Source organism: Stenotrophomonas sp. 3(2025) (genome assembly GCF_052665395.1).
Map to the genome: position 1 here is coordinate 1 of NZ_JBQOIF010000025.1, position 57,671 is coordinate 57,671.

The 57,671-nt window shown below is 67.1% G+C and carries 48 protein-coding genes (1 of these 48 running past the window's edge); 29 read left to right on the forward strand and 19 right to left on the reverse strand.

The features are described from left to right. The first annotated feature begins 364 nt into the window (after positions 1 to 364). Together ACUXVE_RS16665 and ACUXVE_RS16670 are read left to right on the forward strand one after the other, a co-directional pair. Positions 365 to 775, forward strand: a complete 411-nt coding sequence (locus ACUXVE_RS16665; RefSeq protein ID WP_157804359.1) for a hypothetical protein — start codon at positions 365 to 367, stop codon at positions 773 to 775. Between the two features lie 56 nt (positions 776 to 831). Further along, positions 832 to 1,287, forward strand: a complete 456-nt coding sequence (locus ACUXVE_RS16670; RefSeq protein ID WP_445514828.1) for a hypothetical protein — start codon at positions 832 to 834, stop codon at positions 1,285 to 1,287. A gap of 149 nt (positions 1,288 to 1,436) precedes the next feature. Here the strand turns inward: ACUXVE_RS16670 and ACUXVE_RS16675 are convergent, their stop codons facing one another. Together ACUXVE_RS16675 and ACUXVE_RS16680 are read right to left on the reverse strand one after the other, a co-directional pair. Further along, the gene (locus ACUXVE_RS16675) at positions 1,437 to 2,864 is read right to left on the reverse strand and encodes an amino acid permease (protein WP_025874783.1); all 1,428 of its coding nucleotides are present in this window, start codon (positions 2,862 to 2,864) and stop codon (positions 1,437 to 1,439) included. 97 nt (positions 2,865 to 2,961) lie between these two features. Continuing rightward, positions 2,962 to 4,437: an amino acid permease gene (locus tag ACUXVE_RS16680; protein ID WP_025874781.1), complete on the reverse strand. Its 1,476-nt coding sequence runs from the start codon at positions 4,435 to 4,437 to the stop codon at positions 2,962 to 2,964. A gap of 132 nt (positions 4,438 to 4,569) precedes the next feature. On the opposite strand from ACUXVE_RS16680, the gene ACUXVE_RS16685 reads away from it, so the two are divergent. Then, positions 4,570 to 5,184, forward strand: coding sequence for an NUDIX hydrolase (locus ACUXVE_RS16685; protein WP_222389766.1), 615 nt, complete (start codon positions 4,570 to 4,572; stop codon positions 5,182 to 5,184). Between the two features lie 75 nt (positions 5,185 to 5,259). Here ACUXVE_RS16685 and serA read toward each other — a convergent pair whose 3' ends face one another. After that, a complete protein-coding gene (gene serA / locus ACUXVE_RS16690; protein WP_032975510.1) occupies positions 5,260 to 6,501 on the reverse strand; it encodes a phosphoglycerate dehydrogenase in 1,242 nt (413 codons plus the stop codon). Positions 6,502 to 6,670: 169 nt separating this feature from the next. Here serA and ACUXVE_RS16695 point away from each other — a divergent pair, with 169 nt between their 5' ends. The 3 genes from ACUXVE_RS16695 to ACUXVE_RS16705 all read left to right on the forward strand — a co-directional run bounded on the left by ACUXVE_RS16695 (position 6,671) and on the right by ACUXVE_RS16705 (position 10,294). Beyond that, entirely contained in the window at positions 6,671 to 8,059 is a 1,389-nt protein-coding gene (locus ACUXVE_RS16695; RefSeq protein WP_445514829.1) for an FAD-binding oxidoreductase, read from the forward strand. A 62-nt stretch (positions 8,060 to 8,121) separates the two neighbouring features. Next, positions 8,122 to 8,421, forward strand: a complete 300-nt coding sequence (locus tag ACUXVE_RS16700; protein WP_032975508.1) for a DUF2388 domain-containing protein — start codon at positions 8,122 to 8,124, stop codon at positions 8,419 to 8,421. 40 nt (positions 8,422 to 8,461) lie between these two features. Further along, entirely contained in the window at positions 8,462 to 10,294 is a 1,833-nt protein-coding gene (locus tag ACUXVE_RS16705; protein ID WP_445514830.1) for a DUF7844 domain-containing protein, read from the forward strand. Here ACUXVE_RS16705 and ACUXVE_RS16710 read toward each other — a convergent pair. After that, positions 10,272 to 11,339, reverse strand: coding sequence for an ATP-binding protein (locus ACUXVE_RS16710; RefSeq protein ID WP_025874770.1), 1,068 nt, complete (start codon positions 11,337 to 11,339; stop codon positions 10,272 to 10,274). The genes ACUXVE_RS16705 and ACUXVE_RS16710 overlap by 23 nt on opposite strands. Next, complete coding sequence (locus ACUXVE_RS16715; RefSeq protein WP_093819639.1) at positions 11,339 to 12,055, reverse strand: response regulator; 717 nt, start codon at positions 12,053 to 12,055, stop codon at positions 11,339 to 11,341. The genes ACUXVE_RS16710 and ACUXVE_RS16715 overlap by 1 nt, the downstream gene beginning before the upstream one ends. A gap of 130 nt (positions 12,056 to 12,185) precedes the next feature. Here ACUXVE_RS16715 and ACUXVE_RS16720 point away from each other — a divergent pair, with 130 nt between their 5' ends. The 4 genes from ACUXVE_RS16720 to ACUXVE_RS16735 all read left to right on the forward strand — a co-directional run bounded on the left by ACUXVE_RS16720 (position 12,186) and on the right by ACUXVE_RS16735 (position 17,690). Further along, a complete protein-coding gene (locus tag ACUXVE_RS16720) occupies positions 12,186 to 13,334 on the forward strand; it encodes an efflux RND transporter periplasmic adaptor subunit (RefSeq protein ID WP_445514831.1) in 1,149 nt (382 codons plus the stop codon). A gap of 21 nt (positions 13,335 to 13,355) precedes the next feature. Then, on the forward strand, positions 13,356 to 16,520 hold the full coding sequence (locus ACUXVE_RS16725; RefSeq protein ID WP_445514832.1) for a multidrug efflux RND transporter permease subunit: 3,165 nt from the start codon (positions 13,356 to 13,358) through the stop codon (positions 16,518 to 16,520). Beyond that, entirely contained in the window at positions 16,501 to 16,893 is a 393-nt protein-coding gene (locus ACUXVE_RS16730; RefSeq protein ID WP_093819633.1) for a nuclear transport factor 2 family protein, read from the forward strand. Before ACUXVE_RS16725 ends, ACUXVE_RS16730 begins: the two co-directional genes overlap by 20 nt. Positions 16,894 to 16,976: 83 nt before the next feature. Beyond that, positions 16,977 to 17,690, forward strand: a complete 714-nt coding sequence (locus ACUXVE_RS16735) for a COG3650 family protein (RefSeq protein WP_445514833.1) — start codon at positions 16,977 to 16,979, stop codon at positions 17,688 to 17,690. A 72-nt stretch (positions 17,691 to 17,762) separates the two neighbouring features. Here the strand turns inward: ACUXVE_RS16735 and ACUXVE_RS16740 are convergent, their stop codons facing one another. The 7 genes from ACUXVE_RS16740 to ACUXVE_RS16770 form a co-directional block, all read right to left on the reverse strand. Then, positions 17,763 to 18,296, reverse strand: a complete 534-nt coding sequence (locus ACUXVE_RS16740; RefSeq protein ID WP_222390958.1) for a hypothetical protein — start codon at positions 18,294 to 18,296, stop codon at positions 17,763 to 17,765. Beyond that, positions 18,286 to 18,852 carry an elongation factor P-like protein YeiP gene (gene yeiP, locus ACUXVE_RS16745; protein WP_006363947.1) on the reverse strand — a complete coding sequence of 189 codons (567 nt, stop codon included), beginning with the start codon at positions 18,850 to 18,852 and terminating at the stop codon, positions 18,286 to 18,288. The genes ACUXVE_RS16740 and yeiP overlap by 11 nt, the downstream gene beginning before the upstream one ends. 49 nt (positions 18,853 to 18,901) lie before the next feature. Then, positions 18,902 to 19,672, reverse strand: a complete 771-nt coding sequence (locus tag ACUXVE_RS16750) for an SDR family NAD(P)-dependent oxidoreductase (RefSeq protein ID WP_445514834.1) — start codon at positions 19,670 to 19,672, stop codon at positions 18,902 to 18,904. 79 nt (positions 19,673 to 19,751) lie between these two features. Beyond that, positions 19,752 to 22,325 carry an EAL domain-containing protein gene (locus ACUXVE_RS16755; protein ID WP_445514835.1) on the reverse strand — a complete coding sequence of 858 codons (2,574 nt, stop codon included), beginning with the start codon at positions 22,323 to 22,325 and terminating at the stop codon, positions 19,752 to 19,754. Beyond that, the gene (locus ACUXVE_RS16760) at positions 22,322 to 23,215 is read right to left on the reverse strand and encodes a hydroxymethylglutaryl-CoA lyase (RefSeq protein WP_080148851.1); all 894 of its coding nucleotides are present in this window, start codon (positions 23,213 to 23,215) and stop codon (positions 22,322 to 22,324) included. The genes ACUXVE_RS16755 and ACUXVE_RS16760 overlap by 4 nt, the downstream gene beginning before the upstream one ends. A gap of 171 nt (positions 23,216 to 23,386) precedes the next feature. Then, positions 23,387 to 23,773, reverse strand: coding sequence for a VOC family protein (locus ACUXVE_RS16765; RefSeq protein ID WP_222389755.1), 387 nt, complete (start codon positions 23,771 to 23,773; stop codon positions 23,387 to 23,389). A 1-nt stretch (position 23,774) separates the two neighbouring features. Next, positions 23,775 to 24,563, reverse strand: coding sequence for an enoyl-CoA hydratase-related protein (locus tag ACUXVE_RS16770; RefSeq protein WP_222389753.1), 789 nt, complete (start codon positions 24,561 to 24,563; stop codon positions 23,775 to 23,777). A 120-nt stretch (positions 24,564 to 24,683) separates the two neighbouring features. On the opposite strand from ACUXVE_RS16770, the gene ACUXVE_RS16775 reads away from it, so the two are divergent. Genes ACUXVE_RS16775 through ACUXVE_RS16785 form a run of 3 tightly spaced genes read left to right on the forward strand, consistent with a single transcriptional unit; the run spans position 24,684 to position 27,051 of the window. Then, positions 24,684 to 24,938 carry a FeoA family protein gene (locus ACUXVE_RS16775; RefSeq protein ID WP_025874743.1) on the forward strand — a complete coding sequence of 85 codons (255 nt, stop codon included), beginning with the start codon at positions 24,684 to 24,686 and terminating at the stop codon, positions 24,936 to 24,938. Continuing rightward, positions 24,935 to 26,797, forward strand: a complete 1,863-nt coding sequence (gene feoB, locus ACUXVE_RS16780) for a ferrous iron transport protein B (RefSeq protein ID WP_222389749.1) — start codon at positions 24,935 to 24,937, stop codon at positions 26,795 to 26,797. The genes ACUXVE_RS16775 and feoB overlap by 4 nt, the downstream gene beginning before the upstream one ends. Continuing rightward, positions 26,797 to 27,051, forward strand: a complete 255-nt coding sequence (locus tag ACUXVE_RS16785) for a DUF6587 family protein (protein WP_025874739.1) — start codon at positions 26,797 to 26,799, stop codon at positions 27,049 to 27,051. Before feoB ends, ACUXVE_RS16785 begins: the two co-directional genes overlap by 1 nt. 184 nt (positions 27,052 to 27,235) lie before the next feature. Here the strand turns inward: ACUXVE_RS16785 and ACUXVE_RS16790 are convergent, their stop codons facing one another. Then, a complete protein-coding gene (locus ACUXVE_RS16790; RefSeq protein ID WP_445514836.1) occupies positions 27,236 to 27,817 on the reverse strand; it encodes an NAD(P)H-dependent oxidoreductase in 582 nt (193 codons plus the stop codon). Positions 27,818 to 27,872: 55 nt separating this feature from the next. Next, positions 27,873 to 28,265 carry a MerR family transcriptional regulator gene (locus ACUXVE_RS16795; protein WP_445514837.1) on the reverse strand — a complete coding sequence of 131 codons (393 nt, stop codon included), beginning with the start codon at positions 28,263 to 28,265 and terminating at the stop codon, positions 27,873 to 27,875. A gap of 159 nt (positions 28,266 to 28,424) precedes the next feature. Here ACUXVE_RS16795 and dapB point away from each other — a divergent pair, with 159 nt between their 5' ends. The 6 genes from dapB (at position 28,425) to ACUXVE_RS16825 (ending at position 35,815) form a co-directional block, all read left to right on the forward strand. After that, positions 28,425 to 29,153 (forward strand): 4-hydroxy-tetrahydrodipicolinate reductase, encoded by a 729-nt coding sequence (gene dapB / locus ACUXVE_RS16800; protein WP_080277594.1) that lies wholly within the window; start codon positions 28,425 to 28,427, stop codon positions 29,151 to 29,153. A 289-nt stretch (positions 29,154 to 29,442) separates the two neighbouring features. Continuing rightward, positions 29,443 to 30,573, forward strand: a complete 1,131-nt coding sequence (carA, locus tag ACUXVE_RS16805) for a glutamine-hydrolyzing carbamoyl-phosphate synthase small subunit (protein ID WP_093819617.1) — start codon at positions 29,443 to 29,445, stop codon at positions 30,571 to 30,573. Then, positions 30,570 to 31,121, forward strand: a complete 552-nt coding sequence (locus ACUXVE_RS16810) for a hypothetical protein (protein ID WP_445514838.1) — start codon at positions 30,570 to 30,572, stop codon at positions 31,119 to 31,121. Before carA ends, ACUXVE_RS16810 begins: the two co-directional genes overlap by 4 nt. Positions 31,122 to 31,175: 54 nt before the next feature. Next, positions 31,176 to 34,418 carry a carbamoyl-phosphate synthase large subunit gene (gene carB, locus ACUXVE_RS16815; protein ID WP_222389743.1) on the forward strand — a complete coding sequence of 1,081 codons (3,243 nt, stop codon included), beginning with the start codon at positions 31,176 to 31,178 and terminating at the stop codon, positions 34,416 to 34,418. Beyond that, positions 34,415 to 34,891, forward strand: a complete 477-nt coding sequence (gene greA, locus ACUXVE_RS16820; protein WP_049464691.1) for a transcription elongation factor GreA — start codon at positions 34,415 to 34,417, stop codon at positions 34,889 to 34,891. Before carB ends, greA begins: the two co-directional genes overlap by 4 nt. 3 nt (positions 34,892 to 34,894) lie before the next feature. Next, positions 34,895 to 35,815, forward strand: coding sequence for a phosphoglycerate mutase (locus ACUXVE_RS16825; protein ID WP_445514839.1), 921 nt, complete (start codon positions 34,895 to 34,897; stop codon positions 35,813 to 35,815). A gap of 34 nt (positions 35,816 to 35,849) precedes the next feature. Here ACUXVE_RS16825 and ACUXVE_RS16830 read toward each other — a convergent pair whose 3' ends face one another. Then, positions 35,850 to 36,899: a DUF1176 domain-containing protein gene (locus ACUXVE_RS16830; RefSeq protein WP_222389739.1), complete on the reverse strand. Its 1,050-nt coding sequence runs from the start codon at positions 36,897 to 36,899 to the stop codon at positions 35,850 to 35,852. 17 nt (positions 36,900 to 36,916) lie between these two features. Continuing rightward, the gene (locus ACUXVE_RS16835) at positions 36,917 to 37,960 is read right to left on the reverse strand and encodes a DUF1176 domain-containing protein (protein WP_222389737.1); all 1,044 of its coding nucleotides are present in this window, start codon (positions 37,958 to 37,960) and stop codon (positions 36,917 to 36,919) included. 121 nt (positions 37,961 to 38,081) lie between these two features. Here ACUXVE_RS16835 and recJ point away from each other — a divergent pair, with 121 nt between their 5' ends. Continuing rightward, positions 38,082 to 39,839 carry a single-stranded-DNA-specific exonuclease RecJ gene (gene recJ, locus ACUXVE_RS16840; protein ID WP_445514840.1) on the forward strand — a complete coding sequence of 586 codons (1,758 nt, stop codon included), beginning with the start codon at positions 38,082 to 38,084 and terminating at the stop codon, positions 39,837 to 39,839. A 40-nt stretch (positions 39,840 to 39,879) separates the two neighbouring features. Here recJ and ACUXVE_RS16845 read toward each other — a convergent pair whose 3' ends face one another. Continuing rightward, positions 39,880 to 40,953 (reverse strand): DUF1176 domain-containing protein, encoded by a 1,074-nt coding sequence (locus ACUXVE_RS16845; protein ID WP_445514841.1) that lies wholly within the window; start codon positions 40,951 to 40,953, stop codon positions 39,880 to 39,882. A gap of 133 nt (positions 40,954 to 41,086) precedes the next feature. On the opposite strand from ACUXVE_RS16845, the gene ACUXVE_RS16850 reads away from it, so the two are divergent. Then, positions 41,087 to 43,996, forward strand: coding sequence for a VIT domain-containing protein (locus ACUXVE_RS16850; RefSeq protein WP_445514842.1), 2,910 nt, complete (start codon positions 41,087 to 41,089; stop codon positions 43,994 to 43,996). Here the strand turns inward: ACUXVE_RS16850 and ACUXVE_RS16855 are convergent. Further along, positions 43,935 to 45,224 (reverse strand): acyltransferase family protein, encoded by a 1,290-nt coding sequence (locus ACUXVE_RS16855; protein WP_445514843.1) that lies wholly within the window; start codon positions 45,222 to 45,224, stop codon positions 43,935 to 43,937. The genes ACUXVE_RS16850 and ACUXVE_RS16855 overlap by 62 nt on opposite strands. A 197-nt stretch (positions 45,225 to 45,421) precedes the next feature. Between ACUXVE_RS16855 and ACUXVE_RS16860 the strand changes: the two genes are divergently transcribed. From ACUXVE_RS16860 to ACUXVE_RS16895, 8 genes are all read left to right on the forward strand, one after another. Beyond that, a complete protein-coding gene (locus ACUXVE_RS16860; protein WP_445514849.1) occupies positions 45,422 to 46,264 on the forward strand; it encodes a LytTR family DNA-binding domain-containing protein in 843 nt (280 codons plus the stop codon). Between the two features lie 90 nt (positions 46,265 to 46,354). Continuing rightward, positions 46,355 to 47,480 (forward strand): peptide chain release factor 2 gene (gene prfB / locus ACUXVE_RS16865; protein WP_099783880.1). Its coding sequence is split into 2 segments (ribosomal slippage): positions 46,355 to 46,429 and positions 46,431 to 47,480, totalling 1,125 coding nucleotides; the frame shifts between segments, so codons are not numbered across the junction. Between the two features lie 99 nt (positions 47,481 to 47,579). After that, positions 47,580 to 48,362, forward strand: coding sequence for a helix-turn-helix transcriptional regulator (locus ACUXVE_RS16870; RefSeq protein ID WP_445514844.1), 783 nt, complete (start codon positions 47,580 to 47,582; stop codon positions 48,360 to 48,362). 629 nt (positions 48,363 to 48,991) lie between these two features. Then, on the forward strand, positions 48,992 to 50,383 hold the full coding sequence (locus ACUXVE_RS16875; protein WP_093819597.1) for an NAD-dependent succinate-semialdehyde dehydrogenase: 1,392 nt from the start codon (positions 48,992 to 48,994) through the stop codon (positions 50,381 to 50,383). A 75-nt stretch (positions 50,384 to 50,458) separates the two neighbouring features. Continuing rightward, positions 50,459 to 52,099, forward strand: a complete 1,641-nt coding sequence (locus ACUXVE_RS16880) for an acetolactate synthase large subunit (protein WP_445514845.1) — start codon at positions 50,459 to 50,461, stop codon at positions 52,097 to 52,099. A gap of 146 nt (positions 52,100 to 52,245) precedes the next feature. Then, entirely contained in the window at positions 52,246 to 53,757 is a 1,512-nt protein-coding gene (lysS, locus tag ACUXVE_RS16885) for a lysine--tRNA ligase (protein WP_025878944.1), read from the forward strand. Between the two features lie 203 nt (positions 53,758 to 53,960). Continuing rightward, a complete protein-coding gene (locus ACUXVE_RS16890; protein WP_025878945.1) occupies positions 53,961 to 55,106 on the forward strand; it encodes a response regulator in 1,146 nt (381 codons plus the stop codon). Next, positions 55,103 to 57,274, forward strand: coding sequence for a response regulator (locus tag ACUXVE_RS16895; RefSeq protein WP_093819591.1), 2,172 nt, complete (start codon positions 55,103 to 55,105; stop codon positions 57,272 to 57,274). Before ACUXVE_RS16890 ends, ACUXVE_RS16895 begins: the two co-directional genes overlap by 4 nt. 105 nt (positions 57,275 to 57,379) lie before the next feature. On the opposite strand, the gene ACUXVE_RS16900 is transcribed toward ACUXVE_RS16895, so the two are convergent. Beyond that, on the reverse strand, positions 57,380 to 57,671 hold the 3' portion of the coding sequence (locus tag ACUXVE_RS16900) for a crotonase/enoyl-CoA hydratase family protein (protein ID WP_222389726.1). 581 nt of this gene lie beyond the right edge of the window; only the last 292 of its 873 coding nucleotides appear in the window; the start codon falls outside the window, past its right edge; it ends in the stop codon at positions 57,380 to 57,382.

Here is a 57,671-nt window from a genome sequence, read left to right on the forward strand (position 1 = left end):
AATTTGAAACAAACCTCATATCTATTCATGTAACCCTCGGGGTCGGATCAGGTGTCCAACTCCTGGGGGTCACTTCAACCCTTGGGGGCTTGGCCGCGGCATCCATGCCGCGGACACCCCTGCGCAGCCCACCCGACCGGCCACGGACAGTTTCCGCGCGGCCAGCCACGGATTGAAGAAAGAAAGGCAGAAGCGGGTCGCTTCGCTGCGCTTGCTCATGAAGCGACGCGGGCGTTTGGATCGAGGCAGATCTGCCGGCAGATGAACAGGCGATTGGCCATCATTGGTGAAAGCGGTTCCGGTCGTGGACAAGTCTGATGCATCGCCGCCACGATCGAATCGGCACTGATGAAAGGGGGCTGCCATGGAAAGGAAGGCGATGTGGTGCAGGCGAGTTGCAGGTGCGGCGGTGGTCCTGGTGGTGGTGTCCACCAGTGGCTGTGTGACCGAGTGGGTGCCACGTACGAATGCAGCGGATTACAGCTACTCGACCGACTACTGCTCTACGGAGTCGAGAGGGCAGTGGCCGGTGAAGAACGAAGTTGCAACGCGAACCGTCTACGTAGAGAAGCTGGAGAAGTGCAGGGAAGATGACAAGAGCAAGTGCGACGTGGATGGAAAATATAATCGCGTACAACAGCCGGAAATCGAGAGCTATGTGATGGATGTCAACGAGAGCAGCCGCCGCAGCGCCTACACCAGTTGCATGTGGTACTGGGGCTGGTCGGAGCAGGAGCGCTGGCTGTGGCAGCGGAAACCAGACACGTCGCATTGACGCCGCTTCATCGCAGGGAAGGGCGCACGCGGATGCCGATGGTGATGCGAATGTAAATGGCTGTGTTGCTGGCTTTGTTGACCGGTAGATGCGCAACCGAATGGGCACGCTTCAGCGACCATGCCGATTCGCTGGATGAGTCGTGTTGGCGCAGCAGGGCCGAAGCGAATGAGAAGTGGCCGGAGAGTATGGAGATTGCCGACCGCACCGACGAGATCGAGGTGCAGACCGTCTGCAAGGAAAGCAAGACGTGCGACGTGGATGGCAAATGCAAGAAGCTGTGGAAGACCGAGCACTACACCGTAGACATCAACGCCAACAGAACCATGAGCACTCCATGGGCTGCACGAGCGGCACTGGTTGGATACAGAAGACCATCTGGTTCAGCCGCAGGTGACCCCTATCCCATAGCCGACACATCTCAGCTCCGCTTCATCCACGCATGGCGTGGATCTACTGGACGCGCCAGGAGGCTGCCGGGGGCGGGGAGGGGTGAGATTGCGGGGGCGTGAGCCGCATGGATGCGGCGATCGAGCTTACAGGCACGTACTTGCAGCGTCCCCCGCAATCTCACCCCTCCCCGCCAAACCCTCAGACCCGCTGTTGCTGTTGCCGTTGCCCCAGCGGGTGCAGGGCCGCAGGCCCTGCAATGCAGAAAACCTTACTTCCCCCGCAGGCGGCTGTGCCTGAACCCGTAGAAGAAGTAGATCACGAAGCCGACAAACGTCCACACGCCCATCAGCATCCAGTTGTGCAACGTCATCGCCGACAGCAGCGCCAGGCAGCTGATCACGCCCAGGCTGCAGACCAGCCATGCACCCGGAATGCGGAACGGGCGCGGCAGGTCGGGCTGCGTGCGGCGCAGGATCAGTACGCCGGCGCAGACCGCCGCGAAGGCGATCAGCGTGCCCATCGAGGTCAGCTCGCCGAGGATGTCCAGCGGGAACAGCGCCGCCAGCAGGGCGATGCCGATGCCGGTGATGACGGTGTTGATATGCGGCGTGCGGTACTTCGGGTGGATCTTGGTGAACACCGGCGGCAACAGGCCGTCGCGGCCCATGATCATGAAGATGCGCGGCTGGCCGATGATCATCACCAGCACCACCGACGACAGGCCGATCAACGCACCGATTTCCACCACCACGCGCAACCAGCCCAGCTGCGGATGCGCGGCCACGGCGGTCACCACCGGCTCATCGGTGCCCAGCAGCTGGTAGGGCACCAGGCCGGTCATGACCGCGGCCATCGCGATGTACAGCACCGTGCAGATCACCAGCGACAGCATCATGCCGATCGGCATGTCGCGCTGCGGTTTGTGTGATTCCTGCGCGGCCACCGATACCGCTTCGAAGCCGATGTAGGCGAAGAACACCATCGCCGCGCCACGCAGCACGCCTTCCATGCCGTATTTGCCGGGGCCTTCGTTGGCCGGGATGAACGGGGTCCAGTTGCTGGTGTCCACGTACTTCCAGCCGACCACGATCACCAGCACGATCAGCCCGGTCTTGAGGATGACCATGGCCATGTTCATCGCCGAGGATTTGCTGATGCCGACGTAGCACAGCCAGGTCAACAGCAGCACCAGGATCGCGGCGGGAATGTTGGCGATGGCGCCGGTGGGCCGCAGCTGCGCATCCAAGGGGGCGCTGACCAGCGCCGCCGGTAGATGGATGTCGAAATGGCTGAGCAGGCTGAGGAAATACCCGGTCCAGCTGACCGCCACGGCCGAGGCGGAGACGCCGTACTCGAGCACCAGCATCCAGCCGATGAACCAGGCCGAGAGCTCGCCGAAGGTGGCGTAGGTATAGGTGTAGGCGCTGCCGGAAACCGGCACCATCGCCGCGAACTCGGCATACGCCAGGGCGCAGAAGGCGCAGCAGATCGCGGCCAGCACGAACGAGAGCATGATGGCCGGGCCGGCGTGGTTGGCGGCGGCCTGGCCGGTGATGACGAAGATGCCGCCGCCGATCACGGCGCCGATGCCGAGTGCGGTCAGGCCCCAGGGGCCGAGGTGGCGACGCAGGCTCAGGCCGTTGGCGTCTTCATGGGCGGCATGCGGATGCTTGGTGGCCCACAGTTGCTTGAACATGTGTGGTGGTCTTGTGCGATGCGCCCGGTGACCGGGCGCGGGCGGAAATGCTTGCGGATATCGACGGGCCGGCGCAGGGGCCGGCCCGTCGGGAGGATCAGGGCGACTTGGCCAGCTTGCTGTGGCGCATGCCGTAGCCGAAGTAGATCAGCAGGCCCAGCACGGTCCAGCCTACGAACAGGTGCCAATGCACCACGAACGCCTGCCAGAACAGGAACAGGCACGACAGCGCGCCCAGCGGGCAGATCACCCACACCAGCGGCACGCGGAACGGACGGTGCAGCTCCGGGCGGGTGTAGCGCAGGATCAGCACGCCGATGCAGACCGTGGCGAAGGCCAGCAGGGTGCCCATGGAAACCAGTTCGCCCAGCACGTTCAGCGGCACCAGGCCGGCCAGCGACGCGGCGATGACGCCGACCACGATCGTGGCCCAGTACGGCGTGCGGAAGCGCTTGTGGACCTTGCCGAACACTTTCGGCAGCAGGCCATCGCGCGAGATGGTGTAGGCGATGCGGGTCTGGCCCATCATCATCACCAGCACCACCGAGGACAGGCCGGCGATCGCGCCGATTTCCACCGCGGTCTTCAGCCAGGACAGGCTCGGGTAGGCTTCCAGCGCGGTGGCCACCGGCTTGTCGGTGCCCAGCAGGTGGTAGGGCAGCATGCCGGTCAGCACCGCGCAGACGATGATGTAGACGATGGTGCACACCGCCAGCGAGCCGAGCAGGCCGATCGGCATGTTGCGCTGCGGGTCCTTGGTTTCACCGGCGGCGGTGGAGACCGCATCGAAGCCGATGTAGGCGAAGAACACGATGGTGGCCGCGCGGAACACGCCGCTCCAGCCGAACTCGCCGGACACGCCGGTGTTTTCCGGGATGAACGGGTGCCAGTTGGCCGGGTCCACGTGGGCCGCGCCGATGCCCACGAACAGGCAGATGACGAAGACCTTGATGGCCACGATGATCGCGTTGACGAACGCGGACTGGGTCACGCCCACGTACAGCAGGCCGGTCACCGCCGCCACGATCAGCACCGCCGGCAGGTTGAACAGCTTGCCGGAGGCGGCGAACTCGTGCCCGTTCCAGGCGATCGGCGCCGCGCTCAGCGCGTCCGGGAACGGCATGTGCAGCGTGGTGGTGATGAAGCTGATCAGGTACGCCGACCAGCCCACCGCGACAGAGGCCGAGGCGAACAGGTACTCCAGCACCAGGCACCAGCCGATGAACCAGGCCATGCCCTCGCCGAGCGTGGCGTAGGAGTAGGAATAGGCGCTGCCGGAGACCGGCATCATCGCTGCGAACTCGGCGTAGCACAGGCCGGCCAGCGCGCAGGCGATGCCGGCGAACACGAACGACAGCATGACCGCCGGGCCGGCGTGGTTGGCCGCGGCCTGGCCGGTAAGCACGAAAATGCCTGCGCCGATCACCGCACCAATGCCAAGCATGATGAGGTGTTTCGCCGTGAGGGTCCGTTTCAACGTGGCTTCGCCATCCAGGCTGCCTTCGATGGGTTCGCCGGCATCGACGTGCCCGGCCGGTTCGACCGGCTTGACCCTCAACAGAGCTTTCAGCATGCAGTACTTCCTGATGATCGGATTGGGAGGGCCGCCAGTACATTGCCGGCGGCCTGGAATCGTGAAAGCCGTGCGAACGGCCCGCTGTACCTTAGCCAATGCTGAAGGCACCGCACAAGCGCAAACGCAACAATGAACGGCGATAATGGCAGGTATTTTTCCAGGCACCCCGCATTCATGAGCGAAACCACCGAATCCCTTGCCGCACTTGACGATCGCTTGCGCGGCCTGCTGCATGACCATGCGCGCAAAGAACCCGCCCACGACGCCCTTGCTGCCGAATTCAGCACATTGATCGACGATGCGGAGGATGCTTTCCGCCGCGAACGCCTGGCCGGCCACTTCACCGCCAGCTGCTGGCTGGTCAGCGCCGATGGCCAGCGGCTGCTGCTGACCCACCATCGCAAGCTGCAGCGCTGGCTGCAGCTGGGTGGCCACGCCGACGGCGACCGCGATCTGGCCCGGGTAGCGTTGAAGGAAGCCGAGGAGGAATCGGGCCTGAGCGGCCTGGTGCTGGATGATCCGGCCATCTTCGATATCGACAAGCACTGGATTCCCGAGCGCAAGGAGGTGCCGGGGCACTGGCACTACGACGTGCGTTTCGTGATCCGTGCGCTGGGCGGAGAGAATTTCGTGCTCAGCGAAGAGTCGCTGGAGCTGGCCTGGCGACCGGTGGCCGAGGTCGCCAGCGATCCCCAGTCGGACGAATCGATGCAGCGCATGGCGCGCCGTTGGCTGGCGCGCTGAAAGACGCATCCACGCCACGCGTGGATGACGCAATGCCGGACGCATTCCGCCGGGCCACGCCCGGCGACGTACATCTCAATACAGGATGCGGGTGCGCAAGGTGCCCGGAATCGCCGCCAGCTCGTCACGCACCGCGCTGGCCTGCTCTTCGCTGGCGGTGATGTCGATCACCACGTAACCCACCTTCGGGTCGGTGCGCAGGAACTGGCCGTCGATGTTGACGTTGTGCCGCGAGAAGATCTCGTTGACCTTGGATAGCACGCCCGGCACGTTCTGGTGGATGTGCAGCAGGCGCAGGCTGTCGGCGTGCTCGGGCAGGGTCACTTCCGGGAAATTGACCGCCGACAGGGTGCTGCCGTTGTCGCTGTAGCGCACCAGCTTGGCCGCCACTTCGATGCCGATGTTGTCCTGCGCTTCCAGCGTGCTGCCGCCCACGTGCGGGGTCAGGATCACGTTGTCGTGGCGGGTCAGCGGCGATTCGAAGATATCGCCGTTGCCCTTCGGCTCGACCGGGAACACGTCCAGCGCGGCGCCACCGATGTGGCCGCTGGCCAATGCAGCATCCAGCGCATCGATGTCGACCACGGTGCCGCGCGCGGCGTTGATCAGGTGCGCGCCGCGGCGCATCTTCGCCAGCTCGGTGCTGCCGATCATCCACTGCGTGGAAGGCGTCTCCGGCACGTGCAGGGTCACGATGTCAGCACGCGCCAGCAGGTCGTCCAGGCTGGCCGCCGCACGGGTATTGCCCAGCGACAGCTTGGTTTCCACATCGTGGAAGATCACCTGCATGCCCAGCGATTCGGCCAGTACGCCGACCTGGGTGCCGATGTGCCCGTAGCCGATGATGCCCAGGACCTTGCCGCGCACCTCATGGCTGCCGCTGGCCGATTTCGACCAGCCGCCGCGATGGCATTCGGCGTTCTTCTGCGGGATGCCGCGGGTCAGCATGATCGCTTCGGCGATCACCAGTTCGGCCACGCTGCGGGTATTGGAGTAGGGCGCGTTGAATACCGGAATGCCGGCCAGCTCGGCCGCATCCAGGTCGACCTGGTTGGTGCCGATGCAGAAACAGCCGACCGCGATCAGGCGCTTGGCCTCGGCCAGCACCTCGGCACTGAGCTGGGTGCGCGAGCGGATGCCGACGATGTGGGCTTCGGCGATGCGCGCCTTCAGTTCGTCCTCGGGAAGCGCCTTGGTGTGCGCCTCGATCTGGCTGTAGCCGGCGGCGCTGAACACCTCCACGGCGGTCTGGCTGACCCCCTCCAGCAACAGCACGCGGATATCCTGCTTCGGGAACGAGGTCTTCTTCGGCGACATGGGGCGGCACGGCCAGTGGGACAGGGGCTGACCACTATGCCAGATCGCAACGCCCATGGTGCAGTGCGCAATTGGTTGCAACTGCAGCTATTGAAGGCTCTGCAGGGCTGGACGCTGGGCCCGGCCACTGGCACGCTTGCCCGTTCTTCACGCCCCGCGCTGGACCGTCATGACCGATTCCCGCATCGCCTCGTTGCAGCAGGCCTGTCCCGGCCTGAAGCTGAAGACCGACCCTGCCGACCTGGAGCATTACGGCCGCGACTGGACCCGGCGCTGGACACCGGCGCCGCTGGCGATCGCGTTGCCGGCCACGGTTGAAGAAGTGCAGGCGGTGATGCGCTGGACCGCGGCCGAGGGCGTGGCGGTGGTTCCCTCCGGCGGTCGCACCGGCCTTTCCGGCGGTGCGGTAGCGGCCAATGGCGAGCTGGTGCTGAGTCTGGAGCGGATGAACAAGGCGCTGGACTACGATGCGGTCGACCGCACCCTGGTGGTGCAGGCCGGCATGCCGCTGGAGGCGCTGCACAACGCGGCCCTTGAACATGGCCTCATCTATCCGGTGGACTTCGCGGCGCGCGGGTCGTGCTCGATCGGCGGCAACATCGCCACCAATGCCGGTGGCATCCGGGTGATCCGCTACGGCAATACCCGTGAATGGATCGCCGGACTGAAAGTGGTTACCGCCACGGGCGAACTGCTCGAGCTCAACAAGGGCCTGATCAAGAACTCCAGCGGCTACGATTTCCGCCAGCTGCTGATCGGATCGGAGGGCACGCTGGGCGTGATCGTCGAGGCCACGGTGAAACTCACCGACCCGCCGCCGGCCAGCAACGTGATGCTGCTGGCGCTGCCCAGCTTCGACGTGCTGATGCAGGTGTTCGCCGCCTTCCGTGCGCGGCTGCAGCTGCAGGCCTTTGAGTTCTTCACCGACCGGGCGCTGGAACATGTTCTGGCCCATGGTGCGCAGGCACCGCTCGATGAGGTGCATCCCTATTACGTGGTGACCGAGTTTGCTGCCGGTGACGAGGCGCAGGAAGCGGCGGCGATGGCGGCCTTCGAGGACTGCATGGGCAACGGCTGGGTCAGCGACGGCGTGATCAGTGCCAGCGATGCCCAGGCGGCGCAGCTGTGGCGCCTGCGCGAGGGCATCACCGAGGCGCTGGCACGTTACAAGCCCTACAAGAACGATGTCTCGGTGCGGATCTCGTCGATGCCGGCGTTCCTGGCCGAGACCCAGGCGCTGATCGGCGAGGCCTACCCGCACTTCGACGTGGTCTGGTTCGGCCACATCGGCGACGGCAACCTGCACATCAACGTGCTCAAGCCGGACGGCACCCGCGATGCGGACTTCGTAAGCCAGTGCGAGCATGTCACCAAGCTGCTGGCGCAGGTGCTGGCGCGCTTCAATGGCAGCATTTCGGCCGAGCACGGTATCGGCCTGGTCAAGAAGGGCTACCTGGACAGCACCCGTGGCCCGGCCGAAATCGCGCTGATGAAGGCGGTCAAGCGCGCGTTCGATCCCGAAGGGCGGCTGAATCCCGGCAAATTGTTCGACCTTTGACACGGGCAAAGTCTTCACCCAGCCGTTACGCTCCACCCACCCAATCGATGAACTCCCTGACCATGATCCGTCCGTTCCTGCTGCTTGCCCTGTTGTCCCTGCCGCTGGCCGGCGTCGCTTCGAGTTTTGCCGGCACCTCGGCCGGTTCGGCGACGGGCGCCTCTTCGGGTTCCTCGGGCAGCAGTTCGGGCGATGACAAGGTGGTGCTGGCTGCCCGCGATGATGCGGCTGCGTTTGTCGCCAGCGATGGCCAGATCCGTGGCGCGCGCCTGCAGGCGGCACTGGTGCACCTGCGTGAGCAGGATGCAGCTGCGCAGCAGCAGAGCGACCTGCAGCTGGCGCGCGCCCTGCTGGCGCGTTGATCCAGCGCCCGGGTAGTGCCGGCCGCTGCCCGGCAACCTCATGACACCTGCGTGGAACGCTGCCGGGCATGGCCCAATGCGACGGAGGCGGATGGGCTGGCTCGCTGCGTTGGCGTGGCTGGTCATTCCAACAGCCCGTGCCGCCGACCGCCTGCAGCTGGACCCGGCCGGGCTGGGCCCGGCGCAGCAGCAGGTAGCAATGCAGACACTGGCTGATGTGCAGTCGTTGCTGCCCGACGGCCTGCTGCGTGCCTTGCCCGCGCAGGTGCAGGTCGGCTGGCGTGACGACCTGCCCGCCAACGTGCATGGCCGTGCCTTCGCCGGGGGCATCGCGCTGCGCCGCGACCTGCTGGACGACGATGTAGCCGGTGCCCGACGCGCCCGGCGCAGTGCGCTGGTGCACGAACTGACCCATGTTGCCGACCGCACGGGGGCGCACTGGTCACGCAGCGCCCGTTGGCGTGACCTTGCAGGTTGGCAGCGCAAGCCCTGGCATCTGGGCCGCGGTGACAACGCCTTCCGCGACCGCAGTCCCGATGCCTACGAACTGACCGACCCGGCCGAGTACCTGGCGGTGAACGCCGAACACTTCGTGCTCGATGCAGAGTTCGCCTGCCGCCGTCCGGCCTTGGCGCAGTGGTACCAGGCGCATTTCGGTACGTCGCCCTCACTGCCCGCGCCGCACTGTGCGGGCACCGTTCCGCTGCTGCAGGCCGATGCGGAAGAGGGCGCTGCATCGCTGCTCGCACTGGACCCGGCGCGGGTGTATGCGGTGGACTACCTGTTCGCCGAAGGCAGTGCGCAGCCGATGAGCCGCTGGGGCCACAGCATGCTGCGGCTGGTGATCTGCCGTCCCGGCCGCGCGCCGGGGCCGGACTGCAGGCTGGACCTGGAGCATCATCGGGTGCTGTCCTTCCGCGCCTTCGTCGGCGATGTGCAGATCTCCAACTGGCGCGGGCTGACCGGTGGCTATCCTTCGCGCCTGTTCGTGCTGCCGCTGCAACAGGTGGTGGACGAATACACCAAGGTCGAGCTGCGCGGACTGGCATCGCTGCCGCTGCAGCTGGACCGCAGCGAGATCGCCAGCCTGCTCGAGCGCACCGCCCAGGTGCACTGGAGCTATGACGGTCGCTATTACTTCGTCAGCAACAACTGCGCGGTGGAGACGGCGAAGCTGCTGCAGGCCGGTGTTCCGCGCCTGGGTGAAGCCGGCCTGGCCCAGCTGAGCCCGCGCGGGCTGCGCCGCCGCCTGGCGCGGCTGCATGCGCTGGACGAGCAGGTGCTGGCCGATCCCGCGCAGGCCCGGGCGCAGGGCTACTACTTTGCTTCGGCGCGCGACCACTACCAGCAGCTGTTCGCGGTTGCCGCCGCGCAGATGGCGTTGCCGGCGCGCGATGTGCGCGCATGGCTGGCGCTGCCGGCGCAACGGCGCGCACCGTGGCTGCTGCGCGGTGATGTGCGTGCCAGTGCCGGCCTGCTGCTGTTGGAGCAGGCGGCGCAGCGGCGTGCGGAGCTGCGCGCGCGCGATGCACTGAAGCGGCGGTTGCTGGCCAACCCGGACAGCGGCGCTACCCGCTCGCTGCGCGCGTTGCTGGAACAGAGCGGGCAGTGGTTGCGGCCGGGCCAGTTGCTGGCCGACGCTGGCTACGGCCTGCCGCAGGCGGACGAACAGGCGGAGGTGGCACGGGCAGCGGCCGCTGCCAGCGTACAGGCGGTACCCGCCTGGCAGGCACTGCGCGTGCAGCTGCGCGCGCAGTTGCCGCAATCGCAGCGACGTGAGCTGGATGAGATCGACCGCAATCTCACTGCGCTGGGCGCGCGCGTGCGCGAGCAGGCGGCCGCAGTGCCGCCTACTGGCGCGGCAGCTCGATGATGAAACGACTGCCGCCGCTGGTGCCCGGGGTGCAGTAGACCTGGCCGCCGTGCGCATCGGCGATGGCCTTGACCACCGCCAGGCCGAGGCCACTGCCACCGCCCAGGCGCGATCGTGAGCCGTCGCCGCGCATGAATGGATTGAAGATGTCCGCATGCAGGGCCGGGTCGATGCCCGGGCCTTCGTCTTCTATCGCCACCTGCACATGGGCCACGGTGTCATGCACGGCGATGCGCACCTTGCCAGGGTTGGCATAGCGGCGCGCGTTCTCCAGCAAGGCCAGCAGCGCTTGCCGCAACCGCGTCGGGTCGCAATGGGCGGGGTGCTCCTCGCGGCTGGTTTCCAGTTCCAGCACGAAGCCGGCGCTGCGGAACGCGGGATCGACCAGGGTCATCACCGAATGCACCTCGGCCACCACATCGGTACGGGCGCGGCGCACGTCGAGGCGGGCGTTGTCGGCCAGGCTCAACACCCGCAGGTCCTCGATCAGCCGTGACAGGCCCTCGACCTGCGCCAGCAGGCTGCGGAACTGCGACTCATCGGGCTGGAACACGCCTTCGGCCAGGCCCTGCAGGCGGCCGCGCAGGATCGTCACCGGTGTGCGCAGTTCGTGGGCGATGGCCGCGTGCCACATCACCCGTTCGCTTTCCATGTGCTGCAGGCGGCGTGCCATCGCGTTGAAATCGTCCACCAGCGCTGCGACCTCGCCGGGCGAGTTGGCCTCGGCCGTGGCGCGCGCGCCGAGATCGCCGCCAGCCAGCGCACGCACGCTGTCCACCAGTGAATTGAGCGGCGACAGGATGCGGTGGGCCAGTCGGAACGAGGCAGCGATCGCCAGCGCCAGCCCGGTCAGGATTACCCCGACCATCCAGGCCAGCTCCGGCCCGCTTGGCAGCCATCCTTCCGGCTCTTCGGCGCTGGCCGGGAAGAACTCGATCAGTACGGCGTACAGCAGCCATGAAGAGAGGATCACCATCACGATGACGCCGACGACCATCAGCGACATCGACACGATGATGTGCCGGCTGAGCCCGGAGCGGCGCATCAGCGGTCGGCCATCAGGCGGTAGCCGACACCGCGCACGCTGGTCGGAATCTGGGTGAGGCCCACTTCGTCCAGCTTGCGCCGCAGCTTGCTGACATGGCTGTCCACGGTACGCTCCAGCGCTTCGCTTTCCGGCAGGCATTCGTGCATCAACTCGCTGCGGCTGAAGATCCGTGACGGGGCCAATGCCATGCAATGCAGCAGCTTGAACTCGGTGAGGGTCAGCAGCAGCTCGTGGCTGTAGCCGTCGCCTTCCACATGCACCGCGTGGGTGGCGGTATCGATCAGCAACGGGCCCACGCGCAGGGCGCTGGGAGCATCGGCGCGCGGGCTGCGCAGCGTACGCCGCAGTACTGCACGCACGCGTGCCGCCACCTCCGCCGGGTTGAATGGCTTGACCACATAGTCATCGGCGCCCATCCGCAATGCGGTCAGCTTGTCCAGATCCTGGTCCAGCGCAGTCAGCATGATCACCGGCGTTTCACCGCGCTGGCGCAGCTGGGTCAGCACGCTCCAGCCATCCAGCCGCGGCAGCTGCACGTCCAGCAGCACAAGGTCCGGGCGCATGCTGCGATGCAGGTCCAGGGCCGCCTGGCCATCGGCCGCACGCAGGGTGCGCAGGCCTTCGCGTTCAAGATAGGCGGTGAGGATGTCGGCGATCTCGGCTTCGTCCTCGACGATCAGGACCAGCGCCGCGAGGGCAGGGGATGCATGCATGGCAAGGCGAGGCCGGAAGGTGCTTGCCCTCCATCGTATCTCCACACTTCCTCCATCGAAACCCCATCATCGCCACGCACACTGCGCGCTTCATGATTCCTCAGCCGCGTCTGCGGCACTGTGCACAGCAATGAGAACCTTCAGGACTCCGGTCGCGCTGGTCGCGGCCTTCGCCTTGGCCATGACGGCCTGCTCCCGCCCCGAATCGACCGTCGAAGCCGCACCGCGTGTCAGCGTGGTGACCGTTGGCCCGCAGGTGGTGCAGCGCGATGATGAGCTGCCTGGCCGGGTGGCGGCCGTGCGCACCGCGCAGATCCGTGCGCAGGTCGGCGGCATCGTGCAGCGCCGGATGTTCGAGCAGGGGGCGGAAGTACATGCGGGCCAACCGCTGTTCCAGATCGACCCTGCGGCGTTCCGCGCCGACGTCGATTCGGCGCTGGCGGCCCTGCAGCGCAGCGAGGCGGCACTGGGTCGCAGCCGGTTGCAGTCACAGCGGTTGCAGGCATTGGCGGCCGCGCAGGCGGTCAGCCAGCAGCACCGCGACGATGCCAGTGCCGAGCATGAGCAGGCCCGGGCAGCGGTCAACGAGGCGCGCGCAATCCTGGCGCGACGTCAGCTCGATCTGCGCTACGCCACGGTGAGTGCACCGATCGATGGCCGCATCGACCAGGCACTGGTGAGCGAAGGCGCGCTGGTCGGCGTCGCCGACGCCGAACCGATGGCGGTGGTGCAGCAGATCGACAAGGTCTACGTGGACGTGCGCCAGCCTGCTTCGCAGCTGCAGTCCCTGCAGCGCAGCGCGGTGGCCGGCGAGTTGCCAGTGACCATCATCGGCGCGGCGGGTACGCCGCTGCCCGAGCGCGGTCGGCTGCTGTTCTCCGGTGTCAATGTCGATGCACGCACCGGCGATGTGATCCTGCGCATCCTGGTCGACAACCCAGAGCGGCAGTTGCTGCCCGGCATGTACGTGCGTGCGCGGGTGCCCCGTGGTGCGCCGGCCAGCGCGCTGCTGCTGCCGCAGCAGGCAGTGCTGCGCAGCGCCGGTGGCCAGGCCTATGCCTGGGTCATCGCCGACGATGGCAAGGCGGTGATCCGCACGCTGGAGGTGGACGGCAGCGTCAACCGGCAATGGTTGGTGCGGCACGGCCTGAAGGCCGGCGAGAAGGTGGTGGTGGAAGGCCAGGAGCGCCTGCAGGAAGGCGTGCTGGTCGATCCGCGCGACTGGCAGGTGCCGGTCGCCAGTGCCAGCGCACCGCCGACATCCGAACGCCAGGGCTGAGCCCTTCCAGGAACCTACGACATGGCCCGTTTCTTCATCGATCGCCCGGTATTTGCCTGGGTGCTGGCGATCTTCGTCATCCTGGCCGGCGTGCTGGCCATTCCGCGGCTGGCGGTCGAGCGCTACCCGGCGGTCGCACCGCCCAGCGTCAGCATCTATGCCAGCTATCCCGGTGCCAGCCCGCAGACGTTGAATGATGCGGTGGTCGGCCTGATCGAGCGTGAGCTGTCCAGCGTCAAGCATCTGCTGTACTTCGAATCGTCGGTGGATACTTCCGGTGAAGCGTCGATCACCGCCACCTTCAAGCCCGGCACCGATCCTGAGCTGGCGCAGGTGGACGTGCAGAACCGGATCAAGGCGATCGAGCCGCGCCTGCCGCGCAGCGTGCGCCAGAACGGCCTGTTCGTGGAGGCGGCCGACTCCGGATTCCTGATGCTGGTGGGCCTGCGCTCACCCGATGGCAGTGTCAGCGAAGCGGCGCTGGGGGATTTCATGGCGCGCAACATCATCGAGGAGCTGCGGCGCATCGACGGCGTCGGCCGCGTGCAGCTGTTCGGTGCCGAACAGGCGATGCGGATCTGGCTGGACCCCACCCGCCTGACCGGCTACGGCCTGACCATGGGCGATGTCGCCAGCGCGATCGAGCAGCAGAACCTGGAGATCTCGCCGGGCCGCATCGGCGATTCGCCCGGTGTTCCCGGCCAGCGCATCACCGTGCCCCTGAGTGCCGAAGGCCAGCTGTCCACGCCCGGGGAGTTTGCGGCGATCGTGCTGCGGGCCGGTGCCGATGGTTCGCGGGTGCTGCTTGGCGATGTCGCCCGGGTCGAACTGGGCGCGCAGAGCTATGCCTGGGGCACGCGCGAAGATGGCTATCCGGCGACGGCCGCCGGCGTGCAGCTGCGCCCCGGTGCGAATGCGGTGCGTACCGCCACGGCGGTGCGCGAACGCATGGCCGACCTGCAGCCGCTGCTGCCGCATGGTGTTGAATCCAGCATTCCGTTCGATACCGCGCCCTTCGTGAAAGTATCGATCCAGAAGGTACTGCAGACCCTGATCGAGGCGATGCTGCTGGTGTTTGCAGTGATGTACCTGTTCCTGCAGAACTGGCGCTATACGCTGATCCCCGCCCTGGTCGCGCCGATCGCGTTGCTGGGCACCTTCGCGGTGATGCTGGCGCTCGGTTTCTCGATCAACGTATTGACCATGTTCGGCATGGTGCTGGCGATCGGCATCATTGTTGACGACGCGATCGTGGTGGTCGAGGGCGTGGAGCGGATCATGGCCGAAGAGGGGCTGCCGCCGCGCGAGGCCACGATCAAGGCGATGCGTGAGCTGACCGGTGCGGTGATCGGCATTACCCTGGTGCTGACGGCGGTATTCATCCCGATGGCGCTGGCCAGTGGTTCGGTTGGTGCGATCTACCGCCAGTTCAGCGTGGCGATGTCGGTGTCCATCCTGTTCTCGGCACTGCTGGCGCTGAGCCTGACCCCGGCGCTCTGCGCGACGCTGCTGCGGCAGGGCACGCGTGGCCACCATGGTCGCGGCGGCGTGTTCGGTGCGTTCAACCGCGGCTTCGAGCGGATGACCGGGCGCTACCAGCAGGGCGTGGCGGCCGTACTGCGGCGCAGTGGCCGGGTGATGGGCCTGTTCGCGGCCTTGCTGGTGGCGCTGCTGATCGGCCTGCATTGGTTGCCGGGTGCGTTCCTGCCGGAAGAGGACCAGGGCTATTTCATGACTTCCATCCAGCTGCCGGCCGAAGCAACCGCCGAGCGTACGCTGGCGGTGGTCGAAGCCTACGAACAGCATGTCGCCTCGCGGCCGGCGATCGCGTCCAACCAGGCCATCCTCGGCTACAGCTTTTCCGGTTCCGGCCCGAGCGCGGCGCTGACCTACACCATGTTGAAGGACTGGGGTGAACGCGGCGGCAGCACCGCATCGGACGAGGTGAAGGCGGCGCAGCAGGCCATGGCAACGGTCCCGGAAGGCGAGGTGATGAGCGTGATGCCGCCAGCCATCGACAGCCTTGGCCGTTCCTCCGGTTTCTCGCTGGCGCTGCAGGCGCGTACCGGACAGGGCCAGGCCGAGCTGCGCGCTGCCCTGCAGCAGCTGTTGAAGCTGGCAGAGGCAAGTCCGTTGCTGGCCGAAGTGAATGCTGATGGCCTGCCTGCGGGTAGCAATGTCCGGCTGGACATCGATCGCGCCAAGGCCGAAGCGATGGGCGTGGCGTTCACCGACATCAGTGCCACGTTGTCGGCGGCAATGGGCTCGCAGTACGTCAACGATTTTCCCAATCGCGGGCGCATGCAGCAGGTGATCATGCAGGCCGATGCGCCGCACCGGATGCAGCTGGAAGACGTGCTGAAGCTGTATGTCCGCAACAGCGAAGGCGGCATGGTGGCGCTGTCCGAACTGGTCACCCCACACTGGACCGAGGCGCCGCTGCAGCTGCAACGCTACCTGGGGTTCCCGGCATTGAATCTGTCCGGCGCACCTGCCGGCGGGGTGTCCACCGGCCAGGCGATGGTCGAGATGGAGCGCCTTGCCCAGCAGCTGCCAGCGGGTTTCGCCCTGCAGTGGACCAGCCAGTCGCTGCAGGAACGCGAGTCGGGTGCCCAGGCACCGTGGTTGCTGCTGCTGTCGATGCTGGTGGTGTTCCTGGTGCTGGCGGCACTGTACGAGAGCTGGTCGATCCCGCTGGCGGTGATGCTGGTGGTGCCGTTGGGCCTGCTCGGCGCTGTTGCTGCGGTGTTGCTGCGCGAGATGCCCAATGACGTGTTCTTCAAGGTCGGCATGATCACGGTGATCGGACTTTCGGCGAAGAACGCGATCCTGATCGTCGAGTTCGCCCGCCAACTGCAACAGCAGGGACGCGGTCTGGTCGAGGCGACCATCGAAGCAGCACGCCTTCGGTTGCGACCGATCGTGATGACCTCGCTGGCGTTCGCGCTGGGCGTGGTGCCGCTGATGCTGGCCCAGGGTGCTTCAAAGGAAACGCAACAGGCCATCGGTACCGGTGTGTTCGGCGGCATGGTCAGTGCGACCGTATTGGCCGTGTTCTTCGTGCCGGTGTTCTATGTGGTGGTGCAGGGGGCGCAGCAGTGGCTTGCGCAGCGCCTGCGCCGACGCCGGCCGGCGCCGGGAGGAAGCGTGGATGGAAAGCAGGTGGATGGAAAGCAGGAACCCTGAGGGCCTGCACGAGGCGCAGCTGCGCGTGCTGGAACAGCAGCTGCGCGATGCGTTGCTGGACGGCGACCATGGCGCGGTTGCTGCGCTGTTGTCACCAGCGTTGTTCATGATGGACGGACAGGGTGGGCGGGTGCTCGAGCTGCCCTGGTTGCAGGACTGGCGACATGGGCATCTGCAGATTCATGCGCTGCAGGCGCATGCGGTCGAGACGCTGCTGTGTGGTCGGCTGGCGCTGTTGTCCAGTGATGTTCAGCTGCATGTGCATTGGCGGGGACGCGAACACGTGCAGCGCTTGCGCCTGTTGCGCGTCTGGACAAGCACTTCCGGTGTCAGCGGCGCGCAACTGCTGTCGATGGCGGTACTGGCAGGCTGAACACGGTCATGCAGCTTTCAGGCCCCGTTTGCGTGCAGATGGTAGGGTCCAGGGTCTCTGTAGTTTCGACAAGGAGTCGAGCCATGCGTGTAATTCCCAGTCTGTTGGCTGCCTCCCTCGGCCTCGCGCTGAGCGCCTGCCAGCCGGCCCAGACGCCGGCCGCCAGTAATGCAGGCGATGATGCGGCCGCAACGCCGGCACCGGCGCCGGTGGCCGCCGCTGCTGATGGCGGCGGCGATGGCGCCGGCAACCAAACCCTCTATCGCTGCGGCGACCTTGATGTGCGCGCCACCTTCAACGGTGAGGACGCGGCGACGGTTGCGATTGGCGGCCGCAGTTTCGCGATGTCCTCCGAACGTGCAGCCTCCGGTGCGAAGTATGGCGACGGCAAGGGCAACAGCTTCTGGACCCGTGGCAGTGAAGACGCGCTGCTCAGCCTGAAGGGCGAGGCGGACCGCGAATGCAACGCGGTGGAGGCAACCGAGGGCGATGGCAGTGCCGGCAACGCGGCGTTCCGTGCCACCGGCAACGAGCCGGGCTGGCTTGCCGTCGTCGACGGCGATACGCCGGGCCTGCAGGTGGACGTGGATTACGGCGAGCGCCGTTTCACCGTCGCCAAACCGACCGAGGGTGCGGATGGCTGGGTGGGCAAGGCGGCGGATGGCACCGACATCAAGCTGAGCTTCCAACGCACCACTTGCCAGGACGGCATGAGTGGCGAGACATTCGAGGCCAAGGCGATGCTGGCCGTGGGCACGCGCCAGTACCACGGCTGCGGCAACTTCGGCGGCAAATAAAAAAAAGGGGACGGAGGGGATGACGTCGTTTGTGCCATGAACGACGTCATCCCCTCCGTCCCCTTTTTTGCGTCAGCCCTTGCAGGGCTTCAGATCCAGATCGGGGGACAGGTCGTAGCGCAGGTTCACACCGATCAACGCCTGCCGGATCGCGCAGTCATCGCGATGGCGGGCCACCAGGTCGGCAAAGATCTTCTCTCGATCGTCGCAGAACCTGGCGATGGCGGCCTCCAGCTCGCGACGACGGGCGTCGTCGTAGGGTTCTTCGCCGGCAAAATGCTGGCAGCTGTTCTCCCGTTCGATGAAGGCCTGCACATCGGCCGGCATGCCGCAGTAGATGCGGATGTCCTGCACGAAAGCGACGTCGTCGGGGACGCTGCAACCGGCGGCAGCCCGCACCTGTTGCTCCTCGTCGGGGGTGTCCGCCAGCGTCGCCACAGCATCTGCTTCATCTGCGGCCGGTGCCACCGCAGCGGCAACGGTGTCCGCAGCGGCGGGCTGCGTCACCGCGTCCGCCGCGACGTCACCGGTGCTGTCCGCTGCCCGCGGCGAGCACGCCACGAGCAGGGACAGGCAGGCGATCAGCGCAGCGCGGTTAATCGGCACGGCCGGCAAATTCGCCGGTGGCGGTGTTCACCAGCACACGCTCGCCGTTGACGATGTACTCCGGCACCATGATCTCGATGCCGGTGTTGAGCTTGGCCGGCTTCGGGCGCTTGGTGGCGGTGCCGCCCTTCAGTTCCGGCGGCGTCTCGATCACTTCCAGCACCACCGAGGCCGGCAGCTGGATGGCCACCGGCTGCTCGTCGATCACCTGCACGTAGATGCCGGTCAGGCCGTCGGTGATGTAGCCGGCGTCATCGCCGATCACGTCCGCGTCCAGGGTGTAGGGGGTGTAGTCCTCGTCGTCCAGGAACACGAACGCATCGCCGTCCTTGTACGAGTAGGTGGACTGGCGGCGCAGCAGTTCGACTTCGACCAGGTTGTCGTCGGCATCGAAGCTGGCGTCGAGCTTGTTGCCGCCCGGCACGCTGTACATGATGAAGCGGAAGCGGACGTTGCCGCCGCGACCCTGCGGCGAGCTGCGCTCGATGTCGCGGATCTGGTAGACGCCGTTGTTGAACTCGACGACGTTGCCCTTCTTGATGTCGTTGGCTTTCATGGTGATGTTGGTCGTTGGGGGAGGGCGCCGTCCCGGCGCCCGGGGGGAATCACTTCGGAGCGAGCCGGGTGGCGCCGTCCAGGCGGATGGTCTCGCCGTTGATGTAGGTGTTGCCGAGGATGTGGCCGACCAGGCTGGCGAACTCTTCCGGCTTGCCCAGGCGCGACGGGAACGGGATCGATGCGGCCAGCGACTGTTGTACGGCTTCGGGCATGCCATCGACCATCGGCGTCCAGAACACGCCCGGCGCGATGGTATTGACGCGGATGCCGAAGCGCGACAGCTCGCGGGCCATCGGCAGGGTCATCGCCACCACGCCGCCCTTGGAGGCGGAGTAGGCGGCCTGGCCGATCTGGCCTTCGTAGGCGGCAACGCTGGCGGTGTTGATGATCACGCCGCGCTCGCCGTCCACGCCGGCCTCGTTGTGCTGCATGCGGTTGGCTGCGGCCTTGGCGACATTGAAGCTGCCGACCAGGTTGACCATCACCGTGCCCTGGAACCCGGCCAGCGGCATCGGGCCTTCCTTGCCCAGCACGCGGCCAGCGCCGAGGATGCCGGCGCAGTTCATGGCGACATTCAGGCCGCCGAGGAAATCGCAGGCCTGGTCGATGGCCGCCGCCACGGACGCTTCATCACTGACGTTGACGTTGAAATAGCGGGCGTTGTCCTGCCCCAGGCCGGCAACAGCGGCCGCGCCCTTGGCGTCGTTGAGGTCGAACAGGGCGACCTTGCCACCCTCGGCAACCAGGTGCTGGGCCACGGCCAGGCCGAGGCCGGAGACGCCGCCAGTGATCACGGCACGCACGGAAGAAAGTTGCATTACACGGTCCTGCAGGTTCAAGAGCCGCCGATTCTAACGGAAGCGACGGCAGCCGCTGTTGTGCACTGCGCCGCCGGCCTCAGCCCAGTTCGCGGGCGCGGCGCAGGCGACGCTCGAAGTCGGCGGCGGGCAGGCCATGGGCGAACAGGAAGCCCTGGCCGACGGTCACCCCCAAATCGAGCAGGCACTGCCGTTGTGGCTCGGTTTCCACGCCTTCGGCGACCACGCCCAGGCCTAGGCTGCGCGCGATCGCGCAGACCGCCTCGCACACCGCCACATCCGAACGGTTGCGGGGAATGCCTTCGACAAACAGCTGGCTCAGCTTCAGCCCATGGATGGGCAGTCGCCGCAGGTAGTTCAGGGCGCTGTAGCCTTCGCCGAAGTCGTCGATGGTCAGCATCACCCCCATTTCGCGCAGGCGGGCGAAGGTGCGCAGGGTGTCCGGTGCATCCTCGATCAGCACCCGTTCGGTGAACTCCAGTTCCAGCACGCTGCCGGGCAGGCCGAACTCGTCCAGCACCTGCCGCACCCAGCGGGCGAGATCCTCACCGACGAACTGGCGCCAGGACACGTTGACCGCCACCCGCACCAGGCCGAGCCCGTCATCCTGCCATTGCCGCACCTGCCGGCACGCTTCGCGCAGCGCCCATTGGCCGATGCGCACGATGTCGCCGGTGTGCTCGGCGTGGCGGATGAACAGGTCCGGGCGCATCGGTCCCAGCTGGGTATTGTGCCAGCGCATCAGCGCCTCGCAGGCGATGGTGGCGCCGCTGCGCAGGTTGACCTGTGGCTGGTACACCAGGTGGAACTCGTCGCCATCGAGGGCCTTGTGCAGCCGGCTTTCGATCTGCAGGCGGTCATGCTGGCGTTGTGCCAGTTCCGGGGAAAACACCTGCCAACCGTTGCGGGTGCGGCGCTTGCTCTCGTACATCGCCGTGTCGGCGTTCTGAATCAGCTGCTGCGGCCGGTCGCCATCGCGCGGTGCGCGGGCGATGCCGATGCTGGCGGTCACCGGGAACTCGTCGCTGCCCAGCTGGAACGGTGCCGAGAACGCCGCCGTGATGCGCTCGGCCAACTGCTCGGCCTGGTCCTGCTGGTCGCGCAGGTCGCAGATCACCAGGAATTCGTCGCCGCCAAAGCGCGCAAGCAGGCCTTCGGTGCCGATCGCAGTGGCGATGCGCCGGGTCGCTTCGATCAACAGTTCATCACCGGCGTTGTGGCCAAGCAGGTCGTTGACCACCTTGAAGCGGTCCAGGTCGATGTACAGCACCGCCACGCGGTCGTGGCTGGGGCTGTCCATGCGCACGCCGAGGTCGCTCAGCACCGCATCGCGGTTCATGATTCCGGTCAGCGGGTCGGTGCGGGCCTGCACGCGCAGGGTTTCCTCGGCCTGCTTGCGCTCGGTGATGTCCTGCACGGTGCCGGTGATGCGTGCGGCATCGACATCGCCGGCCGAGACCTCGCCGATCATCCGGATCCAGAACGAGTGGCCATCGCGGCGCTGGCCCTGCAGCTCCAGGCCGAAGCTGCTGCGGTGTTCGATGGTATCGGCCAGCGCCTGCTGCAGGGCGGCGCGGTCGTCGCTGCGCAGGCAGTCCAGCAGGTCGGGCATGTCCTCCAGGTCGGCCGGCTGGCCGACGATGCGCCGCGCTTCGTCGGTGAGGTACAGGCGCTGCAGGCCGCGATCCCACTCCCAACCGCCGATATGGGCCAGTGACTGCGCGCGCGCGAACAGGGTGTTGTTGCGCTTCAGTTCGGTGATGTCACTGAACATCGCATAGACATGATCGGCCTGGTCGCAGCCGTTGCCGAACACCGGCACGTTGGTGGTGGACAGCCACAGCATGCGTCCGCGCGGGCGGTGGTACAGGCCGATGATGGTGCTGCGGATCACCCGCCCGGCCTGGAAACAGCGGCTGGTCGGCCACTGTGACTGGGTCAACGGGTGGCCATGCTCGTCGACGATGATCCACGCTTCGGGATCGAGCATCGCGTTCAAGCCCACGCCGCCACCGGTGAGGCCGAGGATGCGGTGTGCGGCCGGGTTGGCCGACAGCACGCGCAGGTCGCGGTCGAACAGGATCACGCCCTTGTCGATCGATTCCATCAACAGGCGATAGCGCGACTCTGCGCGCCAGCGCCCGCTCAGGTCGCGGGCGACGGCGACGATGCAGGGTTGGCCGCGGTCCTGGAATCCGGCCGAGTGCACTTCCACCGGAAAGCGGCTGCCATCACCGCGCATGTTGGTCACTTCGATGACGTAGGTGTCGCCGCGGTTCAACGCTTCCCACACCGGTTGCAGATGGTCGCTGGGCAGGTCGGGATTGAGCAGTTCGATCGGCTGGCCGACGATGTCCTCGCGCGGGCGGTCGTAGGCGAGGATGCCGGCGCGGTTGACGTCCAGCACCACGCCTTCGGCGCTGAGGATGCTGACCGGGTCGGGCACGGCGTCGAACAACGCGGCATAGCGTGCCTGGGTATCCAGTTCGCGCTGCTGCGCATCGGCCAGCGCCTGCCGTGCCTGGCGCAGCAGCCTGGCCTGGGCCGGCGGAGGCGAAGCAGCCAGCGCCGCGTCCAGAGCGGCCAGCGCGACGTCGGTTGCGGCGGGTGTATCGCCGATGGCCGGGCGGTCGCGCGGGCCGCTGTCGTTCATGTCGCTGCCAGCGCCTGCCCGACGCGGCTGGCGGTCGCGCGGCCGAGCAGTCCGGCCAGCCAGCGGCCGGTCTCGGCCAGCGACGGCAGGTCGACCCCGCACTCCAGGCCCAGGCCCTGCAGCAGGTACACCACGTCCTCGCTGGCCACGTTGCCGCTGGCGCCCTTCGCGTACGGGCAGCCGCCGGCGCCGGACACCGCACTGTCGACCACGCGCACGCCTTCTTCCAGGCAGGCGGCGATGTTGGCGATGGCCTGGCCGTAGGTATCGTGGAAGTGCACGGCCAGTGCGCTCATCGGGATCTCGGCAGCCACCGCCTGCAGCATGGCGCGGGCCTTGCGCGGCGTGCCGACGCCGATGGTGTCGCCCAGCGAGATCTCATAGCACCCCATCTGGTGCAGGGCGCGGGCGACGCGCACCACATCGGCCAGCGGCACCTCGCCCTGATACGGGCAGCCGAGCACGGTGGAGACGTAGCCACGCACGCGCACGCCGTCGGCGGCCGCGCGGCGCAGGATCGGCTCGAAGCGGGCCAGCGATTCATCGATGCCGGCGTTGGTGTTGGTGCGGTTGAAGGCTTCCGATGCAGCGGTGAATACCGCGATTTCCTGCACGCCGACGGCGCGCGCACGGTCGTAGCCCTGTTCGTTCGGCACCAGCACCGGATAGGCGATGCCCGGGCGGCGCTGGATGCCGGCATAGACCTCGGCAGCATCGGCCAGTTGCGGGACCCAGCGTGGGCTGACGAAGCTGGTGGCCTCAATGGTGCGCAGGCCGGTGGCCGACAGGCGATCGATCAGGGCGATCTTGTCGGCGGTGGCCACGGCCTGCTTTTCGTTCTGCAGCCCATCGCGCGGGCCAACCTCGACGATACGGACGAAATCGCTCACCGGGGCACCCCTGCGGCGGGCGGGACGGGAAGGGCAGGGCGGATGGGATCGGCTGGGGTCACGGCGGTTCCTGGGAAACGGGGGCGGCCCGGTCTTCGCCAGGCTGCCAGATGAGATACGCAGGCCGGTCGCACAAGCGGCCACGCCTGCGTCTGGTGGCGACGCAGGTGTCTACCCGGGCAGGTGGCAGACCGCCTCGATGTTGTTGCCATCGGGGTCGATCACGAAGGCAGCGTAATAGTCCGGGTGGTACCAGGGACGCAGGCCGGGCGCACCATTGTCGCGTGCCCCTGCGGCCAGCGCGGCGGCGTGGAAGGCATCAACCTGGGCGCGCTCGGCGCAGACAAAGGCCACGTGCACGCCCTGGCTGAGCGGCGTTGCATTGCCCAGCCAGAAGAACGGCTTGCCGTGGTTGCCGAAACCCACGTGGTCGTGGGCCCCGGTCTGTTCGGCGCTGACCTCCATCACCACGCCGATCTGCAACGGCGCCAACGCCTGCTGGAAAAAGGCCCTGCTGCGCGGCAGGTCGCCGCTGTTCAAGCCGATATGGTCGAGCATGTCAGGCCTCCGTGACCCAGTGCGGCGCGCGTTTGTCGAGGAAGGCGCCCAGGCCTTCCTGGCCTTCGGCCGATACCCGCAGGCGGGCGATCAGGGCGGCGTTGTCACGGTCCAGGCTGTCGCGATCATGGGCGTTGCGAACCTGCCGGACCAGCAGCTTGGCCGAAGCCGAGGCGATCGGCCCGGCCTTGTCGAGCAGGGCCAGCTGTCGCTGCACCGCCTCGTCGAGGCGTTCGGGCTCCACCAGCTGGTGGATCAGGCCGATGCGCAGGGCAGTGTCGGCGTCGAAGTGCTCGCCGGTGGCGAACCAGCGGCGGGACTGGCGGCTGCCGATGGCCTCGATCACATAGGGCGAGATCACTGCCGGCAGCAGGCCCAGGCGGCTTTCGGTCAGGCCGAAGCGGGCGGCGGTAGTGGCGATGGCGATATCGCAGCAGGCCACCAGGCCGACGCCACCACCAAAGGCGGCGCCGTGGACGCGGGCGAGGGTGGGCTTGGGCAGTTCGTCCAGGGTGCGCATCAGCCGGGCCAGGGCCAGGGCGTCGTCACGGTTGTCCGCCTCGCTGGCAGAGGCCATGCCGCGCATCCACTGCATGTCGGCACCGGCGGAGAAGGAGGCGCCGTGGCCGGCCACCACCACCGTGCGCACGGTGTCATCGCGTCCGGCCGCTTCCAGGGCTGCGGTCAGCCGGGCGATCAGGCCGGCGTCAAAGGCGTTGTGCAGCTCCGGCCGGTTCAGCCAGAGGGTCAGGACAGCGCCGTTGCGCTCGATCTGCAAAGCATCGTTCATGGGATTCCGGGGGTTGCTCCATACCTGTATGGATCATAGCGGGCCATTGGTCATGGGCCATGACGCGACGCGGGAATGTTAGAATCGAGAACCATTTACATCCAGCAGAGAACACGCTAGATGACGCTGTCCGAACTGCCCCTGCACGCCTCGGCCGTGGTCGATTCCGTGCAGGACCTGCATGCCAACGATGCCATCGCCCGGCGCCTGCGCGAGCTGGGCTTCGTCAAGGGCGAGGAAGTGCGCCTGGTGGCGCGAGGCCCGGTTGGTGGCGAGCCGCTGCTGGTGCAGGTCGGGTTCACCCGTTTCGCGCTGCGTATCAGTGAGGCCCGGCGCGTGGTCATCGACCCGGCCAGCCAGGAGGGACGTGCATGAGCGCCACCGCAACCGCCGCCCCGCTGCGCATCGCGCTGGTCGGCAACCCCAACAGCGGCAAGACCGCGCTGTTCAACCAGCTGACCGGCAGCCGGCAGAAGGTCGCCAACTACACCGGCGTCACCGTTGAGCGCAAGGAAGGCCGCCTGCGTGCGCCGTCCGGCCGCGAGTTCGCCGTGCTGGACCTGCCGGGCGCCTACAGCCTGCAGCCGGCCAGCCTGGACGAGGCGATCACCCGCGACCTGTGCCGGGGGTTCTACCCGGGTGAGGCCGCGCCGGACGTCCTTCTGTGCGTGATCGACGCCACCAACCTGCGCCTGCACCTGCGCTTCGCCCTGGAACTGCGCGAGCTGGGCAAGCCGATGATCATCGCCCTGAACATGGTCGACGCCGCGCAGCGCCGCGGCATCCAGATCGATGTGGCCGCGCTGGAGCGCCAGATTGGTGTGCCGGTGGTGGAAACCGTGGCGGTACGCAAGCAGGGCGCGCGTGCACTGGTGGAACGCCTGGATGCGATGGTGCCGCACCTGGATGCGCCGCTGGCCGGCGTTGAGAGCGGCGCGGACTACCACGCGCAGGTGCGCGCGATCCTGGCCGCAGCCGTGCGGATGCCGGCACGGACGGCGAAGATCGACGATACGCTGGACCGCTGGCTGCTGCATCCGGTGTTCGGCCTGATCACGCTGGTGGTGGTGATGTTCCTGATCTTCCAGGCGGTGTTCGCCTGGGCCACGCCGCTGATGGATGGCATCGAGGCCGGCTTTGCCTGGCTGGGTGAACTGGCCGCCAGCGTGCTGCCGGCAGGTCCGCTGACCAGCCTGCTGACCGACGGCATCATCGCCGGCCTGGGCGGCGTGGTGGTATTCCTGCCGCAGATCCTGATCCTGTTCGCCTTCATCCTGGCGCTGGAGGAATCCGGTTACCTGCCACGCGCCGCGTTCCTGCTGGACCGCATGATGGCGGCGGCCGGCCTGTCGGGGCGGTCGTTCATCCCGCTGCTGTCCAGCTTTGCCTGCGCCGTGCCGGGCATCATGGCCACCCGCAGCATCCAGGACCCGCGTGACCGCCTGGCCACGATCCTGGTGGCACCGCTGATGACCTGCTCGGCAAGGCTGCCGGTGTATGCGCTGCTGATCGGTGCGTTCATACCGGCCGGCAGGATCGGCATCTTCAACCAGCAGGGCCTGGTGTTGTTCGGCCTGTACGTGGCCGGCATCCTCAGCGCGCTGGTGATGTCGTGGGTGATGAAGAAGTGGCGCCGCGACAAGAGCGAGCACCCGCTGATGCTGGAGCTGCCGTCGTACCGCATTCCGCATCCGCGCGACCTCGCCGTCGGCCTGTACGAGCGCGGCATGATCTTCCTCAAGCGCGTCGGCGGCATCATCCTGGCGCTGACCATCCTGCTGTGGTTCCTGCTGTCGTTCCCGGGCGCGCCCGCCGACGCGACGATGCCGGCCATCGACTACAGCTACGCCGGCCAGATCGGCCACGCGATGACCGCGATCTTCGCGCCGCTGGGCTTCAACTGGCAGATCTGCATCGCGCTGATTCCGGGTCTGGCCGCGCGCGAAGTAGCGGTGTCCTCGCTGGCGACGGTGTATGCGCTGTCGGCTGCCGATGACGATGCGGCGATCTCCGCACTGTCGCCGGTGGTGGCTGATGGCTGGTCGCTGGCTACCGGCCTGGCCCTGCTGGTGTGGTTCATCTACGCACCGATGTGCATCTCGACGCTGGCCACCATCAAGCGCGAGACCAACTCGTGGAAGCAGATGGGCTTTGCGGCGTTCTACCTGTTCGCCGCAGCGTACGTGGCCGCGCTGATCACCTACCAGGTGACCGTGGCGCTGGGAGGCGGCTGATGGACGCCGGCCTGCTGGTGCAGTACCTGATCATCGCCGTGGCCGTGCTGGTCAGCGCATGGGTGGTGCTGAAGAAGCAGGCGCCCGGCACCGTGCGCAAGCTGCGTGGCGCGCTGGCACTGGCCCTGCTGAAGCCGGGCCGCGCGGCCTGGCTGCAGGCGCTGGGCCGGAAGATCGCGCCGCCGGCCACTGGCGGTGGCGGGGCGTGCGGTGGCTGCGACAGCTGCGGACCGACACCGCCGAAGCAGCACTAGAGAGGCGTCTGGGCCCTGCCCTGGTGGGTGCGGCCCTTGGTCTGCACTGCAGATTGATCATCCACGCATGGCGTGGATCTACCCATCCCCAGCGCTGCCCTCCAGCGGTGTCGGAATTGAACATCCACGCAGGGCGTGGATCTACGTTGCAGGCAGGGTGGGGTGACAGGTTCGCCGCGATGCGTCAACGTGCGCGCTCACCCAGCTCCGCAGCCAGGGCAAGCCAGCGTTCGCGCTGGCCGGGCGTGCTGCTGCGCACCGGGCCCAGCCGGCTGACCCGCACCGGGCGGATGCCGCAGAACTCAAGGATGGTGGCGCGGATCTGGGTAATGCCCGGATCGCGGTAGATCCAGCGGTAGTACCAGGGCGGCGTATCCAGCGTGGTGATGACCCGCGCGCTGCGCCCCGCCAGCAGCCGGTCCCACCACACCGAATCGCGCCGGTAGCGGAAGGCGAAGCCCGGCAGCAGCACACGATCGAAGAAGCCCTTCAGCAGTGCCGGCATCGCGCCCCACCACGTCGGGTAGACCAGCACCAGGTGGTCGCAGGCCTGGATCGCGTCTGCTGCATCCTGCAGGTCGGTTTCCAGTGGCTGGATCTGGCGATAACCGTGGCGCAGCACCGGGTCGAACTGCAGTTCACCCAGGGCGATCATGTGCACGCGGTGGCCGGCGTTGCGGGCGGCGGTCGCGTAGCGCTGGGCGAGGGCGCCGCACAGGCTGTCGCGGTCGGGATGGCCAAGCAGGATCAGGATGGAACGGGACACGGCAGTCTCGGAGGCTGGAAGGCGACCGACGTTGCGCTATGCCCCAAGGGCAGAGTCAAACGACAGGGCAGCCGGCAGGAACCAACACGCAGGTGCCATCGCCCTGCTGCAGCCATTGCCGCAGCTCGTCAGCCACCTGCAGCAGCTCGATCTCGGTGCGTGCAAGGCGCTCGCGCTCGGCGGCAATCGCAGTGCGCTGACGTTCCAGCAGGGTGAGCACGGCTGGCCAGTCCAGCTGGCCGTCGCCACGCTGCAGGCGGGTGATGGCGGCCAAGCCGATGCCCAGCCCCAGTGCCTGCCGGATCAGCTGCACCCAGGCCACGTCCTGCTCGCTGTAGTCGCGATAGCGGTTCAGGCGCGGCACTGGCGGCAGCAGGCCGCGTGCCTCGTACAGGCGGATGGCCTTGGCGCTGGCGCCAGTACGGCGGGCGACTTCGGAAATGCGCACCGTTTCAGCCCTGCATCCGCGCAGGCGGCATGATGGCGTCAGCGCTTGGCGCGGGCGGTTTGCAAAGGTGCATGAGGTGCGGGCCAGCGCTTGAAGGGGCACGCAGCGTAGCAGCGACAGTGCTTGCCGGACCATGCGTGCTGCCGCTAGCCTGCGTGCATGAACCAGACTCCCCTGCGATTGCTTATTCACGGCGCCTCCGGGCGCATGGGCCAGGCCCTGTTGCGGCTGGCCGCCGAACATCCTGATTCCCTGCAGATCGTCGCTGCGGTGACCGGCCGCGCGCCGGCGCAGCGGGTGATCGACGGCGTACCGTTCTTCGCGGCCAGCGAGTTGCCGGGGGCGCCGGTGTTCGATGTGGCGATCGACTTCAGCCTGCCCGAGGGCTTCGATGCGCTGCTGGCACTGTGCGTGGAGCGCGGTGCGGGACTGGTATCGGGCACCACCGGTATTTCCAGTGTGCAGCGCCAGGCACTGGAAGCAGCGGCGGCGAAGATCCCGCTGGTGTGGGCGTCGAACTTCAGCCTGGGCGTGGCGGTGCTCGATGAGCTGGTGGAGCGTGCAGCGCAGGCGCTGGCCGGCTGGAACTGCGACATCGTCGAATCGCACCATACGCAGAAGAAGGATGCTCCCTCGGGCACGGCGTTGACCCTGGGTGCCGCGGCGCAGCGGGGCGGGGCCGAGCCGCAGTACGCCAGCCTGCGCGCCGGAGACATCGTCGGCGAGCATCTGGTGCAGTTCACCGGCCTGGGCGAACGCATCGAGCTGGTGCACCGGGCCACCAACCGCGACATCTTTGCCCGCGGGGCGCTGTTTGCCGCTCGCCAGCTGCAGGGCCGGGCGGCTGGCAGCTACCGGGTACGCGACCTGCTGGACGGCCCCCTGTAAACGGTAGCGCCGGGCCATGCCCGGCGTCGGTGGCAGATCCGCCGGGCATGGCCCGGCGCTACCCTTGGGTGCCTGCATACGCCTCCGGATTGAAATGAATGCGCAATCGCCTGTTCATGAATGGCGATAACCGCTGGCGCGAGCGCCCCGGCACCGCTACAATTCGCACTCGCCGAATCACGAAAGCCGGACCGGTCCCAGACCGTACGTCCGCGCTTTTTTGCAACCGGATTTCCGTGAAGCGCAGGCGTGACTTCGGCACCCCCTCGGTAGCCAAAGTGAGAATTCCGTGACCCAAGCCGCAATCCTCGTCCTCGAAGACGGCACCGTATTCGAGGGCGAATCCGTAGGCGCGCCCGGCCTGTCCGTCGGTGAAGTGGTGTTCAACACCGCCATGACCGGCTACCAGGAAGTGTTGACCGACCCGTCCTACGCCCGGCAGATGGTCACGCTGACCTATCCGCACATTGGCAACACCGGCATGACCGACCAGGACGATGAAGCGTCCAAGGTGTGGTCGGCCGGCCTGATCGTGCGCGATGTACCGCGCCGGCCGAGCAGCTGGCGCAGCCAGGTGTCGCTGCAGGACTGGCTGATCCAGCGTGGCGTGGTCGCAATCGCCGGCATCGACACCCGCAAGCTGACCCGCATCCTGCGCGAGAAGGGTGCCCAGAACGGCGCGCTGATGGCCGGCGACGGCATCGACGTGGAAAAGGCGCTGGAAGCGGCCCGCAAGTTCCCAGGGCTGAAGGGCATGGATCTGGCCAAGGTCGTTAGTACTGACAAGACCTACGTCTGGACCGAGGGCCAGCTGGACCTGGATGCCAACGCCTTCGTCAGCGTGCCGGCCCAGTACAAGGTCGTGGCGTACGACTTCGGCGTGAAGACCAACATCCTGCGCATGCTGGCCGAGCGCGGCTGTGAGGTCACCGTGGTGCCGGCGCAGACCCCGGCCGCTGAAGTGCTGGCGCTGAAGCCGGATGGCGTGTTCCTGTCCAACGGCCCGGGTGACCCGGAACCGTGCGACTACGCGATCGCCGCGATCAAGACCTTCATCGACGTGAAGATCCCGACCTTCGGCATCTGCCTGGGCCATCAGCTGCTGGGCCTGGCCTCGGGCGCGAAGACGATCAAGATGGGCCATGGCCACCACGGTGCTAACCACCCGGTGCAGGACCTGGACAGCGGCCGGGTGATGATCACCTCGCAGAACCACGGCTTCGCGGTCGATGAAGCGACCCTGCCGGCCACCCTGCGGGTGACCCACCGTTCGCTGTTCGACGGCACCAACCAGGGCATCGCCCGCACCGACGTGCCGGCCTTCTCTTTCCAGGGCCACCCGGAAGCCTCGCCGGGCCCGCATGACGTCGGTCCGCTGTTCGATCGTTTCGTGACCCTGATGGCCGAGGCCAAGGCTTGATGCGCAGCGCCGCTCTGCTGCTGTCGCTGTGCTGCGCCGCGGGTGCGGCACAGGCTGCGCCGGCGTCCGCTGCGGACATGGACGCGCTGCTGCACACGTTGAAGAAGGACTCGACCGGTGCGTCGTCGGCGACGATGCTGGTCGAGGAGGTGCCAACGCTCAAAGCGCTGGCCGAAAGCGATCGCCAATGCGCCCGCACCTCCATCCAGTCGTTCTTCTACGTTCATGCGCGCCAGTCGTTGATCAACAGCCTTGGCGAGGACGGTGACGTGGTCGTTGCGGACTGGTCGCGCTTCCTGGCCACACCGTCCGGAAAGGGTTACCTGATCCTCACCCGAGCGCTCCCGGAGTCGGCAGCGGACGCGTCGGTCAACGTCAACGACGAGGCGTACGCCGCCGGATTCGACGCCTTTCTCGGCAGTACGTCCTTCAAGCGCCTGGATGCGGGTTTCGATGCAATGAGCGTCCCTGACGAATACGCGGTGAAACTGAGCCAGGGATTGCAGGACCAGTGCGGGATTGCGCTGAAACCCGAAGAGATTTCCTGATCGACAGCGTGCGATCACTCCCCCTTGTCACGCTGTACTGACCTAGAGAAGAAAATGCCCAAGCGCACTGACCTCAAGACCATCCTCATCATCGGTGCCGGCCCGATCGTCATCGGCCAGGCCTGTGAGTTCGACTACTCCGGCGCCCAGGCCTGCAAGGCCCTGCGAGACGAGGGCTATCGCGTGGTGCTGGTCAACAGCAATCCGGCCACGATCATGACCGACCCGGAGATGGCCGATGCCGTCTACATCGAGCCGATCAACTGGCAGACGGTCGAGAAGATCATCGCCAAGGAAAAGCCCGACGCGCTGCTGCCGACCATGGGTGGCCAGACCGCGCTGAACTGCGCGCTGGACCTGGCCGACCACGGCGTGCTGGAGAAGTACAACGTCGAGCTGATCGGCGCCAAGCGCGATGCGATCCGCATGGCCGAAGACCGCGAACTGTTCCGCGTGGCGATGAGCGAGATCGGCCTGGAGTGCCCGACCGCTGCCGTCGCCCATACCCTGGACGAAGCGCTGGAGATCCAGACCCGCGTCGGCTATCCAACCATCATCCGCCCCAGCTTCACCCTGGGCGGCAGTGGCGGCGGTATCGCCTACAACCGCGAAGAGCTGATCGAGATCGTCAACCGCGGCCTGGAACTGTCGCCGACCACCGAAGTGCTGGTCGAAGAGTCGGTGCTGGGCTGGAAGGAATTTGAGATGGAAGTGGTCCGCGATACCGCGGACAACTGCATCATCGTCTGCTCGATCGAGAACCTGGACCCGATGGGCGTGCACACCGGTGACTCGATCACCGTGGCCCCGGCGCAGACCCTGACCGACAAGGAATACCAGCGCCTGCGCGATGCCTCCATCGCCGTGCTGCGCAAGATCGGCGTGGATACCGGTGGTTCGAACGTGCAGTTCGGCATCAACCCGGACACCGGCCGCGTGGTGGTGATCGAGATGAACCCGCGTGTGTCGCGTTCCTCGGCGCTGGCGTCCAAGGCCACCGGCTTCCCGATCGCCAAGGTCGCCGCCAAGCTGGCCGTGGGCTACACCCTGGACGAACTGAAGAACGAAATCACCGGCGGCCTGACCCCGGCCTCGTTCGAGCCGTCCATCGACTACGTCGTCACCAAGATCCCGCGCTTTGCGTTCGAGAAGTTCCCGGCTGCCGATGCACGCCTGACCACCCAGATGAAGTCGGTGGGCGAAGTGATGGCGATGGGCCGCACCTTCCAGGAATCGATGCAGAAGGCCCTGCGTGGCCTGGAAACCGGCAAGGTCGGCTTCGACCCGACCGGCCTGGACCTGGCCAACGAAGACGACCTGCAGACCCTGCGCCGCGAGCTGAAGGCGCCGGGCCCGGAGCGCCTGTTCTACGTCGCCGATGCGTTCCGTGCCGGCATGAGCGTGGAGGACATCTTCAAGCTGTCCTATATCGATCCGTGGTTCCTGGACCAGATCGAAGAAATCATCGCCGCCGAGACCCAGGTCGCGGCCGATGGCATCGACGCCCTGGATGCGGCGCGCCTGCGCAAGCTCAAGCGCGCCGGCTTCTCCGATGCCCGCCTGGCCCAGCTGACCGGCACCAATGAAGCGGCGGTGCGTGCGCTGCGTCGCGCGCACAAGGTGCGCCCGGTGTACAAGCGGGTGGACTCCTGTGCCGCCGAGTTCTCCACCAGCACCGCCTACCTGTACTCGACCTACGAGGACGAGTGCGAGGCGGCACCGAGCAACCGCGACAAGATCATGATCCTCGGCGGTGGCCCCAACCGCATCGGCCAGGGCATCGAGTTCGACTACTGCTGCGTGCACGCGGCACTGGCGCTGCGCGAGGATGGCTATGAAACCATCATGGTCAACTGCAACCCGGAAACCGTGTCGACCGACTACGACACCTCCGACCGCCTGTACTTCGAACCGCTGACCTTGGAAGACGTGCTGGAAATCGTCGAGCTGGAGCAGCCCAAGGGCGTGATCGTGCAGTACGGCGGCCAGACCCCGCTGAAGCTGGCACGCGCGCTGGAAGCAAACGGCGTGCCGGTGATCGGCACCTCGCCGGACTCCATCGACCTGGCCGAAGACCGCGAGCGCTTCCAGCAGCTGGTGGAACAGCTGGGCCTGAAGCAGCCGCCGAACCGCATCGCCCGCAACGACCAGGAAGCCCTGCTGCTGGCGCGCGAGATCGGCTACCCGCTGGTGGTGCGCCCGAGCTACGTGCTGGGTGGCCGTGCGATGGAAATCGTCTATGGCGAATCCGACCTGGCGCGCTACGTGCGTGATGCAGTGAAGGTGTCCAACGATTCGCCGGTGCTGCTGGACCGCTTCCTCGACAACGCCGTCGAGTGCGACGTGGACATCATCGCCGACGCCCAGGGCAACGTCCTGATCGGTGGCGTGATGGAGCACATCGAAGAGGCTGGCGTGCACTCGGGCGACTCCTCCTGCTCGCTGCCGCCGTACTCGCTGTCGGCTGAAACCCAGGCCGAGCTGCGTCGCCAGGTGGTCGAGCTGGCCAAGGCCTTGAATGTGGTGGGCCTGATGAACACCCAGTTCGCGATCCAGACCGATGAGGATGGCAACGACACCATCTTCCTGCTGGAAGTGAACCCGCGTGCCTCGCGCACCGTGCCGTTCGTGTCCAAGGCCACCGGCATGCCGCTGGCCAAGATCGCGGCGCGCTGCATGGCCGGCAAGACCCTGGAAGAGCAGGGCGCTACCAAGGAAATCGTGCCGGACTATTACTCGGTGAAGGAAGCGATCTTCCCGTTCGCCAAGTTCCAGGGTGTTGATCCGATCCTCGGGCCGGAGATGCGCTCCACCGGTGAGGTGATGGGCGTGGGCCGCAGCTTCAACGCCGCCTTCGCGCGTGCGCAGGAAGCCGGTGGCATCAAGGCGCCGCCGGTGGGCAAGGCGTTCGTGTCGGTGCGCGACCCGGACAAGAAGCGCGTGCTGCCGGTGGCCAAGGCGCTGCTGGCGCGTGGCTACAGCCTGGTTGCCACCCGTGGCACCGCAGCGTGGCTGCAGCAGCACGGCATGGACTGCGAGATCATCAACAAGGTGGTCGAGGGTCGCCCGCACATCGTCGATTCGATCAAGAACGGCGAGATCGTCTATATCGTCAACACGACCGAAGGCCGTGCCGCGATCAACGACTCGTTCTCGATCCGTCGCGAGGCACTGCAGCACCGCGTCACCTATTCGACCACCATTGCCGGTGCCAAGGCGCTGGTGGATTCACTGGAATTCCGCGGTACCGGCCCGGTCTGGTCGCTGCAGGAACTGCACAAGGAGTTGAACGCATGAGAGCACCGATCACGATGAAGGGCGCGCAGCGGCTGCGCGACGAACTGGATCACCTGAAGTCGGTCAAGCGCCCGAAGGTGATCGCCGCGATCGCCGAGGCGCGTGAGCACGGCGACCTGAAGGAGAACGCCGAGTACCACGCAGCGCGCGAGGAACAGGGCTTCATCGAAGGCCGCATCAAGCAGCTGGAAGGCGAGCTGTCGCACGCCGAGATCATCGACGTGAGCAAGCTCAATGCAGGCTCCAAGGTGGTGTTCGGCGCCAGCGTGACCCTGGCCGACGTGGAAACCGACGAAGAGAAGAAGTACCAGATCGTTGGCGACCTGGAAGCGGACATCAAGCAGGGCCTGATCGCCATTTCCTCGCCGGTGGCCCGCGCGATGATCGGCAAGCTGGAAGGTGACTCGATCGTTATCGATGCGCCGGCCGGCCAGCGCGAGTACGAAATCGTCAGCGTCAGCTACCAGGACTGATCAGTGGCGACGGCGACCCTGCTGTTGCCGGCACGCAGCCGCTTTGCGGTGGCTGCATTGCCGGATGACGTGGCGCGTGCCCTGGGCCGCGCCACCACCTCGCAGGGCGACGCCGGTGAACGCGCGCAGCTGCTGCGCCACTTCACGGTGGCCGCGCCGCACTGGCCGGTGGCCGCGTTGACCCGCCAGCGTGACGTCGGCGACGCCGCCGGCGCCTGCTGGCTGCGTGCCGATCCGGCCTGCATGGTGCCGGACATGCATGGCGCGCGGATGATGGGCCACGGCGAAACGCTGCGGCCCGGCCTGGCCGATACGCTGGCGTTGCTGCCCGTGCTGCAGCCGCTGTTTGCGGATGCAGGGTTCGTGCTGGATGCACCCGATCCGTCACGCTGGTACCTGCGCCTGCCCATCGGTACTGAACTGCCGGAGTTCGACAGCCCCGACGAGGTGCTGGGCGATGACCTGTTCTCGCACCTGCCGCCGGGCGAGGCGGGCCGCCGCTGGCGCGCACTGATGACCGAAGCGCAGGTGCTGCTGCACACCCACTCGTGGAACCAGCAGCGCGCCGCGCAGGGCCAGCAGCCGATCAATTCGCTGTGGTTCTGGGGTGGTGGCGTGATGCCGGTATCGGTGGCCACGCCGCACGCGCAGGTGCGCAGCCGCGATGCGCTGCTGCAGGGCCTGGCCCAGGCCGCAGGTGTCGCGGTGGATGGCGAGCAGTCGGTCGATGCACTGGTCGACCTGCGCCAGCTGCGCTCGCTGCAGCAGCTGGGCAACGACGCGATCCGACCGCTGCTTGCCGCGCTCAAGCGTGGCGAGCTGCAGCGGCTGGTGCTGGATTTCGAGGACGGCCTGCAGTTCCAGCTGGATCGCGGCCAGCGCTGGCAGTTCTGGAAGAAGCCTCGGCAGCTGCACGACGCCTGAGGCGGTGGTAGCGCCGGGCCATGCCCGGCGGCTGCTAGCGTGATTCCGTAACGTAGGTCGGCAGTTGCCAGTGGCGCTGACCGGCGCCCAGGCAGTGCCGGCCGACGAAGGTTGCCGCCAGCACCAGGCGGGTTCCATCCCACGCCCAATGCCTGTCTGTCCCGCAGCGGTCCGTAGCGCTTGCAACGCCTTCTTCAAGGAACACGGCATGCGGGTAGAGCGGAAACAGCGTCGATGCGGTGATCAGCACGGGCGTGAAGGGCGTTCGGTCGCGGATCACCCAGCTGCCGGCTGGCCGGATGTAGCGGCCGGTCGTGCAGTTCAACATCGCCAGCACATGCGTTGCATCGATCCGCTCGATGCGTACGTGGCGGGAAGAGGCCGCAGCGCAACCCGCGCCGGCCTCGGCGCGCGGCAACAGCGCTTGCAGTAGATCGTCACGTTCGGCCAGCGCGGCATCCTCGTCGTGGGCTTCAACCAGCAGTGGTGGCGGCACCAGGCGAGGTGCCAGCCGTGCGACCGGCACCTGCGATTCCGGCCGCAAACCCTTGCCTACCAACGCCCTGGGGGTGTGCAAGCGGCCCTGTACCTCGTCCATCTTCAGCAGCAGTGCGGCATTACCGCGCTCTGCCAATGGCCATGCCTGGCCCGCCGTGTCGGTCATCCTGACCGGCCGCCCGCGCCCCAGTGCATCCAGCAGCGCCTGTGCATGTGGTGGTGCCAGAGCCAGGCCGGCCTCAAGCGCATCCACCGGGCCGATATCACCCAGGTCTGCGCCATCCACATGCAGCCGCAGCCGGCCCTCTGGATGCACCCGCGGGCTGCGGGGCGCGCCGTCACTGCCATCAGCCAGCGACAATCGCGCCGCCACGGGGGTGTCTGGTCCAGCGGCACGCTCGATGAGCACGCCCAGCATCAACGCGGCCGGTGGGCCGAACGCCACCATCCGGCAGGTGCCTGTGTTATCGCATGCCAGGTGCCCGTTCTGTTGAAGGAACGTGAACTGCGCAGGCGTGCCGGCGAAGCTGACAGGTGCCAGCGTCAGTGACGCCAGCGCCAGTAGAGGAAATCGAAGCGTAGTCATGTTCCAGGCTTTCCGGGTCAGCGGACCGTGCTGACCAGCGTCGGCAGCGTCCAGTGTCCGCCCGCCACGCCACGACACAGACCGGTACTGAACGCACTGCTTGGCTGGAATCTGCGGCCATCCCAGGCCCAGTCCCAGCCGGAAACGCAGTCGCCGATGCCGCGGCCCTTGTAGCGCGCGTACACCATGCGATCGGAGTGCGAGAAGCCTTCTGCCTCCAACGTGACTGTCTCAGGTGCGAACGGCGGCTGATCGCGCGCGATCCAGAAGCCATTGCTGTAGTTGTAGGCACCCATCTGGCACAACGCCTGCACCAGCACATGGCGGTCATCCAACCGCTCGATCACCATTTCCGGTGTTCCCTTGTACTCGATCAGGCGCGGACAGTCGTCGTTGTCGCCGAGGGTGGCAATCAGCGCGTCGCGCAGCGCTTCGCTGCTGCCCAGCTCGCTATCGCCAGGGCGGCCGGCCGCCAGCACACCGCGCACGATCACCGGCTTGGCCACTGCGGCGGGCACGCTCGCTTCGGCACGCGTGCCGCGGCGTACCAGCGCACCGGGCGTGCCCACGCGCCCTTGGACCTCGTCCATTTTCAGCAGCACCGCGGCGGCACCACGATCGGAAATCGGCCAGCGCGTGCCCCTGCTGTCGATCACCTCGATACGGGCCTGGCCGGGCAGGGCGGCCAGCAGGCCTTCTACCTGCGCCGGCCGCAGCATCACTGCCTCGTCGGCCCCGGTGTCCTGCACTGGGCCCAGATCACGGCCGTTCACGTGCAGGCGCATTGAACCTTCAGGCACTGCACTTTCGCCATCCTCACCGACCCGCAGCCGTGCCTTCACTGCCGTGCCGGGGCCGCCGGCACGTTCCAGCATCAGGCCCAGCAGGCTGTTCGCCTTTTCAGGGCTGTAGCCGGCTGCACGGCAGGTGCCGGTGTTGTCGCAGGCCAGAAACCAGTCGTGGTGTACGAACTCGATACCGGGGGTTGGCGGCGTGTTTGCGGCCTGGGAAGCAAGTGGCAGCAGGAGGCTGGCAAGCAGTACGGACAGCAGGCGGTACATGGCGAATTCCGTTTCAGAAGCGAACAAGCATGGGCGATCGCCACGCCTGCGCCAAGCCCGGAAGAGCCTGGCGAGCCGAGCGGGGTATCATGCGCGGGTCTTCCGCAACCCGGCGATGCCGATGTCCCTTGCCGCCGATGCTGTGCTGCCGTCTTCCGATACGCCGATGATCCGCCGTCGCGATGCGGTCGTGCCCGGTAGCTGGCCGGAGGGCACGCTGCCGCTGCTGGCCCGCCTGTATGCCGCACGTGGTGCGCACACGCCGGAGCTGGCCCTGCCCAAGCTCGGCAACCTGCATGCGCCGGAACTGCTGACCGGCATCGACGCGGCAGTGGACCTGCTGGTGCAAGCCATCGCCGCCGACAAACGCATCCTGGTAGTCGGTGATTTCGACTGCGACGGCGCCACCGCCTGCGCGGTCGGTGTGCGTGGGCTGCGCATGCTGGGCGCGCAACATGTCTTCCACGCAGTGCCCAACCGCATGGTGCACGGCTATGGTCTGTCGCCGTCACTGGTGGACGAGCTGGCTGCGCTGCAGCCGGATCTGCTGGTCACCGTCGACCACGGCATTGCCTGCCATGCCGGCGTGACCGCGGCCAAGGCGCGTGGCTGGCAGGTGCTGGTGACCGATCACCATCTGCCCGGTCCACAGCTGCCACCGGCCGATGTCATCGTCGACCCCAACCTCGACGGCGACGCCTTCCCCAGCAAGGCGCTGGCCGGTGTCGGCGTGATCTTCTACGTGCTGATGGCGCTGCGCCGGCAGATGCGCGAAGCGGGGGTATTTGCCGATGGCAAAGGGCCGGACCTGACCACGCTGCTGGACCTGGTGGCGGTGGGTACCGTGGCCGACCTGGTGGTGCTCGATGCCAACAATCGCGCCCTGGTCAGCGCGGGATTGCGCCGGCTGCGCAATGGCCAAGGCTGCGTCGGCCTGAAGGCACTGATCGAAGCCAGTGGTCGCGACGCCGCACGCCTGACCGCCACCGACATCGGCTTCGGGCTTGGCCCGCGCTTGAATGCGGCCGGTCGGTTGGAAGACATGGCATTGGGCATTGCCCTGCTGCTCACCGAAGATCCGCGGCAGGCCCGCGACATCGCGCAGACGCTGGAACAGATCAACGCCGAGCGGCGTGCGGTCCAGCAGTCGATGACCGATGACGCCGAACACGCGCTGTCGCGGGTGGTGCTCGATACCGCAGGGCAGCGTCCGGTGGCGGCCTGCCTGTTCGATGCTGATTGGCACCCCGGCGTGGTTGGCCTGGTTGCTTCAAAGATGAAGGATCGCCTGCATCGGCCGGTGATCGCGTTCGCGCCGGCCGAGCCGGGCGCCGACACCCTGCGCGGTTCAGCGCGTTCGATCGCCGGACTGCATATCCGTGATGCGCTGGCGCTGGTCGATGCACGCCATCCCGGCTTGATCGAGCGCTTCGGCGGTCACGCGATGGCCGCCGGGTTGAGCATGCGTCTGGATCATCTGGCCACCTTCGAAGCCGCGTTCGTCGCCATCGTGCTGGAAATGCTCGACCCGGCTGCACTACAGCAGCAGGTGCTCAGCGACGGCGAACTGGCCGCGGATGAACTCGATCATCGCCATGCCGATGCGCTGCGTTTGGCGGGTCCATGGGGGCAGGGCTTTCCCGAGCCGCTGTTCGATGGCCACTTCGAAGTGGCCAACTGGCGCGTGCTGAAGGAGCGCCACCTGAAGCTGGAACTGCGCCTGCCCGGCGTTCCGGGCACGATCAATGCGATCCACTTCGGTGGCTGGCACGGCAATGCGCCAGGCAAGCATGTTCATTTGGCCTATCGCCTGGCTTGCGACGACTACCGTGGTGGCGCCGCCATCCAGCTGATCGTCGAGCACTGCCTGCCGGCGTAGTCCATGCCGGGCATGGCCCGTCGCTACCGCTTCGAAAGGGTCAGCGGACCTCGGTCACCCGCGTCGGCAATTCCCAGGTACCCCCGGGAACGCCGCGGCACAGGCCACCACTGATCGCCGAGGTCGCGACGAAGCGGGTGCCATCCCAGGTCCACGTTTCATCCGACACGCAGTCAGCCAGGCCGCGGCCCTTGTGCGAGGCGACGATCTGCCCGTCGCCGTAGTCGATCGCGTCGCTGGTCACCCACTGCGGCTGGTAGGGCGCTTTCTCACCGATGACCCAGTAACCATCACCGGAGTTGTAGGCCGCGCGCCAGCAGGGGACGTTGACCAGCAGATGCTTGGCGTCCAGGCGCTGGATCTGCAGTGGTGAATTGCTGATCGAAAGATCCGGGTCGGTGTCGAGCAGGCCTTCGCAGCTGGGTTCTTCCAGAGTGGCGCGCAGCGCCGCACGCAGCGCCGGCGAGGCAGCCAGCTTGGAAAACGCCGGGTCGTCCGGTGGCGTCGACAGCGTCGGTGCCTTGCGCACCACGGGTTTGGCAACGGCGGCAGGCACGCTGCTTTCGGCGGCGGCACCCTTGCGCATCACCGCGCCCGGCGTGCCGACACGGCCCTGGAACTCATCGGTCTTCAACAGCACAGCCGCTGCGCCCTTGTCCGACAGCGGCCACGCGTGGCCGGCGGCATCGACAACCGCGATGCCACCATCGCGCACCAGCGCGGACAGCACTGCGCTGGTCTGTGCCGCGCTGAGCACGTGGACACCCGGCTCCGTGGCCGGCGCCAGCACACCGAGGTCACGCTGCTGGATGCGCAGGTGCAGCGCGCCCTTGGGCTGCGGCTGGTCATCGATCGGCTGCAACGACATCCGACCGCTGATGGCCTGATTGGGGCCGCCCGCCCGGGTCAGCAGCACGCTCAGGGTGCTGTCATCGCCACTGGCGTAGCCGGCCGCGCGGCACGTACGCGTGTTGTCGCAGGCCACGACCCAGTCGTGATGCTGGAAATAGAGGCCTGCAGGCGCATCGACGGCGCTGGCGGCCAACGGCCAGCACAGGGCCAGCAGGGTGGGAAGCAGGGTGGGAAGCAGGGTGGGAAGCAGGGGAGAACGCATGGGCATCCTTGCACGGGATCGGGAAGTCGCACATGGTGCGCCCAGGGGCAGCGAAGAACCAGCATCGAATCACGTTAACCCCGTCCACCCGGTTGGTGCGTTCAAGCAGTCACGATCCCACTGGAGTCCTGTCATGGTCTTCGCCCGTTGCTGCACCGTACTGCTGTTGGCCCTGGCAAGCTGGCCGGCACTGCCCCAGGCGTCGCGGCGTCCGGCACCGCCGATGACGTCCACACCGTTGCTGATTGCACCCGCGGCGGAACAGCCCGTGCAGCTGCGGCAGGCGCGCATCGAAGGCGAGGTCCAGGCCGGTATCGCCCAGACCCGTATCACCCTGGAGTTCCACAACCCCAACCAGCGCGTGCTGGAAGGCGAGCTGCAGTTCCCGCTGGCCGAGGGCCAGCAGATCACCGGTTTCGCCCTGGACATCAACGGCGAGTTGCGCGAGGCAGTACCGGTGCCCAAGGACCGCGGTCGTCAGGTGTTCGAGGAGATCGCCCGGCGTGGCGTCGATCCGGGCCTGCTGGAGCAGACCGCCGGCAACCAGTTCCGGCTGCGCGTGTATCCACTGCCGGCCGGCGGCGGCCGCCGCGTACAGTTGGTCGTACGCGAGCCGCTGGCATATGCCGGGCAGGGCTGGCGTTGGACACTGCCGCTGCAGTTCGTCGCCGGCGCCGCAGCCGTCGAACTGGACGTGCGGGCACCGAAGGGGGCTGAGGCAGGAAGCGCGCCGTTCCGCATCGCCGATGGCCGCCTGCACTGGCAAGGACGTGGCGCGCAGTTGCCGGCCCAGCTGCAATGGACGCTGCCGGCCGAGCGCAAGGCACAGGTGCAGGTTGCGCGCTGGCAGGACGGTCACTACCTGTTGGCGCAGCTGCCGGTGCCGACGTCGGCCGCGCCGCGCCGTGTGCCATCGGAGGTGGGCCTGCTGTGGGACGGCTCGGGCTCCGCAGGCCAGCGCGACCGTACCCGCGAGTTCGCCCTGCTGGATCGCTACTTCGCTGTGATGGGCGAGGGCAACGTCGCGCTGACCGTGCTGCGTGATCGCGCCGAGCCCGTGCGTCATTTCCGTATCCGCAGCGGTGACTGGAGTGAACTGCGGCGCGCGTTGATGGCGGTGCAGCCGGATGGTGCCAGCGCGCTGGCGCAGTGGCAGCCGCAGCCCTCGGTGAAGGAGTACCTGATGGTCAGCGACGGCCTGCTGACCTATGGGCCGGAAGCACTGCCGGCGTTGGCTGCCGATCAGCGCCTGTTTGCGGTCAGCAGTGCCGGCGCACGCACCGATGCCGCCCGCCTGCGCGGTTGGAGCGAGGCGCATGCGGGCAGTTTCGTGGCGCTCGGCAGCGATATCGATGCCGCTGCACGGGAGCTGCTGTCAATGCCGCTGGATGTCCAGATCGATGCCGGCCGTGGCGTGCAGGACGTGGTGGTCGACCGCCGCAGCCAGGCCCAGGGCTGGCTGTGGTTGCATGCGCGGTTGGCGGCCGAAGGTGTGCCGATGCGGGTGCGCATTGCCGGTGGGCAATGGCAGGCACTGCCGGAGAGCTCCAGCAGCGCCGATGGCGATCTGCTGGCCGGCCTGTGGGCACAGGCGCGCCTGCAGCAGTTGTCGACCGATCTGCGCGGCAATCGCGAGGCGATGCAGCGTCTGTCGCAGCAGTTCAGCCTGGTGGGCCCGGACACTTCACTGATCGTGCTGGAAACGCTGGACGACTACCTGCGCTACACGATCCGCCCCGCAGGTGCCTTGCGCGCCCAGTACGACCAGCGCTTCGCACGCCAGGTTGCAGATCGCGATGCCGCCGACCGTCAGCGCCTGGACAAGGTGGTGGCGCAGTGGCAGCAGCGCCAGCAATGGTGGAGCCGCCGTTGGCCGAAGGGCATGCGCGTGCAGGCGAAGTCGCTGGAAGTGGTCGGTCAGGACGCGTACGCGGCTGCCCCGGTGGCGATGCTCGCCGCGCCTCCTCCCGCGCCAGCACCGATGGCCGTTGCTGCCGAGCAGCGGGCGGAGTCCAGCAGCGCGCGCGCCCGTCGATCGCCGCCGCGGCAGGCACCTGCGGGCCTGGAGGCCGCGATGGATGCCGTTGCCATCAAGGCCACGGCGTCCAATGCACCGGCCGCCGCCAATGACGGACAGCTGGGCATCAGGTTGGCTGCCTGGCAATCGGATTCGCCGGTTGCCCGCCGCCTGCGCCAGGGGCCGTCGTCGCAGCTGTACGACCGCTATCTGGCCGAGCGCGCTGCGAATGCCAGCAGCAGCGCGTTCTTCCTCGACGTGGCCGATCTGTTGATCGAACAGGGGCAGCGCGATCTTGCCCTGCGCGTGCTGTCCAACCTGGCCGAGATGGAGCTGGACAACCGCCATCTGCTGCGCGTTCTCGGCTATCGCCTGCTGCAGGCCGATGCACCCGCACTGGCGGTGCCGGTGTTCGAGCAGGTGCTGGCGATGGGCCAGGAGGAACCGCAGAGCTTCCGTGATCTTGGCCTGGCGCTGGCCGCAGCCGGCAAGCCGCAGCAGGCGCTGGCGCCGCTGTACCAGGTGGTCGTGCGGCCGTGGGATGGTCGTTTCGACGGCATCGCGCTGATCGCCCTGGATGAACTGACCACCCTGGTGGCCGGCAGCAAGCCGCGCCTGGATACCACCGGCATCGACCCGCGCCTGCTGCAGGCGATGCCACTGGACCTGCGCGTGGTGCTGGCCTGGGATGCCGACAACAGCGACATGGATCTGTGGGTCACCGACCCGAACGGCGAGCGTGCGTACTACGGCAACCGCCTGACCTACCAGGGTGGGCAGATGTCGCAGGACTTCACCGGTGGCTATGGTCCGGAACAGTTCTCGCTGCGCAACGCCAAGCCGGGCAAGTACAAGGTGGAGGCGAACTACTTCGGCAGCCGCCAGCAGCTGGTGACCGGTGCGACGACGCTGATGCTGCGCCTGACCACCCATTGGGGCACGCCGAAGCAGAAGGACCAGATGGTCACGATGCGGCTGAAGGATCGTGCCGAGACGGTGCTGGTCGGCGAGTTCGAGGTGCGGTAGCGCCGGGCCATGCCCGGCGGCCGGCGCTGTGGTCCTGCGTGATGCTCACTGCGTCGTTGCGATCAGCACGCAACCCGAACAGCGGCCGCAGCCAGCGCACACGGCGCACCAGCAGTTCGTGGATCAGCAGGCAGCCGGCGACGGTGCCGACAATCACCAGCGCCGGCTCCAGCCATGCACCCAGCTGCAAGGGCCGCAACCAGTACAACAGCACGATCAGCACGGTCTGGTGCAGGATGTACCAGCTGAACACCGCCTCGCGGCAGTAGCCCAGGCCACGCCATGGCCGCGCCAGCAGGACCTGCGCCCAGCCGAAGAGCGCCAGCAGGGAACACCAGGTGTACAGCGCTCGGCCAACGCGCTCGGTCTGCGCCCACGGCAGCGCCAGCACCCACTGCGGCAGATCGCCGAGGTCGGGCATCCGCCCCAACGCGCGGATGCCCAGTTCGACAGTCAGCCCGACAACGGCCAGCACCAGGGTCAACCGACGGCCGCGCACCAGCAGATCCCAGCCACGCTGCCAGCGCGCGGCGAGGAAGCCGCCGAGGAACAGGGGCAGCGATTCGGCGTGGACGTACAGGTCATCGACCAGCGCATGGGTTGGCGGGTGGGCGGGCAGGATCACCAGCAGCGCCCATGCCAGCCACAGCACCGGCAGCAGCAGGCACAGCGTGGCCACCCGGCGGTCGCCCGTAGGCAGGCCCGGCAGTCGGTGGCGCAGCGGCCGCACTAGGCTGGCCAACAGGATCGCCAGCAGCGTGTAAGGGATCAGATAGGCCAGGTACCACAGGTGGTTCCAGGTGAAGCCATAGGCGGCACCGGTGAAGCTGGCGCCCGGCCACGGCCGGAACTGCCAGTAGCGCCACAGGAATGCGCCGAGCCCTGGCGTGACGTCGCCCTTGTCCACCGCTTCACAGTAGGCCTGCAGCGAAACGACCGCGACGATGCCGAACAACAGTGGCAACAACAGCCGCCCGCCGCGCCGCAACGCGAACCGCCAACGGCCCTGCGCGGGCAGGCACAGGCCCAGCGCGATGCCGGAGATGGCAAACAGCAGCGGCATGCGCCAACGATTCAGCGCGATCATCGGCCATTGCAGCCACTCCGCGGTGTGGACGCTCTTGAGGTGGAAGTCCCATCCGGCCACGTAGGCCATGGCCACGTGGTAGAGGATCAACAGCCCGAAGGCACCGATACGCAGGGTGTCGAGGTCGTGGCGGCGGGTCATGGCGGTATCCGTGTTGGCGTCCTCGCAGAGTGGAAATCCTTGTGGGCTGTCGCCAGCAGGAAGGGGCGGTTGGATGCCCTGCAGGGCCCAATGGCGGGGCGGGGGGACGAATGGCGTACGTCAGCGGGGCTGTGGTTGGCGATAATCCAGTGATGGATGACTACAACCAGCAGGACCCGGACGTGCGTGGCGAATCGATGGGCAACGGCAGGCAAGGGCGGCAGGCAGCCGTGTTCTGGGTCGTACTGTTCCTGGGGACGGCGGCGGCCAATGTGCTGGCCAAGGCCATGATGGCGGCGCGCGATGGGCTGCCCTCCCAATGGATGGCGGCCACGATCGACGAGTTCAGCAGTGCGCTGGTGTCCTTGCTGCTGCTGGCGTTGTTGATCCGCGCCGCCTCGCGTTGGCCGCTGCACGCTGACACCTGGCGGCAGCGACTGATGCCGTACCTGCTGGGTGCGGTCGCGTGGTGGCTGCTGCACGTGAGCGGGATGGTGCTGCTGCGCAAGGGCGCGCACGCCCTGCTTGGCGGCCACTACACGTTCGGAGACTGGCCGGCGCAATGGTTCTATGAATTCTTCAAGGACATCCAGACCTATGCGCTGCTGGTCTCGGCAGTCCATGCCCTGGCCTGGTTCGGCCGCCGCCGCCAGGGTGAAGCGACCCTGCTGGCCGCACCCGACGAGGGCCCACCGGTGGAGCCGGTTGATCGCCCCGACCACTTCCTGGTGCGCAAGCTGGGCAAGGAGTTCCTGGTGGCCACGGCCGACGTCGAGTACGCCCAGGCCGCCGGCAACTATGTGAACCTGCGGGTGCGCGGGCATGACTACCCGCTGCGGATCACCATGGCAGTGCTGGAGGCGCGGCTGGACCCGGTCCTGTTCCTGCGCAGCCACCGCAGCTGGCTGGTCAACCGTGATCAGCTGCGCTCGATCGAGCCGCTGGATGGGGGCGAGGCCTTGCTGCACATGGCCGATGGGGCCAAGGTGCCCTGCAGCCGGCGGCAGCTGCCGCTGCTGCGCCAGGCCTTGGGCGGGTAGGGGCGTGGCAGGGCGGGACCGGCTTCTGCGCCGGTTCACCCCGGCCTGCGGTATCATTTACAGTCATCTTTTGAATGCATAACCGCCGACATGATCGAACTGAATCCTGTCCGCCAGCGCATCGCCGATCTGACCGATCGCGTGTTGTCGCTCCGGGGGTATCTTTGACTACGACGCCAAGAAAGAGCGTCTTGAGGAAGTAACGCGGGAGCTGGAAAGCCCCGACGTCTGGAACAACGCCGAGTACGCCCAGAACCTGGGGCGCGAGCGCTCGACCCTGGAAAAGACCGTGGGCGGCATCGCCGCGGTGCTGGAAGGCCTGAGCGACGCCACCGAACTGCTGGAGCTGGCCGAGTCCGAGCAGGACGAGGACACCGCGCTGGCCGTGGTGGCCGACCTGGACAAGCACCAGGCGCACGTGGAGAAGCTGGAGTTCCAGCGCATGTTCTCCGGGCAGATGGACAACGCTCCGGCGTTCGTCGACATCCAGGCTGGTGCCGGTGGTACCGAAGCCCAGGACTGGGCCGAGATCCTGCTGCGCATGTACCTGCGCTGGTGTGAATCGCGTGGCTGGAAGACCGAGCTGATGGAAGTGTCCGGTGGCGACGTCGCGGGCATCAAGTCGGCTACGCTGCGCGTGGAAGGCGACTACGCCTACGGCTGGCTGAAGACCGAGACCGGCGTGCACCGCCTGGTGCGCAAGTCGCCGTTCGACTCGGACAACCGCCGCCATACCAGCTTCACCTCGGTGTTCGTGTCGCCGGAAGTGGACAACAACATCGAAATCGACATCAACCCGGCCGACCTGCGTACCGACGTGTACCGCTCGTCCGGTGCCGGTGGTCAGCACGTCAACAAGACCGAGTCGGCGGTGCGCATCACCCACATCCCGACCAACACGGTCGTGGCCTGCCAGACCGGCCGCAGCCAGCACCAGAACCGCGACAACGCGATGAAGATGCTGGCCGCCAAGCTGTACGAGCTGGAGATCCAGAAGCGCAACGCCGAGCGTGATGCGGTGGAAGCCACCAAGTCCGATATCGGCTGGGGCAGCCAGATCCGCAACTACGTGCTCGACCAGAGCCGTATCAAGGACCTGCGCACCGGCATCGAGCGTTCGGATACGCAGAAGGTGCTCGACGGTGACCTGGACGAGTTCGTCGAGGCCAGCCTGAAGGCCGGCCTGGCGGTCGGCTCCAAGCGCATCGATGCCTGATGCGTGCCCGGCGACAGCGGTACCGTCCGCTGCCCGGGCCCTGCGTTGCGGGACGTCTTCGGCGTCCCGCAACGCCGTTGAAACCTGCAGGGCAGGGCGATGATGCGCAGTGAAGCCGAACGCAAGGAACTGGGAGGCTTTCTCAAGGCCTGCCGTGCGCGGGTCGATCCAGCAACGCTGGGGCTGCCAGCCGGCCGCCGACGCACGCCGGGCCTGAAGCGCGAGGAAGTCGCGCTGGCGATCGGGGTCAGTGTCAGCTGGTACACCTGGATCGAGCAGGGCCGCGAAGTGCGCGCCTCGCCCGAGGTGCTGGAGCGCCTGGCGCAGGTACTGCGATTGAGCGACGACGAACGCGCCTACGCGTTCGCGCTGTCCGGCCATGGCGTGCCGCTGGAATCGCCCGATGAGACGGTGACCGACGGCCTGCGCCAGCTGGTGGCGGCGATGCAGCCGATCCCGGCCTACGTGCGCAATACCCGATTCGACATCCTGGCCTGGAACCCGGCCATCGCCGATCTGTTCGTCGACTACGGTCAACTGGCGCCGCACGAACGCAACACGCTGCGGCTGATGTTCCTGTATCCGCCGTACCGCACGTTGATCCTCAACTGGGAAGAAATGACCCGCGGGCTGCTGGCCGGCTTCCGCGCGGCGATGGCGCAGGCGCCGGACAAGGTGCCGTTCCTGGCACTGGCCGAGGACATCGGCGCGCACAGCGAGCAGTTCCGCCAGTGGTGGCCCGAGCACGATGTGCGTCGTTTCGACGAAGGTGCGAAGACGCTGAACCATCCCACGCGCGGGCTGTTGGACCTGCAGTACGTGGCGCTGGTGCCGGAGAGCCGGCATGACCTGTCACTGGTGACCTACCTGCCGCGAAGGTAGGTGGGTCGGCAGGGCTGCGCCCTGCACCTGCTGTAGTGCCGGCCGCTGGCCGGCAACCTCAACAGCAACAGCAACAGCGGGCTTTCCGTGGGGTGGCGGGGCGGTGTCGGAGTGCGGGGACGCCGCAAGTACGTCCGTGTAGGCTTGGCCGCGGCATCCATGCCGCGGACACCCCGCACTCCGACACCGCCCCACCTCTGACAGATCTCCGCTGCTGTTGGCAGGTGTCGACCTTGGTCGACACGTTGATCCACGCCACGCGTGGATGCTTTTCGGTTTCAATTCGAGATAGTCGATCTCGATGGAAATTCATCCACGCATGGCGTGGATCTACTGGAGGCGCCGGGTTGGGTCTGGAGAAGAGCCCCCTGAGTCAGGGGGCGGCCGCGAAGCGGCGGGGGTATGGGGGCTGGTAAGCGGGGCCCGCGGTTCGCGTAGCGAAGCGTGGGAGCGGCAGCGCGCATGCGATGGCGCCTACCCGGGCGCAGCCCTGCCGGGAAACCACCCCATTCAGGCAGGTAAGTACAGGTCACAGGATACGCAGACGCCTTGTTGCTGCCATCGATCGGGTCCACATTCGTTGTCAGGAAACGGGCAGCCGCCCGTTGTCGAGACAACAGGAGACCTGCATGTCCGCTTCCCCCGCAGCCCCCGCTGCCATTTCCCGCGATCCGGCCACCGGCCAGCAGATCGCCAGCCACCCCTTCGCCACCGACGTTGAGCTGGAAGCCATCCTTGACCGCGGCCAGGCCGGTTTTGCAGCCTGGAGCGCGCAGTCACTGGAACAACGCGCGAGCGTGCTGCGTGCGATGGCTGCCGTGCTGCGCCGCGACCGTGAACCGCTGGCCGCGATGGCCACTGCCGAAATGGGCAAGGTCCACGCCGAGTCGCTGGCCGAGATCGAGAAGTGCGCGGTGCTGTGTGACTGGTACGCCGACAACGGTGCGGCGTTCCTGCGCGATGAGCCGACCGCGGTGGCCGACAACAAGGCCTATGTCTCCTACCTGCCGCTGGGCGTTGTGCTCGGCATCATGCCGTGGAATTTCCCGTACTGGCAGGTGATGCGCGCGGCCGTGCCGATCCTCATGGGCGGCAACGGCTTCCTGCTGAAGCCGGCCGAAAACATCGTCGGCACCGCCGGGCTGCTCGCCGCTGCGTGGCGCGATGCGGGCTTGCCGGACGGCACCTTCATTGCCGCCAACATCAGCCGCGAGGGAACCCGTGCCGCCATCGCCGATGACCGCATCGCGGCCGTGACCCTGACCGGCAGCGTCGCTGCGGGGCGCAGCATCGCCGCGCAGGCCGGGCAGGCGCTGAAGAAGGTGGTGCTGGAGCTGGGTGGCTCGGATCCATTCATCGTGCTGGCCGACGCCGACCTGGAGGCAGCGGTCGATGCCGCGGTGGCCTCGCGCTTCCAGAACACCGGGCAGGTGTGCATTGCCGGCAAGCGCATCATCGTCGAAGACGCCGTGTATGAGCGTTTCGTGGCGTTGTTCTGCGAGCGCGTGCAGGCGCTGACCGTGGGCGATGGCCGCGAGGCCGGCAACCGGATCGGACCGATGGCCCGGCAGGACCTGCTGGAACAGCTTGATGCACAGGTACGTGCGTCGGTCGAGGCCGGTGCGCAGTTGCTCGTGGGCGGCAAGCAGCTCGATCGCCCCGGCAGTTTCTATGCACCCACCGTGCTGGCGGGCGTCGAGCCGGGCATGCAGGCCTTCGACACCGAGACCTTCGGGCCGGTGGCGTCGATCAGCCGCGCGCGCGACGCCGACCATGCGGTGGAACTGGCCAACCAGAGCGAGTTCGGCCTGAGCGGCAATCTGTGGACCGGCGACCACGCCCGCGCGATGCAGCTGGCGCGCCGGCTGCAGACCGGTGGCGTGTTCGTCAACGGTTTCTCTGCCTCCGATCCACGCGTGCCGATCGGCGGAGTGAAGAAGAGCGGCTTCGGCCGCGAGCTGTCGCACTTCGGCATCCGCGAGTTCGTCAACGCGCAGACGGTGTGGTTCGACCGCCGTTGACGCGGGCCATCCACCGTTCCTGTCAGCATCCCTGCAACGTTCCATCATCACGCACTGCGAGAAGGACGTCATTCCATGTCCAAGGGTTCCGATCTGCTCGTCGCCGCACTCGAAAACGAGGGCGTCGAGCGCATTTTTGGCATTCCCGGTGAAGAGAACCTCGATGTCGTCGAGTCGCTTCGCCACTCCAGCATCGAGCTGGTCATCACCCGCCACGAACAGGCTGCCGTGTTCATGGCCGCCACCTACGGCCGCCTGACCGGCAAGCCCGGCGTGTGCCTGGCCACGCTCGGCCCGGGTGCACTGAACTTCACCACCGGTGCCGCCTACGCACTTCTCGGCGCGTGGCCGGTGATCATGATCACCGGGCAGAAGGGCATCGTGGCCAGCAAGCAGGCGCGCTTCCAGATCGTGGATATCGTCAGCACGATGAAGCCGTTGACCAAGTCGGCGCGGCAGATCGTTTCGGCGCGCACCATCCCCACCATCGTCCGCGAGGCCTTCCGCACGGCGTTGGAGGAGCGCCCCGGGCCGGTGCTGCTGGAACTGCCCGAGGATATCGCGGCCATGGAGGTCGAGGACGTTGCACTGATCCCGCCACACCCGGTGGATCGGCCGATCGCCAGTCCCGAGGCGCTGGACCGTGCGGCGCAGGTCATCCGCGAGGCCAAGCGGCCGCTGCTGGTGATCGCGTCGGCGGCGTCGCGACCGCAGTCCAGCGAAGCGCTGTCGGCCTTCGTGCTGCGGGCCGGTATCCCGTTCGTCACCACGCAGATGGGCAAGGGCGCGGTGGCCGGTGGCTCGGGCCTGTACATGGGCACGGCGGCACTGAGCGAGCGCGACTACGTGCACATGGCCATCGACCAGGCTGACGTGATCGTGACCATTGGCCACGAGGTGACGGAGAAGCCGCCCTTCGTGATGCGCCCAGGTGGCCGCACGGTCATCCACATCGGCTACTCGCAGGCCGCGGTGGAGCAGGTGTACTTCCCGCAGGTGGAGGTGATCGGCGATATCGGCCGCTCGCTGACCCTGCTGGCCGACCGCATCGAGGGCAGGGTGGACAACGCCGCTGCACTGCTGCCGCTGCGCGCGACGATCCTGGAGCACATCGCCGATCGCGCCGAAGAGGCCGGTTTCACGCCGCAGCGGCTGGTGCATGACGTGCGCCAGGTGATGCCGCCGGACGGCATCGTGGCGCTGGACAATGGCATGTACAAGATCTGGTTCGCGCGCAACTACCGTACCCAGGTGGCCAATACGCTGCTGCTGGACAACGCATTGGCAACGATGGGCGCAGGGCTGCCGTCAGCGATCATGGCCTCGATCCTGTATCCGCAGCGCCGCGTGCTGGCGGTGTGTGGCGATGGCGGTTTCATGATGAACAGCCAGGAGCTGGAGACCGCGCGGCGGCTGGGCCTGAACCTGGTGGTGCTGATCCTCAACGACGGCGCCTACGGGATGATCCGCTGGAAGCAGGCGGTGGACGGTTTCGCCGACTACGGCATGACCTTCGGCAATCCGGATTTCGTCAGATACGCCGAGGCCTATGGCTGCCAGGGGCACGAGGTGACGGCGATCGAGCAGTTCATTCCGACCCTGGAGGCGGCGTTCACCGCGGGCGGCGTGCATCTGGTGTCGGTGCCGGTGGACTATTCGGAGAACCAGCGGGTGCTGGTGGATGAGCTGCGGCAGGCGTTCCCCGGGAACGGCTAGGTATCGATCCGGCGTTGGGGTCAGATCCCTTTGCGCAGCAAAGGGATCTGACCCTCTGCGGGCCGGGGCAGGGTGCTTTTGGTATGCTGGGTAACCGGCTGTGCCGGGCGCAACACTCCCCCTCACTACACGATTCCCGCAGATCCATGAGCGAAGCTACCGATACCCCCCCCGTCGACGAAAACAAGTTGATCGCCGAGCGCCGTGAGAAACTCAAAGCGCTGCGCGGGCAGGGCATCGCGTATCCGAACGACTTCCGTCGCGAGGACTTCGCCGGCAGCCTGCAGGAAGAATTCGCCGATGCGGAGCAGTGGACCGCCGAAACCCTGGAAGGCAACGGCCGCCAGGTGAAGATGGCCGGTCGCCTGATGGCCAAGCGGGTCATGGGCAAGGCCAGCTTCGCCCAGATCCAGGACGAATCGGGCCGCATCCAGCTGTTCCTGCAGGGCAGCGTGCTGGGTGATGCCTACACCGCCTTCAAGGGCTGGGACGTGGGCGACATCATCGCTGTCGAAGGTGGCCTGACCCGCACCAAGACCGGCGAGCTGTCGGTCAAGGCCGAATCGATCCGCCTGCTGACCAAGTCGCTGCGCCCGCTGCCGGACAAGTGGCATGGCCTGGCCGACGTCGAGCAGCGCTACCGCCAGCGTTACGTCGACCTGATCGTGACGCCGGAGTCGCGCGCGGTCTTCATCAAGCGCTCGAAGATCATCCGTGCGATGCGTGCCTGGCTGGACAACCGCGACTTCCTCGAAGTCGAAACGCCGATGATGCATTACATCCCCGGCGGCGCGGCGGCCAAGCCGTTCACCACCCACCACAACGCGCTGGACCTTGACCTGTACCTGCGCGTGGCGCCGGAGCTGTACCTCAAGCGCCTGACCGTCGGTGGCCTGGAACGCGTCTACGAAATCAACCGCAACTTCCGCAACGAAGGCGTCAGCACCCGCCACAACCCGGAATTCACCATGATGGAGCTGTACGAGGCCTATGCCACGTACAACGAGATCATGGACCTGACCGAAGGCGTGATCCGTGACGTGGCACAGTCGGTGAACGGCACCACCGTGGTCGAGTGGGACGGCGCCAACATCGACCTGGGCCCGGCGTTCCGCCGCTGGCGCATGGACGAGGCGGTGCGCCACCACAACCCGGAAATCTCCGCGGCCGACTGCACCGACCGTGACGCGCTGCTGCGCCATTGCGAGCGCCTGAAGATCCGCGTCAAGCCGTCCTACGGCTGGGGCAAGCTGCTGCTGGAGATCTTCGAAGCCACCGTCGAGCACACCCTGATCCAGCCGACCTTCATCACCGATCACCCGGTGGAGGTCTCGCCGCTGGCCCGCGCCAACGACAACGATCCGGGCTATACCGACCGCTTCGAATTGTTCGTCAACGGCAAGGAGCTGGCCAACGGCTTCTCCGAGCTGAACGACCCGGAAGACCAGGCCCAGCGCTTCCAGGCGCAGGTGGCGGCGAAGGAAGGCGGCGATGACGAGGCCATGCACTACGACGCCGACTACATCCGTGCGCTGGAGTACGGAATGGCGCCGACCGGCGGCCTTGGCATCGGCGTCGATCGCCTGGTGATGCTGCTGACCGGCAGTAGCTCGATCCGCGACGTGCTGCTGTTCCCGTACATGCGTCCGGAGCAGTAACCGGCGTTTTCGGCGTCCATTTGTGCGCGTCGTCCCGATTTGAGACGGCGCCATTGACGCACCCCGCACTCGGCGTATCGTTATTGCACAACCTTGACACCGGCTATGGCTTGATGGGGTCAGGGGAGGCCGCAACGTGGAGAATTCGCTTCACATTGTGACGACGATCATGAATCGGGGAGCTTGTGACGGGAGTCGAGCCGATGCAGGGTGCCAGCGTGCACAGCGGCGGGGTATCCTCGCCCGCTGACCTTTCAGCATGGTCGAGAAAGCAGGCAGAGAACGCCTTGAACATCGTCATCGTCGATGACCAGACTTCCGCACGGACGATGCTCCGTCACGTCATCGAGGACATCGCGCCGGAACTGAGCGTGCATGACTTCGGCGATCCGTTGACGGCGCTCGCGTGGTGCGAATCGTACCCGGTTGACCTGCTGCTTCTCGATTACCGCATGCCGGAGATGGACGGGCTGGAGTTCGCCCGCCGCTTCCGCCGGCTGCCCAAACATCGCGATATTCCGGTGATCCTGATCACCGTGGTGGGTGACGAGCCGATCCGCCAGGCAGCACTGGAAGCCGGCGTGATCGATTTCCTGGTCAAGCCGATCCGCCCACGCGAACTGCGCGCACGCTGCTACAACCTGTTGCAGCTGCGCCAGCAGACCGAGAACGTGAAGCAGCGCGCGCTGTCGCTGGAGCAGCGGCTGCTGGCCAGCATGCACGAGGTGGAGGAGCGCGAGCGCGAGACGCTTTCGCGGCTGGCGCGTGCGATCGAGTTCCGTGATGCCGGCACCAGTGCCTACCTTGAGCGCATGGCGCGCGTGGCTGGTCTGATTGCCGAGCAGCTGGGCCTGCCTGAAGACGACGTCAAGCTGATCGAGATGGCCGCGCCGCTGCACGACATGGGCAAGATCGCCATCCCCGATGCGGTGCTGCTCAAGCAGGGCAAGCTCAATGATGAGGAGCTGGCGATCATGCGCCGGCATCCGCGGATTGGCCATGAACTGCTCAGCGGCAGCCAGAACCGCTTCATCCAGGTCGGTGCATTGATCGCGCTGCGTCACCATGAGCGCTACGACGGCAGTGGTTATCCCGATGGCCTGGTCGGCGATGCGATTCCGCTGGAGGCACGCATCGTGGCCGTGGCCGACGTGTTCGATGCGCTGATCTCGCCGCGCCCCTACAAGGAAGCGTGGACGATGGAAGCCACCATGGCCTACCTGTATGCCCAGCGCGGGCGCCTGTTCGATCCGCGTTGCGTGGACGCGTTGCTGCGCGGCCGTGAGCAGCTGGAACAGATCTGCGCCGAGCACTCCACCGCCTCTGCACGGCCGGGGCTGGGCGCGTGAAGCGCCTGCTGTCGCGATTGCGGTTGCGCCTGTCCCAGCGGCAGGACAGCGAGCACGGGCAGCAGATCGTCCGCATCGTCCTGATCAGCCTGATCCTGGCTTACGTGCTGCTGCCTTCGGCGCGGCATGATCTGCCGCACACCCAGTATGTCGGTGTACTGGCGATCGTGTTGACGGGGCTGAGCCTGTCGCTGCTGTTGTTCGGCTGGCTGCTGTGGCGGCCGCAGCGTTCGGATCCGCGCCGCGTACTGGGCATGCTGGCCGACTACGGCCTGATCGCTGCCGGCATGATCCAGATGGGCGAGCCGTTGTCGTGGGTCTACATCGTGGTGATGTGGGTGACGGTGGGCAACGGCATGCGCTTCGGCAACCACTACCTGTATGTGGCCGTGGCGATGGCGATGGTCAGCTTCGGCAGTACCGCGCTGTTCACCCCCTATTGGCAGCAGAACGCACGTTTGGCCATCGGCCTGTGGCTTGGCCTGGCGGCGGTTCCCCTGTATTTTTCCACGCTGCTGCGGCAGTTGACCGAAGCGATGGCCGAGGCGCGGCGCGCCAGCGAAGCCAAGAGTCGATTCCTGGCCAACATGAGCCACGAGTTTCGTACCCCACTCAATGGATTGAATGGCATGACAGAAGTGTTGGCGACCACGCGCCTGGATGACGAGCAGCGTGAGTGCGTGAGTACCATCCAGGCGTCATCGCGCAGTTTGCTGGCGCTGGTCGAGGAAGTGCTGGACATCTCGGCGATCGAGGCCGGCAAGCTGCGCGTGGTCGCCGAGGATTTCGTCCTTTCCGAAGTGATGCAGGCGATCGGCCTGATCCTGTTGCCGCAGGCCAAGGCCAAGCGCCTGGACTACCGGGTGAAGGTGGCCGAGACCGTGCCGCCGACCCTGCGCGGCGACGTTGGGCATCTGCGGCAGATCCTGCTCAACCTGGCCGGCAACGCGGTCAAGTTCACCGATCACGGCCGGGTCGAGATCCGCGTCAGCGTTGTCCACGCTGACACCCAGGGTGGGGTGCGGCTGCGCTTTGACATTCTCGACACCGGCATCGGCGTTGCACCGGCGATGCGTCCGCGTCTGTTCGAGGCCTTCGAGCAGGCCGACGTCAGCATGGCCCGCCGCCATGAAGGTACCGGCTTGGGCACGACCATCGCCAAGGGGCTGGTCGAAGCGATGGACGGCGAGATCGGTTACCTGGACAACCCGCCGCAGGGCAGCCACTTCTGGGTGGAGCTGCCGTTCGCGCCGCCGCAGCCGGTGGTCCCGGGTGCGGTACCGACCCTTGCTGCTGGCGACGAAACCGGTGCCGGCGGCAACGTCATCGCCTTCGCTGATCCGTTCCTGCGCCATCGCGCGCGCGTGCGCAGCATGCAGATCCTGGTCGCCGACGACCACGAGGCCAACCGCATGGTGCTGCAGCGGCTGCTGCAGAAGGCCGGGCACAAGGTGCTGTGCGTCGATGGTGGCGAGGCGGTGCTCGACGCACTGGCTGAAAGCGAGTTCGATGCGGCCATCGTCGATCTGCACATGCCGGGCATGAGTGGCCTGGACATGCTGAAGGAGCTGCGGGTGATGCAGGCCGGCGGCGGCCCGCGCACACCGGTACTGGTGCTCAGCGCCGACGTCACTCCCGAAGCCATCCAGCGCTGTACCCAGGCCGGTGCACATGCGTTCCTGGCCAAGCCCGTGGTGGCCGTGCGCCTGCTGGATACCCTGGCCGAGATTGCCAACAACGCACAGCTCAAGACCAGTGCGCCGCCGATCGTGCGCACCGTCACCAACCTTGATGGCGTGCTCGATACCGGCGTGCTTGATGAGCTGGCCTCGCTGGGAATGGGCGAGGGTTTCGAGCGCGAGTTCATCCGCCAGTGCCTGGACGATGCCGAATCGTGCCTGCGCAAGGCTGAAGGCGATGGTGAAGCCGCACGCTGGGGCGCTTTCCGCGAGCAGTCGCATGCGATCAAGGGCGTGGCCAGCAATCTGGGCCTGGTGCGCGCGTCCAACCGCGCCGGTGAGTTGATGCGGATGGCCGACTGGCAGCTCAAGGCCGAATGGCGGCAGCGTCTTGCGGTGCTGCAGGGGGCCATCAAGGAAGGCCGGCAGGCGCTGGATGCGCGCGCCGAACGCAAGGCACGCGGCGTGGCCGACGACGGCGAGCGGTAGAGCCAGGCCTGCCGGGCCTGCGCGGCGGGTTGCCGATGACGGCGGGCCCCATAAAAAAAGCCCGGTGGCCAGCCGGGCTTGAACCCTGCGGGGGAGGGGAACGTATCAGGCCACATCCAGATTGGCGCGTCGGGTCTGCGCCTTGATCAACCGGTCCATGGTGCGCAGCGAACGATCACCCAGGGCCAGTGCCGAATCGACCCAGACCTTGGTGATTTCCAGCAGTTCGTCGTAGCTGACCGCCTGTGCCAGGTTGCGCGCGGCATTCATTGCCAGGTACGACTGCGGCAGGCGCTGCTGCTGGCGGATCATCTCTTCGACCGCGCCGCGGCCTTCCCCTTTCCTGACCAGCACGTCGACCACGCCCATCGCGTGCATCTCCTCGGCGCTGTAGATA

Coding starts and splice junctions, on each gene's coding strand:
- ACUXVE_RS16715 (WP_093819639.1), bottom strand. CDS start 12,055: ATGCATGCATCCCCTGCCCTCGCGGCGCTGGTCCTGATCGTCGAGGAC.
- ACUXVE_RS16750 (WP_445514834.1), bottom strand. CDS start 19,672: ATGCAACTTTCTTCCGTGCGTGCCGTGATCACTGGCGGCGTCTCCGGC.
- ACUXVE_RS16785 (WP_025874739.1), top strand. CDS start 26,797: ATGGACGCCGGCCTGCTGGTGCAGTACCTGATCATCGCCGTGGCCGTG.
- ACUXVE_RS16670 (WP_445514828.1), top strand. CDS start 832: ATGGCTGTGTTGCTGGCTTTGTTGACCGGTAGATGCGCAACCGAATGG.
- ACUXVE_RS16835 (WP_222389737.1), bottom strand. CDS start 37,960: ATGTACCGCCTGCTGTCCGTACTGCTTGCCAGCCTCCTGCTGCCACTT.
- ACUXVE_RS16855 (WP_445514843.1), bottom strand. CDS start 45,224: ATGACCCGCCGCCACGACCTCGACACCCTGCGTATCGGTGCCTTCGGG.
- ACUXVE_RS16830 (WP_222389739.1), bottom strand. CDS start 36,899: ATGACTACGCTTCGATTTCCTCTACTGGCGCTGGCGTCACTGACGCTG.
- ACUXVE_RS16730 (WP_093819633.1), top strand. CDS start 16,501: ATGGAAAGCAGGAACCCTGAGGGCCTGCACGAGGCGCAGCTGCGCGTG.
- ACUXVE_RS16765 (WP_222389755.1), bottom strand. CDS start 23,773: ATGCTCGACCATATCGGCTTGAACAGCGGCGACCTGCCGCGCAGCAGG.
- ACUXVE_RS16685 (WP_222389766.1), top strand. CDS start 4,570: ATGAACGGCGATAATGGCAGGTATTTTTCCAGGCACCCCGCATTCATG.
- ACUXVE_RS16720 (WP_445514831.1), top strand. CDS start 12,186: ATGAGAACCTTCAGGACTCCGGTCGCGCTGGTCGCGGCCTTCGCCTTG.
- ACUXVE_RS16675 (WP_025874783.1), bottom strand. CDS start 2,864: ATGTTCAAGCAACTGTGGGCCACCAAGCATCCGCATGCCGCCCATGAA.
- ACUXVE_RS16695 (WP_445514829.1), top strand. CDS start 6,671: ATGACCGATTCCCGCATCGCCTCGTTGCAGCAGGCCTGTCCCGGCCTG.
- yeiP (WP_006363947.1), bottom strand. CDS start 18,852: ATGAAAGCCAACGACATCAAGAAGGGCAACGTCGTCGAGTTCAACAAC.
- ACUXVE_RS16735 (WP_445514833.1), top strand. CDS start 16,977: ATGCGTGTAATTCCCAGTCTGTTGGCTGCCTCCCTCGGCCTCGCGCTG.
- feoB (WP_222389749.1), top strand. CDS start 24,935: ATGAGCGCCACCGCAACCGCCGCCCCGCTGCGCATCGCGCTGGTCGGC.
- ACUXVE_RS16755 (WP_445514835.1), bottom strand. CDS start 22,325: ATGAACGACAGCGGCCCGCGCGACCGCCCGGCCATCGGCGATACACCC.
- ACUXVE_RS16875 (WP_093819597.1), top strand. CDS start 48,992: ATGTCCGCTTCCCCCGCAGCCCCCGCTGCCATTTCCCGCGATCCGGCC.
- serA (WP_032975510.1), bottom strand. CDS start 6,501: ATGTCGCCGAAGAAGACCTCGTTCCCGAAGCAGGATATCCGCGTGCTG.
- ACUXVE_RS16680 (WP_025874781.1), bottom strand. CDS start 4,437: ATGCTGAAAGCTCTGTTGAGGGTCAAGCCGGTCGAACCGGCCGGGCAC.
- carB (WP_222389743.1), top strand. CDS start 31,176: ATGCCCAAGCGCACTGACCTCAAGACCATCCTCATCATCGGTGCCGGC.
- ACUXVE_RS16845 (WP_445514841.1), bottom strand. CDS start 40,953: ATGCGTTCTCCCCTGCTTCCCACCCTGCTTCCCACCCTGCTTCCCACC.
- recJ (WP_445514840.1), top strand. CDS start 38,082: ATGTCCCTTGCCGCCGATGCTGTGCTGCCGTCTTCCGATACGCCGATG.
- ACUXVE_RS16890 (WP_025878945.1), top strand. CDS start 53,961: ATGCAGGGTGCCAGCGTGCACAGCGGCGGGGTATCCTCGCCCGCTGAC.
- ACUXVE_RS16870 (WP_445514844.1), top strand. CDS start 47,580: ATGATGCGCAGTGAAGCCGAACGCAAGGAACTGGGAGGCTTTCTCAAG.
- ACUXVE_RS16665 (WP_157804359.1), top strand. CDS start 365: ATGGAAAGGAAGGCGATGTGGTGCAGGCGAGTTGCAGGTGCGGCGGTG.
- ACUXVE_RS16705 (WP_445514830.1), top strand. CDS start 8,462: ATGACACCTGCGTGGAACGCTGCCGGGCATGGCCCAATGCGACGGAGG.
- ACUXVE_RS16775 (WP_025874743.1), top strand. CDS start 24,684: ATGACGCTGTCCGAACTGCCCCTGCACGCCTCGGCCGTGGTCGATTCC.
- ACUXVE_RS16710 (WP_025874770.1), bottom strand. CDS start 11,339: ATGCGCCGCTCCGGGCTCAGCCGGCACATCATCGTGTCGATGTCGCTG.
- greA (WP_049464691.1), top strand. CDS start 34,415: ATGAGAGCACCGATCACGATGAAGGGCGCGCAGCGGCTGCGCGACGAA.
- ACUXVE_RS16725 (WP_445514832.1), top strand. CDS start 13,356: ATGGCCCGTTTCTTCATCGATCGCCCGGTATTTGCCTGGGTGCTGGCG.
- ACUXVE_RS16700 (WP_032975508.1), top strand. CDS start 8,122: ATGATCCGTCCGTTCCTGCTGCTTGCCCTGTTGTCCCTGCCGCTGGCC.
- dapB (WP_080277594.1), top strand. CDS start 28,425: ATGAACCAGACTCCCCTGCGATTGCTTATTCACGGCGCCTCCGGGCGC.
- ACUXVE_RS16860 (WP_445514849.1), top strand. CDS start 45,422: ATGGGCAACGGCAGGCAAGGGCGGCAGGCAGCCGTGTTCTGGGTCGTA.
- lysS (WP_025878944.1), top strand. CDS start 52,246: ATGAGCGAAGCTACCGATACCCCCCCCGTCGACGAAAACAAGTTGATC.
- ACUXVE_RS16770 (WP_222389753.1), bottom strand. CDS start 24,563: ATGAACGATGCTTTGCAGATCGAGCGCAACGGCGCTGTCCTGACCCTC.
- ACUXVE_RS16880 (WP_445514845.1), top strand. CDS start 50,459: ATGTCCAAGGGTTCCGATCTGCTCGTCGCCGCACTCGAAAACGAGGGC.
- ACUXVE_RS16850 (WP_445514842.1), top strand. CDS start 41,087: ATGGTCTTCGCCCGTTGCTGCACCGTACTGCTGTTGGCCCTGGCAAGC.